Origin of the sequence: Rhizobium alarense (assembly GCF_021555155.1) — a bacterium.
GTDB classification, from domain to species: domain Bacteria; phylum Pseudomonadota; class Alphaproteobacteria; order Rhizobiales; family Rhizobiaceae; genus Rhizobium_D; species Rhizobium_D alarense.
The window spans coordinates 1-56,723 of sequence record NZ_JAKGBU010000014.1; the positions used below are offsets into that span (position 1 = coordinate 1).

At 63.5% G+C, this 56,723-nt stretch carries 54 protein-coding genes and 2 pseudogenes (1 of these 56 running past the window's edge); 31 read left to right on the top strand and 25 right to left on the bottom strand.

Translation table 11 applies throughout. The annotated features are described in order from the left end of the window. The 10 genes from LXM94_RS06370 to LXM94_RS06415 form a co-directional block, all read right to left on the bottom strand. The coding region (locus LXM94_RS06370) for a phosphotriesterase family protein (RefSeq protein ID WP_235770325.1) at positions 1-976 on the bottom strand (976 nt) is incomplete at its 3' end. 1 nt (position 977) lies between these two features. Next, a complete protein-coding gene (locus LXM94_RS06375) occupies positions 978-1,988 on the bottom strand; it encodes an ABC transporter permease (RefSeq protein ID WP_408015593.1) in 1,011 nt (336 codons plus the stop codon). Next, positions 1,985-2,797 carry an ATP-binding cassette domain-containing protein gene (locus LXM94_RS06380; protein ID WP_235770326.1) on the bottom strand — a complete coding sequence of 271 codons (813 nt, stop codon included), beginning with the start codon at positions 2,795-2,797 and terminating at the stop codon, positions 1,985-1,987. Before LXM94_RS06380 ends, LXM94_RS06375 begins: the two co-directional genes overlap by 4 nt. A 60-nt stretch (positions 2,798-2,857) precedes the next feature. Beyond that, positions 2,858-3,796, bottom strand: a complete 939-nt coding sequence (locus LXM94_RS06385) for an ABC transporter substrate-binding protein (RefSeq protein ID WP_235770327.1) — start codon at positions 3,794-3,796, stop codon at positions 2,858-2,860. A 138-nt stretch (positions 3,797-3,934) separates the two neighbouring features. Then, a complete protein-coding gene (locus LXM94_RS06390) occupies positions 3,935-4,549 on the bottom strand; it encodes a cupin domain-containing protein (RefSeq protein ID WP_235770382.1) in 615 nt (204 codons plus the stop codon). A 310-nt stretch (positions 4,550-4,859) separates the two neighbouring features. Further along, positions 4,860-5,276: a response regulator gene (locus LXM94_RS06395; protein ID WP_235770328.1), complete on the bottom strand. Its 417-nt coding sequence runs from the start codon at positions 5,274-5,276 to the stop codon at positions 4,860-4,862. Beyond that, complete coding sequence (locus tag LXM94_RS06400; RefSeq protein ID WP_235770329.1) at positions 5,273-7,711, bottom strand: hybrid sensor histidine kinase/response regulator; 2,439 nt, start codon at positions 7,709-7,711, stop codon at positions 5,273-5,275. The genes LXM94_RS06395 and LXM94_RS06400 overlap by 4 nt, the downstream gene beginning before the upstream one ends. A gap of 233 nt (positions 7,712-7,944) precedes the next feature. Beyond that, positions 7,945-8,346 carry a response regulator transcription factor gene (locus LXM94_RS06405; RefSeq protein WP_235770330.1) on the bottom strand — a complete coding sequence of 134 codons (402 nt, stop codon included), beginning with the start codon at positions 8,344-8,346 and terminating at the stop codon, positions 7,945-7,947. 46 nt (positions 8,347-8,392) lie between these two features. Beyond that, the gene (locus LXM94_RS06410) at positions 8,393-10,111 is read right to left on the bottom strand and encodes a sensor histidine kinase (RefSeq protein WP_235770331.1); all 1,719 of its coding nucleotides are present in this window, start codon (positions 10,109-10,111) and stop codon (positions 8,393-8,395) included. 434 nt (positions 10,112-10,545) lie between these two features. Beyond that, positions 10,546-11,451, bottom strand: coding sequence for a LysR substrate-binding domain-containing protein (locus LXM94_RS06415; protein WP_235770332.1), 906 nt, complete (start codon positions 11,449-11,451; stop codon positions 10,546-10,548). A gap of 161 nt (positions 11,452-11,612) precedes the next feature. Here LXM94_RS06415 and pxpA (LXM94_RS06420) point away from each other — a divergent pair, with 161 nt between their 5' ends. The 10 genes from pxpA (LXM94_RS06420) to LXM94_RS06465 all read left to right on the top strand — a co-directional run bounded on the left by pxpA (LXM94_RS06420) (position 11,613) and on the right by LXM94_RS06465 (position 20,802). Next, positions 11,613-12,311 carry a 5-oxoprolinase subunit PxpA gene (pxpA, locus tag LXM94_RS06420; RefSeq protein WP_329605589.1) on the top strand — a complete coding sequence of 233 codons (699 nt, stop codon included), beginning with the start codon at positions 11,613-11,615 and terminating at the stop codon, positions 12,309-12,311. Between the two features lie 71 nt (positions 12,312-12,382). After that, a complete protein-coding gene (locus LXM94_RS06425; protein WP_235770334.1) occupies positions 12,383-12,616 on the top strand; it encodes an acetyl-CoA carboxylase in 234 nt (77 codons plus the stop codon). Next, complete coding sequence (locus tag LXM94_RS06430) at positions 12,616-13,980, top strand: acetyl-CoA carboxylase biotin carboxylase subunit (RefSeq protein WP_235770335.1); 1,365 nt, start codon at positions 12,616-12,618, stop codon at positions 13,978-13,980. The genes LXM94_RS06425 and LXM94_RS06430 overlap by 1 nt, the downstream gene beginning before the upstream one ends. A gap of 12 nt (positions 13,981-13,992) precedes the next feature. Next, on the top strand, positions 13,993-14,868 hold the full coding sequence (locus LXM94_RS06435) for a 5-oxoprolinase subunit B family protein (protein ID WP_235770336.1): 876 nt from the start codon (positions 13,993-13,995) through the stop codon (positions 14,866-14,868). After that, positions 14,858-15,829 (top strand): 5-oxoprolinase subunit C family protein, encoded by a 972-nt coding sequence (locus LXM94_RS06440; RefSeq protein ID WP_235770337.1) that lies wholly within the window; start codon positions 14,858-14,860, stop codon positions 15,827-15,829. Before LXM94_RS06435 ends, LXM94_RS06440 begins: the two co-directional genes overlap by 11 nt. Before the next feature lie 257 nt (positions 15,830-16,086). Then, on the top strand, positions 16,087-16,839 hold the full coding sequence (locus tag LXM94_RS06445; RefSeq protein ID WP_235770338.1) for an ABC transporter ATP-binding protein: 753 nt from the start codon (positions 16,087-16,089) through the stop codon (positions 16,837-16,839). Continuing rightward, positions 16,836-17,570: an ABC transporter ATP-binding protein gene (locus tag LXM94_RS06450; protein WP_235770339.1), complete on the top strand. Its 735-nt coding sequence runs from the start codon at positions 16,836-16,838 to the stop codon at positions 17,568-17,570. The genes LXM94_RS06445 and LXM94_RS06450 overlap by 4 nt, the downstream gene beginning before the upstream one ends. Before the next feature lies 1 nt (position 17,571). Continuing rightward, positions 17,572-18,477, top strand: coding sequence for a branched-chain amino acid ABC transporter permease (locus LXM94_RS06455; protein ID WP_235770340.1), 906 nt, complete (start codon positions 17,572-17,574; stop codon positions 18,475-18,477). A gap of 4 nt (positions 18,478-18,481) precedes the next feature. Next, complete coding sequence (locus LXM94_RS06460; RefSeq protein WP_235770341.1) at positions 18,482-19,567, top strand: branched-chain amino acid ABC transporter permease; 1,086 nt, start codon at positions 18,482-18,484, stop codon at positions 19,565-19,567. A 41-nt stretch (positions 19,568-19,608) separates the two neighbouring features. Beyond that, entirely contained in the window at positions 19,609-20,802 is a 1,194-nt protein-coding gene (locus tag LXM94_RS06465; protein ID WP_235770342.1) for an ABC transporter substrate-binding protein, read from the top strand. 90 nt (positions 20,803-20,892) lie between these two features. On the opposite strand, the gene LXM94_RS06470 is transcribed toward LXM94_RS06465, so the two are convergent. The 9 genes from LXM94_RS06470 to LXM94_RS06510 all read right to left on the bottom strand — a co-directional run bounded on the left by LXM94_RS06470 (position 20,893) and on the right by LXM94_RS06510 (position 33,134). Further along, a complete protein-coding gene (locus LXM94_RS06470) occupies positions 20,893-22,275 on the bottom strand; it encodes an aspartate aminotransferase family protein (RefSeq protein WP_235770343.1) in 1,383 nt (460 codons plus the stop codon). A 31-nt stretch (positions 22,276-22,306) separates the two neighbouring features. Next, positions 22,307-23,047 (bottom strand): 5-oxoprolinase subunit PxpA, encoded by a 741-nt coding sequence (gene pxpA, locus LXM94_RS06475; RefSeq protein WP_235770344.1) that lies wholly within the window; start codon positions 23,045-23,047, stop codon positions 22,307-22,309. A gap of 53 nt (positions 23,048-23,100) precedes the next feature. After that, positions 23,101-25,449 carry a xanthine dehydrogenase family protein molybdopterin-binding subunit gene (locus tag LXM94_RS06480; protein WP_235770345.1) on the bottom strand — a complete coding sequence of 783 codons (2,349 nt, stop codon included), beginning with the start codon at positions 25,447-25,449 and terminating at the stop codon, positions 23,101-23,103. Continuing rightward, entirely contained in the window at positions 25,442-25,924 is a 483-nt protein-coding gene (locus LXM94_RS06485) for a (2Fe-2S)-binding protein (protein WP_235770346.1), read from the bottom strand. Before LXM94_RS06485 ends, LXM94_RS06480 begins: the two co-directional genes overlap by 8 nt. Further along, positions 25,921-26,775: an FAD binding domain-containing protein gene (locus LXM94_RS06490; RefSeq protein WP_235770347.1), complete on the bottom strand. Its 855-nt coding sequence runs from the start codon at positions 26,773-26,775 to the stop codon at positions 25,921-25,923. The genes LXM94_RS06485 and LXM94_RS06490 overlap by 4 nt, the downstream gene beginning before the upstream one ends. A gap of 182 nt (positions 26,776-26,957) precedes the next feature. Then, entirely contained in the window at positions 26,958-28,925 is a 1,968-nt protein-coding gene (locus tag LXM94_RS06495) for a hydantoinase B/oxoprolinase family protein (protein ID WP_235770348.1), read from the bottom strand. 3 nt (positions 28,926-28,928) lie between these two features. Further along, a complete protein-coding gene (locus tag LXM94_RS06500; protein ID WP_235770349.1) occupies positions 28,929-30,956 on the bottom strand; it encodes a hydantoinase/oxoprolinase family protein in 2,028 nt (675 codons plus the stop codon). 207 nt (positions 30,957-31,163) lie between these two features. Then, positions 31,164-32,228 carry an AraC-like ligand-binding domain-containing protein gene (locus LXM94_RS06505; protein ID WP_235770350.1) on the bottom strand — a complete coding sequence of 355 codons (1,065 nt, stop codon included), beginning with the start codon at positions 32,226-32,228 and terminating at the stop codon, positions 31,164-31,166. 120 nt (positions 32,229-32,348) lie between these two features. Beyond that, the gene (locus LXM94_RS06510) at positions 32,349-33,134 is read right to left on the bottom strand and encodes an ABC transporter permease (RefSeq protein WP_235770351.1); all 786 of its coding nucleotides are present in this window, start codon (positions 33,132-33,134) and stop codon (positions 32,349-32,351) included. Positions 33,135-33,495: 361 nt separating this feature from the next. On the opposite strand from LXM94_RS06510, the gene LXM94_RS06515 reads away from it, so the two are divergent. Continuing rightward, the gene (locus LXM94_RS06515; protein WP_235770352.1) at positions 33,496-35,343 is read left to right on the top strand and encodes a 4Fe-4S binding protein; all 1,848 of its coding nucleotides are present in this window, start codon (positions 33,496-33,498) and stop codon (positions 35,341-35,343) included. Then, positions 35,340-36,215, top strand: coding sequence for an FAD:protein FMN transferase (locus LXM94_RS06520; protein ID WP_235770353.1), 876 nt, complete (start codon positions 35,340-35,342; stop codon positions 36,213-36,215). The genes LXM94_RS06515 and LXM94_RS06520 overlap by 4 nt, the downstream gene beginning before the upstream one ends. 2 nt (positions 36,216-36,217) lie before the next feature. Here LXM94_RS06520 and LXM94_RS06525 read toward each other — a convergent pair whose 3' ends face one another. Both LXM94_RS06525 and pedF read right to left on the bottom strand, forming a co-directional pair. Then, complete coding sequence (locus LXM94_RS06525) at positions 36,218-37,114, bottom strand: transporter substrate-binding domain-containing protein (protein ID WP_235770354.1); 897 nt, start codon at positions 37,112-37,114, stop codon at positions 36,218-36,220. A 6-nt stretch (positions 37,115-37,120) separates the two neighbouring features. Continuing rightward, the gene (pedF, locus tag LXM94_RS06530; RefSeq protein WP_235770355.1) at positions 37,121-37,807 is read right to left on the bottom strand and encodes a cytochrome c-550 PedF; all 687 of its coding nucleotides are present in this window, start codon (positions 37,805-37,807) and stop codon (positions 37,121-37,123) included. Between the two features lie 153 nt (positions 37,808-37,960). Between pedF and LXM94_RS06535 the strand changes: the two genes are divergently transcribed. From LXM94_RS06535 to LXM94_RS06555, 5 genes are read left to right on the top strand one after another with little or no spacing between them, the layout of a single operon-like run. Continuing rightward, a complete protein-coding gene (locus LXM94_RS06535; protein ID WP_235770356.1) occupies positions 37,961-39,148 on the top strand; it encodes an ABC transporter substrate-binding protein in 1,188 nt (395 codons plus the stop codon). Position 39,149: 1 nt separating this feature from the next. Continuing rightward, positions 39,150-40,115: a YVTN family beta-propeller repeat protein gene (locus LXM94_RS06540; protein ID WP_235770357.1), complete on the top strand. Its 966-nt coding sequence runs from the start codon at positions 39,150-39,152 to the stop codon at positions 40,113-40,115. Positions 40,116-40,136: 21 nt separating this feature from the next. Continuing rightward, on the top strand, positions 40,137-40,595 hold the full coding sequence (locus LXM94_RS06545; protein WP_235770358.1) for a cupredoxin domain-containing protein: 459 nt from the start codon (positions 40,137-40,139) through the stop codon (positions 40,593-40,595). Positions 40,596-40,602: 7 nt separating this feature from the next. Continuing rightward, complete coding sequence (locus LXM94_RS06550; RefSeq protein WP_235770359.1) at positions 40,603-41,316, top strand: ABC transporter ATP-binding protein; 714 nt, start codon at positions 40,603-40,605, stop codon at positions 41,314-41,316. Next, positions 41,283-42,155 (top strand): ABC transporter permease, encoded by an 873-nt coding sequence (locus LXM94_RS06555; RefSeq protein WP_408015594.1) that lies wholly within the window; start codon positions 41,283-41,285, stop codon positions 42,153-42,155. Before LXM94_RS06550 ends, LXM94_RS06555 begins: the two co-directional genes overlap by 34 nt. A 266-nt stretch (positions 42,156-42,421) precedes the next feature. Here the strand turns inward: LXM94_RS06555 and LXM94_RS06560 are convergent, their stop codons facing one another. Both LXM94_RS06560 and LXM94_RS06565 read right to left on the bottom strand, forming a co-directional pair. Continuing rightward, a complete protein-coding gene (locus LXM94_RS06560) occupies positions 42,422-43,087 on the bottom strand; it encodes an ABC transporter ATP-binding protein (RefSeq protein WP_268965042.1) in 666 nt (221 codons plus the stop codon). Beyond that, positions 43,059-44,024: an ABC transporter substrate-binding protein gene (locus tag LXM94_RS06565; RefSeq protein WP_408015595.1), complete on the bottom strand. Its 966-nt coding sequence runs from the start codon at positions 44,022-44,024 to the stop codon at positions 43,059-43,061. The genes LXM94_RS06560 and LXM94_RS06565 overlap by 29 nt, the downstream gene beginning before the upstream one ends. Before the next feature lie 211 nt (positions 44,025-44,235). On the opposite strand from LXM94_RS06565, the gene LXM94_RS06570 reads away from it, so the two are divergent. From LXM94_RS06570 to pqqE, 11 genes and pseudogenes are all read left to right on the top strand, one after another. Continuing rightward, positions 44,236-46,002, top strand: a complete 1,767-nt coding sequence (locus tag LXM94_RS06570; protein ID WP_235770362.1) for a PQQ-dependent methanol/ethanol family dehydrogenase — start codon at positions 44,236-44,238, stop codon at positions 46,000-46,002. Positions 46,003-46,081: 79 nt separating this feature from the next. Continuing rightward, positions 46,082-46,804 (top strand): response regulator, encoded by a 723-nt coding sequence (locus tag LXM94_RS06575; RefSeq protein WP_235770363.1) that lies wholly within the window; start codon positions 46,082-46,084, stop codon positions 46,802-46,804. Further along, positions 46,782-47,507: pseudogene (locus LXM94_RS06580) on the top strand (FIST signal transduction protein); the annotation flags it as partial. The gene LXM94_RS06575 and the pseudogene LXM94_RS06580, both read left to right, overlap by 23 nt. 3 nt (positions 47,508-47,510) lie before the next feature. Continuing rightward, positions 47,511-48,035 (top strand): FIST signal transduction protein, encoded by a 525-nt coding sequence (locus LXM94_RS06585; protein WP_235770384.1) that lies wholly within the window; start codon positions 47,511-47,513, stop codon positions 48,033-48,035. Next, on the top strand, positions 48,032-50,224 hold the full coding sequence (locus LXM94_RS06590) for a PAS-domain containing protein (RefSeq protein WP_235770364.1): 2,193 nt from the start codon (positions 48,032-48,034) through the stop codon (positions 50,222-50,224). The genes LXM94_RS06585 and LXM94_RS06590 overlap by 4 nt, the downstream gene beginning before the upstream one ends. A gap of 95 nt (positions 50,225-50,319) precedes the next feature. After that, on the top strand, positions 50,320-50,754 hold the full coding sequence (locus tag LXM94_RS06595; RefSeq protein ID WP_235770365.1) for a pseudoazurin: 435 nt from the start codon (positions 50,320-50,322) through the stop codon (positions 50,752-50,754). A 135-nt stretch (positions 50,755-50,889) separates the two neighbouring features. Then, the gene (gene pqqA, locus LXM94_RS06600; RefSeq protein ID WP_235770366.1) at positions 50,890-50,991 is read left to right on the top strand and encodes a pyrroloquinoline quinone precursor peptide PqqA; all 102 of its coding nucleotides are present in this window, start codon (positions 50,890-50,892) and stop codon (positions 50,989-50,991) included. Next, positions 50,963-51,886, top strand: coding sequence for a pyrroloquinoline quinone biosynthesis protein PqqB (gene pqqB / locus LXM94_RS06605; RefSeq protein WP_235770367.1), 924 nt, complete (start codon positions 50,963-50,965; stop codon positions 51,884-51,886). Before pqqA ends, pqqB begins: the two co-directional genes overlap by 29 nt. Then, positions 51,883-52,653, top strand: coding sequence for a pyrroloquinoline-quinone synthase PqqC (gene pqqC, locus LXM94_RS06610; RefSeq protein ID WP_235770368.1), 771 nt, complete (start codon positions 51,883-51,885; stop codon positions 52,651-52,653). Before pqqB ends, pqqC begins: the two co-directional genes overlap by 4 nt. Beyond that, positions 52,650-52,922: a pyrroloquinoline quinone biosynthesis peptide chaperone PqqD gene (gene pqqD / locus LXM94_RS06615; RefSeq protein ID WP_235770369.1), complete on the top strand. Its 273-nt coding sequence runs from the start codon at positions 52,650-52,652 to the stop codon at positions 52,920-52,922. The genes pqqC and pqqD overlap by 4 nt, the downstream gene beginning before the upstream one ends. Continuing rightward, positions 52,919-54,007, top strand: a complete 1,089-nt coding sequence (gene pqqE / locus LXM94_RS06620; protein WP_268965043.1) for a pyrroloquinoline quinone biosynthesis protein PqqE — start codon at positions 52,919-52,921, stop codon at positions 54,005-54,007. The genes pqqD and pqqE overlap by 4 nt, the downstream gene beginning before the upstream one ends. 426 nt (positions 54,008-54,433) lie before the next feature. Here the strand turns inward: pqqE and LXM94_RS06625 are convergent, their stop codons facing one another. Beyond that, positions 54,434-55,132, bottom strand: a complete 699-nt coding sequence (locus LXM94_RS06625; RefSeq protein ID WP_329605590.1) for a LamB/YcsF family protein — start codon at positions 55,130-55,132, stop codon at positions 54,434-54,436. Between LXM94_RS06625 and LXM94_RS26145 the strand changes: the two genes are divergently transcribed. After that, positions 55,019-55,483, top strand: a complete 465-nt coding sequence (locus LXM94_RS26145; protein ID WP_329605592.1) for a hypothetical protein — start codon at positions 55,019-55,021, stop codon at positions 55,481-55,483. The two genes, LXM94_RS06625 and LXM94_RS26145, sit on opposite strands and share 114 nt — an antisense overlap. Before the next feature lie 83 nt (positions 55,484-55,566). Here LXM94_RS26145 and LXM94_RS06630 read toward each other — a convergent pair. Further along, a pseudogene (locus LXM94_RS06630) lies at positions 55,567-55,730 on the bottom strand (IS481 family transposase); the annotation flags it as partial. Between the two features lie 208 nt (positions 55,731-55,938). Here LXM94_RS06630 and LXM94_RS06635 point away from each other — a divergent pair. Both LXM94_RS06635 and LXM94_RS06640 read left to right on the top strand, forming a co-directional pair. Next, positions 55,939-56,277, top strand: coding sequence for a hypothetical protein (locus tag LXM94_RS06635; RefSeq protein WP_235770371.1), 339 nt, complete (start codon positions 55,939-55,941; stop codon positions 56,275-56,277). 76 nt (positions 56,278-56,353) lie between these two features. Then, positions 56,354-56,723, top strand: partial view of a multicopper oxidase family protein gene (locus tag LXM94_RS06640; RefSeq protein ID WP_235770372.1) — the 5' portion only. Its footprint extends 1,097 nt past the window's final position; the window shows 370 of its 1,467 coding nt (coding positions 1-370); its start codon is at positions 56,354-56,356; the stop codon falls past the right edge of the window.

The following is a 56,723-nucleotide window of genomic DNA, read 5'->3' on the forward strand; positions in this document are numbered from 1 at the left end:
AGCCGAAGCCGCCATAGCGGGTGAGCATGATCTTGAGAAAGACATCCTGCGACAGCAGCAGTCGATCGCCGAAACCCTTGTCGACAAGGGCGGCGATGGCGCGGGCGTTTTCCTCGTCGGAGGGTGACTGGGCATCCTGGTCGGCGTAATAATAGTCCATGCCGATCATGTCATATTCCAGAAAGGCGCCGCGTCTGGCGAGTGCCATCTGGTAATCAAGATCGCTGTGGCTCGGATTCATGTGGCAGAGCACGGTATGCGTCGGATCGGCTCCCTCCTCCTCCACCACGTCGAGCACGCGGTGCGCCAGGCGCTCCCAACCCGGCAGGTGGATGGAGAGCGGCAGGCCGGTGATGCGCGCCGCCCGCGCCGAGGCGCGCAGCGATTTTTCTTCCTCGGCCGTGAAATGGCGGCTGACACCGATCTCGCCGATGATGCCCGCCATGATCTCCGGCTGGTTCTCGCCGCCGCCGACATCATCGACGATGAACTGCGTCACCTCCTCGACATCCATGGCCTTCAGCCATTCGGGATGGGTGTGTTCGAGGTAGAAGCCGGTGCCCATGATGATGCGAAGCCCCGACATGCGGGCGATGCGGGCAAGGCCCGCCGCATCGCGGCCGATGCCGAAATTCGTCGTCTCCACCACGGTGCAGCCGCCGAGCGCCTGGAAGCGCTTCAGTTCGCTGAGCGCGAGGTCTCCGTCATCGAGCGAGACATTGTCCCGGTTCATGTAGGGGTTCATGCGCAACTCGCCGATGATGCCGATGTCAACCTTCTGCTCGGCGATCGCCTTCTCGTCGGGATGGCACGGGCAGATCCAGCTTGTCGCACCGTCGAGGAAGATATGCTCGTGCATCAGCGTCACGCCGAGATCGTCCACCGGCACGGGACCGGTGACGGTCATGGCGGCGCCGGAGGTGACGCCGATCGCATGGCGCGTCTTCGGCTCCTCGGCAAAGAGATGGTCGAGCATGTCAGCGCCCCTTCGCCCCGCCCTTGAACAGGCGGAAATTGAGCCAGATCGCGACCAGGATGATGAAACCGGTGACGATGGGCGTGAAGAAGGGCGACAGGTGCGACAGGATGAGGCCGTTCGCCAGAACCGCGACGGTGAGCGCCCCGAGAATCGTGCCGACCAGCGAACCGCGCCCGCCAAAAAGGCTGGTGCCGCCAAGCACCACGGCCGCGATGACGTCGAGCTCGAACCCCTGTCCCGCATTCGAGGAGCCGGAGCCGAGGCGGGCCGACAGGATGACGCCCGCCGCGGCCGCCGCCGTGCCCGACAGGATGTAAACCCAAAGGATGACTTTTCGCGTGTTGACGCCGGCGCGTCGCGTCGCTTCCGCATTGGCGCCGACGCCGGTGACATAGCGGCCGAAATGGGTTTCGTTGAAGGCGACATAGGCGGCGAGAAGCACGACGATGGCGATGAGCGCGGGGGCGGGAATGCCAAACACCCAGGCCCGGCCGATCGTCACGAACGGACTCGTCGGCTCGATGGGGATCGAATAGCCGCCGGTGATGAGCAACGCGAAACCACGGATGACCGAGAGGCCTGCCAGCGTCACGATAAAGGCGGGGATGCGCTCATAGGCGATGAAATAGCCCTGGATCAGCCCCACCACGCCGCCGAGCACCAGCATCAGCAGGATGGCGAGCGGCCAGGGAGTGCCGGCTTGCAGAGCGGCCGCCGAAAGGGTGGCGGTGAGCGCGAGAACCGAGCCGACCGAAAGATCGATGCCGCCCGTGGTGATGACGAAGGTCATCGCGGCGGCGACAATCAAGAGCGGCGCGGACTGGCGGACGATATTGAGCAGGTTCGGCGCCGTCAGGAAGGCGTCCGTCGTCACCGCGAAGAAGAAGCAGCAGACGATGAAGAACAGCGCGATCGACATCACGCCGCCATTCGCGGTGATTTTGTCGAGCACGGTCGCCTCGCGCAGGCGCGGCGGGTGGCTGGAATAGGCGTTGGGCTCGGAACTCATGCGGAAGCACCTCGTTCCTGTTGCTGGCTGGCCTGACGGTGGCCGGCGGAACGGGCGGCGAATTTTCGCCCGACGATGAGATTGACGACGTCCTCGATATTGGTGTCCTCGATGCGCCGTTCGGCAACGTTTCGGCCTTCATACATCACCTGGATGCGATCACAGACGAGGAAGAGATCCTGCAAACGATGGGTGATGAGAATGACGGAAACGCCACGCCGGGAGACCGCGCGGATCAGTTCGAGCACCGCCTCCACCTCCGCGACCGCGAGCGCCGCCGTGGGCTCGTCCATGATGAGCACGGAGGGATCGAAGGACGCTGCGCGGCCGATCGCGATTGACTGCCGCTGGCCGCCGGAGAGGTTTTCCACCTTCATCCATGTATCGGGAATGACGATGCCGAGATTGGAGAGCATGTCGCGCGCCCGCTCGTGCATCACCTTCTTGTCGAGCATCGGCACACCGGCCAGATGCCGTTTCGGCTCGCGGCCGAGGAACAGATTGCCGGCAACGTCGATCGTGTCGCAGAGCGCGAGGTCCTGATAGACCATCTCGATGCGCGCGGCCCGTGCCTCCGCCGGAGAGGTGAAGGACACCGGCCTGCCGTCGATTTCGATCGTGCCTGAATCCGGGATCACGGCGCCCGAAAGCACCTTGCTGATGGTGGATTTTCCCGCGCCATTGTCGCCCACCAGCCCGAGTACTTCGCCCGGCATGAGGTTGAGCGAGGCGTTGTCGAGCGACTGCAGGGCGCCGTAGCGCTTGGATATGCCGGTCATCCGGACGCGGCTGACTTGCGTATCGGTCATGTTCAGTGCCCTTCCCAAAAAACACGCTGCCCGGCTTTTCGCCGGGCAACGACGGTCGGCTTACTTGAACATAGCGCGATAGGCGTCGACATTCTCCTTGGTGACGATCGTCACCGGCACGTTGATGATCGGCTCGATCGTCTCGCCCTTCTTCACCTTGACAAGTGCCTCGACGGCAGCCTTGCCTTCACCGGCCGGATCCTGCTGGATGACGGCCGTGACGAAGCCCTGATCGATGCCGTCGATGGCCGACTTGGTCAGGTCCCAGCCGAAGACCTTGATACTGTCGCCGCGGCCCTGGCTGGCGACGGCGGAAGCGGCGCCGAGCAGCGCGGGCTCGCCGGTGGCATAGAGTGCGGTCATGTCGGGATTGGCGGTCATCAGGTTTTCGGCAGCCGAAAGTGCCACGTCCTGCACGTTCTGGCCGTCGACGGTGTCGAGGAATTCGACCTTCTGGCCGCCTTCGGTCACCGCCGCCTTGAAGCCGTCGAGGCGCTGGTTCTGGATGAAGGAGTTGAGCGCGCCGACAACGCCGACCTTGGCGGTTCCGCCCATGTCGCTCTTCACGTAGTCGGAGAAGAACTTTCCGATCTCACCGCCCGCCGCGGTGTTGTCGACGCCGACGAAGGCGATATTGTCGCCTTCCGGAATCTGCGCATCGATGGCGATGACCGGAATGCCCGCATTCTTGGCCGCGGTGATCGCCGGCTTTACGCCATTGACGTCGATCGCGACGAGAATGATGCCATCGACCTTCTGGGTGATGTAGGTCTCGATTGCATCGTTCTGCGCGGACGGCACGTTGTTGGCGTTGAAGATGACGAGGTCGACGCCAGCGGCCTTCGCCGCCGCATTGGCGCCGTCGTTGATCTGGTTGAAGAACAGCGCCTGCTGGTTGATGGTCACGAGTGCGAATGTATCGGCGAAGGCATTGGCCGCGCTGATCAGCGTCAGCGTGGCCGCCGCAGCGCAGCCGAGAAGATATTTGGTCCGACCCATTTTGACGTTCCCCTTGCTTGAAGCCGCTGGCGGCCACAGGAATTTACGAGGAGCATTATTCAAGTAACTTGAATTAATGTCAAGTTACTTGAATTTCCCGTCAACGGAAATCGACGTTTTGGCCTTTCGATAACGATATCAGAAGGTTGGCGGCGTATTGACCCAAAAGATCGAGGCGCGCTCCTCCCCGACATTGCGATACCAGTGAGGAAGTTCGGAATTGAACACGAAACTGTCGCCGGCGGAAAGCCGAAAGGTTTTGTCGCCGATCATCAGCTCGATTTCGCCGACCAGCAGATAGCCGACCTCCTCCCCCACATGGTGGATCGGCCCGGCGCTCTGGCCGCCCGCATCGATGTGGTGGATGTTGCACTGGAGCAGATGGCCAGTCGAATAGGGAATGATGCGCTCGAGCGAGATGCCCTCGCCGCGGCGCAGCGGATCAAGCGTAATGAGAGGGCGGGTGCCGGCGCGAAACACCACGCCTTCCTCGCCATCGGTCTCCTCGAACATCCAGCCGATGTTGGAATCGAGCGCGCGCACCAGCCGGTGCAGCATGGGAAGCGAGGGCGAGGCCTTGCCGTTCTCGATCTTTGACAAAAGACTTTCCGAGCAATCGGCGGCCAGCGCCAGCGCCTTCAGTGTCAACCCCCGCGTCTGGCGGGCAAGCTTCAAGCGCGCGCCGAGCCGCACCGGATTCGACTGGATTCTGTCCTCGCGGCCGCTCTCAGGCGGCGAAGGCGGCTTGACCATATTCATGTGTGAGCGTCGCATTGATCGGGATCGTGATCATAAGTCCTTGAGATGACGACTGTCCAGACGCAACCCCGAGGGCGTCGTGCGGGTGAGCCTGCGCAAAGACGCCCGCCGTCAGCACGGCTTTGCCCGCCGAACGCGATCTCCGGCTTGGTACGGGATACGCGCGACAGCTCGGAAACATCGCACCATCAAACCGCCGGGTCGACCAGCCTCGAGTTTCGTAGACACACCGTTCCGCACCTGTCTGTCATTTCGAACGCGTTGGCGGACTTCGTCGAGCGGCCGATCGACCCCTTTAATCTGGTCAACAGGGGAATTCATTGCCTCGGCAATAGGGCTTCAACGTCTCGACCAGGGCGCCAAGATTCTCCTTCAGGAAGTAGCCCGCGACATTCTTCTCGTAGGCGGACTTTCGGTCGGTCTCATATCCCGAGGTGGTTAGCATGAAGACGATGCTTTTCTTGAACTCGGCATCATCGCGCAATTCCTCGAGCAGCGTGATGCCGTCCATCCGCGGCATGTTGATGTCCAGCAGAATGAGGCATGGCTGCGGCAGCTTCGGACGACCGTGGCTGCCCCGAAGCATGTCGAGAGCCTCCTCGCCGTCGCAGGCGCTGTGCGTCGGATTGGCGAAGTCTGCCCGCCGGAAGGCGCGTCTCACGGCTTCCGTGTCGATTTCGTTGTCTTCGACAATGAGCACGTCGATGAGCCCGTCCGTCATTTCGCTTCATATCCTCCGTGTCCGGGTGCCGCCTTGGGCCACGTAAAACAGAATCGGGCTCCCTTTCCGGGCTCCGATTCCACGGTGATGCGGCCACCATGCGCGTCAATGTACTTCTTGATCAGCGCCAGACCCATTCCGCTTCCGTCTTTTTCTGATTGTGGTTTCAGCGTTTGAAACATCTCGAAGATTTTTTGATGGTATTTTGGATCGATGCCCGGTCCGTCGTCCTCGACGGTGAAGGCGAATCGCTCGCCGAGATCGAAAACGCCGATATCGACCCGGCCGCCGCAGCCGCCACGATGTTTGACGGCATTGTGAATCAGATTGTGGAAAATCTGCTGAAGCGGCATGCGCGGAAGCGGAATCCCGTTGAATCGTTCGTCGACGTTCACGACGAAGTCAGCCGGAGGGTCGACCAGATTGACAACGTCCTGAACGAGTGCGACGCCGTCGACGTGTTGGTCGCCGGCTGCCCCACCGCGCGGGTCGATCCTGGCGTAGTCGAGAATATCCTGGAGGAGCCTTTCCATCCGACGGGTCTGGCCACGCAATTTCCGCAGGTGTTCTGCGCTTTGCTCGGGCAATATCCCGGCGGTGTCCTGGTCGATCCACTCCGCCAGGACATCGATGGAACGCAACGGGGAACGCAGATCGTGGGCCGTGGCATAGGCAAACCGTTCAAGGTCCCGGTTCGACCGCAAGAGCCTTTCGACGAGGATCGCTCGGTCGGCCGCCACCTTCCGACGCTCGGCAATCAGCTGCTCTACCTTGACCGTGAATTCCTCCGCGGAGAACGGCTTTGCAATATAGTCGCGAACGCCTTCCCGAAGAAGCTCCATCTTCAGCGGATCGTCCATCTTCGCGGTCAGCATCAGGATGGGGATATCTTTCGTGACCGGGTCGTCCAGCAATGTCCGCGCCATCTCGTCGCCTGTCATAACCGGCATCATGACGTCGGTGACGATGAGGTCCGGGATAAGCTGGCGGGCGGCGTCGAGCCCCGCGCCGCCGTCGACCGCCGTTTCCACACGATAGCGTCCCGCAAGCAGGCCAGCGACATGGCTGCGCATGTCCGCGTTGTCGTCGACGACGAGAATGACGGCGCCGGTATCCGGTATTGGCAAATCTGCCGCGTTGCCCGGAATCCTTGCCAATTCATGGCCAAGCGCATCCGGTTCGGAAAACCGTTGCGCCTGATCGTTGTTTTCAGCGACTGCAAATCCAGCAGGCGCGACGAGGGGAAGCGCAACGCTGAAGCGCGCGCCACCTTGCAAGCTGGCCTCGACCCGAACGCTGCCTCGCAACAACGACGTGAATTCCTTGACAATGGCAAGGCCCAACCCGGTTCCGCCCTTCATTCGCCGCTTGCCGGCGTCGAGTTGCCGGAAGCGCTCGAAGACGACACCGCGATCCTCCTCGGGGATGCCCGGACCGGTATCGTCAACATGAAAGGCGGCCTGCTCGCCGACGCGCTCGAGGGAAAGCTGCACCCGGCCGCCTGGAGGGGTGAACTTGAAGGCGTTCGACAGCAAATTGAGCAGGATCCGTTGCAGCTTTTCGACATCAACCTCGATGTCCAGACTGGCTGGCGCAATCGCCTGGAAAGAGATGCCGCGCTCGCGCGCCATGCTCTCGAAGTTCGACACCAGAGTTCTTGAAAACCGTGCGGCATCCAAGCGCGCGTAAATGAGATCAAACTTGCCGGCCTCGAGCTTCGCCACGTCGAGCAGGTCGTTCACCTGCCCAAGCAGGATCAACGCATTTCGTTCGACAATCTCGAGATCACTGCGAGCGGCCAATGACAACGACGCAGTCGAAAGAACCTTTCTGACGGGACCGAGGATAAGGGTGAGCGGCGTGCGCAGTTCATGGCTGACATTGGCGAAAAAGTCGGTCCTGAGCTTGTCGAGATCGCGCAGCTTGCGGTTTGCCTCGGCGACCTCCTGTGCACGCTGGAAAATTTCCAGTTCCATTTTTTGCGCACGACTGCGCAATTCATCGTTCACCTCGATCTGTGCGCTGTCCTTGTGTTTCAGGCCTATGAACTCGGTCACATCCTCGACCCTGTGGATCACATAGGCGACCTTGCCGTATTCATCGAACACGGGCTTGTTGAAGGGGCTCCAGAACCGCGCCTCGAATCCGCTGCCGTCGGCCCTCCTCACGTCATATTTCTGGACAGCCATCGTGTCGCCGGCTCCGGTTTCAAGAACCCGTTGCAGCGATTCTCCGAGATTTCTCGTTCCGGTCGCGGCCGTATCGTCGGGATTGTCCGGGAAGACGTCAAAGATATTGCGACCGATTATTGCGGTCCTGTCCGTCATCGTGGCGCTCAGATAGGCGTCGCTTGCCGCCACGATCACCAGGTGCCTGTCGAGAACCAGATACAGGCCGGGGGCAGACTCGAACAGCATCCGAAAGTCCGGCAGCATGACCTGTCCTCATCGCAATTGCGTTCGGCACGTGTAGCGTGTTCGTGCTTCGGCTATTGTGCCGCAAGTGGTGCGTCGGCGGAAGAACCTTTTGGGCGCCGTTCCGTTAACCGGCAGGTCCGGTGGGGAGCAACGCCGTTCTCCACCACGGCCATCGCCGACGCGCTTTGGCGGTATTCCCGTTTCCCTTGGTTTTCGACTGGTCCAGAAAATGCTGCCGAGCACACGGTCGCTCAGAACGCGCGGCCAGCCAGACGATCGTTCTCAAGTCGCGTCACACAGCCGGAGATCTTGGCCATGAGAATGTCGAGATCAATAGGCTTCGTCAGGTAATCGGCAGCGCCGGCCCTGAGCCCGGCCAGCATGTTCTCCTTGTCCGTCATCGCAGTCAGAAAGATGAAGGGGATATTGGAGAGTTCGGGGTGGTTCAACTGGATGGTGGCGATGAGCTGGTGGCCGTCCATCTCCGGCATGGTGATGTCGCAGATCACGATGTCGGGCCATTTCGCCAGCAGGAGCTCAAGGCCCTCACGACCGTTCGCAGCCTCCAGCGTGGCGAAGCCCGCATCCGCGAGTTCCTCGACGATCAGCTCGCGGATGTCCGCCTCATCGTCGATACACAGAATCGTTATCATTCTTCCGGCACCTCATTCCATTCGAACGGTTTCGATCAGTCGCACACTAGGCGGTTTTGATTGTGTGAAACTGGTCACTGCTACCTTGCGTCGCAGCGATCGGCAGGGCGACCGTAAACGTCGTTCCCTGTCCCCGGCTGCTTGTCACCTCGATCGCCCCGCCGTGCATCTCCACAATCTGCTTGACAAAGTTGAGTCCGATGCCGGTGCCGGCAATGCCGGTCGACGTGCGCGCCCGGAAATACCGCTGGAACATGCGCGGCAGGTCGTCCTGATCGATGCCGATGCCTTCGTCGCGTACCGAGACGTAGGCCCAATCCCTCTCTTGCCAACCGGTGATGTGAACATTCGGTGCATCCGGCGCGTATTTTACGGCATTGGATAGAAGATTGTCGAAAACCTGCTCCAGCGCCGTGCGGTCGGCTGACATCGACGGGGGCAGGCGGTCGAGGTCGCGCAGGAAGCGGTGCGACTTCTTGATCCTTGCCTGGCGGCTGCAGCAGGTTGCAATGATGTCGGAGAGCGAACAGTCACCGTGAGTAATGGTGAGCCGGCCGTGGTCGAGGCGACCGGCAGCGAGGATGCTCTCCATCAGTTCGAGCATGCGCGACACGGAGCTGCGGATCTGGTCAGCCTTGTCCGCCACGAATTCCGGTGTCGCGCCGTCCTTGCGCCGCACGAGGCGCTGAGCCGCGCCATCAATGATGGCGAGCGGCGTGCGGAACTCGTGCGAGGTCATGGCGACGAACTGGCGCTGCAACTCGTTGATCTGACGCTCCTGAGCCAACATCCGTTCGAGCTCCTCAGCTTGGCTGGCGAGCTCCGCGGTGCGGCAACGGACGATTTCCTCAAGGGTGTCGCGGTGCTGCATGAGGTCACGCTCGGCCTTCTTGCGCGCGGTAACGTCGACATAGATGAGAATGCAGCCACCGCCGGGCACCGGCGCCGTGCGCGCCTCAACGACCACCCCGGCGAGCGTCTCACGTTCAAAGCTGTGTTCGAGAAAGAGCCGCGCGTGACGCACCCGGGTCGCCACAAGTTCATCGACGTCGCCGGAGCCATATTCGCCCCTCAACGCATTAAAACGCAGGATGTCGGCGAAGTTGACTCCCGGCGGGAAACGCTCTTCGGGCAAGGCGAGCAGCTCGTAGAACCGCCGATTGGTCATCGAAACCGTGAGATCCGGTTCGATGGCACAGAGGCCGCCGGGGAAATTCTCGACCGTGGCGGCAAGGATATCGAACACCTTGCGCTGTGCTTTGTGGCCAATCGCACGCTGAAGCGGCCCCTTCCGGCTTCCATCCTGCGCCAGGCGCCGGTGGATCACAAGCTCGATATGGCGAGCGATATAGCCCAGCGCCTCATCTTCAGCGGCATCAAAGGGACGCGGGTCCGTCCGATAGAGCCGCAGCACGCCGCATGTCTCTTCCATATCCCGGGTTATGGGAACGGCGGCGGTAAACAGGCCGCTGCGCGGGTCGCGTTCGCCGTAGACGGTGCTTCCACCGCAAGGTACGGTGGTCTCCAGCATCGTCCAGTCAAGATTGTAGCAGCCCGCCAAGGCTGCGGTTTCGCTTGATTGCTCTCGCAGGTAGAGGGCCGCACTGGGCGCCAGCCCGTGAACCGGAACCGTCGCGGCGATACGCAGCATGTCAGGCATGAGCTGGGGAACAAAGCGATCGGAATAACCGATCCTCAGGATGTCCAGCGCGGCGTTGCTCGCCCAGTTCGGCACCAGATGCTGATCGCGTTTCAAAACGTACATCCCGCCTCCCTTCGCCTCCCCTTCGCCTCGCTGCAAACCGCGGCATCGGGGCACTATACTCCTAGTGGAGCTTTAAGAGAGCGTTACACGCGCGCAGGAAACTTCGCGGGTTGACCACCGATCGGAAAGACGTGCGACGGCTCGCGATCCCAGGCCTGAATCAGCAGAGATTCGTCATTCCAGTACCGTGTCGGAACCTCACACATGGCATCCGTCACGTCCGCAAGCGGTTGCAGCCTCGGACCACAGTGGACATGCTCTGCGTGTCGTGGCTGCCAGGCGCGCAGGTGTCGCGCCCGGGCCAGATGGAACGTTCGGCATGGTCAAGGCGTCGCCGCCAGTGCAGCCGCCACCTACCCGCTCCTCAACACCTGGCCGACCACCGCAATCAACCTGTATCCGCCGTCTCCACACATTCCACGGGCCAAACAGCCTCACCCGCCGCCGCCCATGGTGACGGACATGAAGGCCCGAAAGGTTTGAGCCGCTGAAGCTATGGGGCGGGCCCGCGCCCAGGCCAGGCCGACATCCATGCTCGGAACCGGCTCGATCAGCCGGCGAAGTTCGATACGCTGCCCGTCGAGAGACCAGGGACGATAGACCATGTCGGACAGGATCGTTACGCCGACGCCCGCAGCGACCAACGAACGTACAGCCTCGACGGAACTTGTGGTCAGGACGGCGCGGGGCGCCAGTCCGACGGCATCCCAGTAGCGCGAGGCGGTCTTGCTTGCTTCGTCGACGGTCAGCACGATGTAGTCCTCCTGCGCGACGTCGGCCATGCTGATTTCATTTTTCACAAGAAGATGATGATCCGCCGAGAGCCAGAGCCGGCGGCTCGACCGCAGGAGGAGTTCCTGTTCCAGCTCCTCCGAATTGGCGAGATTGGAGACCAGCATCAGCCCGATGTCGAGGTCGCCCTGCACCAACTGCCGCTCGAGTGCCGGGCGAGGCAGTTCCTTTATCTCGACTGTCATCTGGGGATACGTCTTGCGGAAGCGTGCATAATACTTCGACATGAAATAGCCGGCGACCGTGTAGGTCATCCCGATTCTCAACTTGCCGGACGATCCGGCCTGCTCCCGCAGCGGCGTGCGTACCGCAGCCGCGACGGCGCCCGTGATGACACGCGCATGTTCGAGGAAACGCGCGCCCTCCATGGTCAGCCTGACACCCGCATGGGTCCGCTCCAAAAGCCGCACACCAAGCTCCTCCTCAAGCGATTTGATCGCTGTGGTGACTGCCGATTGGGAGATATTGAGATCGACGGCCGCATGGCTTACCTGCCCGCTTTCGGCCGTCGCGATGAAATAATCCAATTGTTTCAATGTGATGGCCATCGCGCTGCGCCCCTCATCCGAATTATCTCTTTTTCTGATATTACATTAAAAAAATTACTATTTCACAAGATGGAAAAGCTGCGACAAGAATTGTGCAACGCCGCAAAGACGGCAGCTTAATTAGGGGTACGAAATCTATGACGGTCACGTTGAACTGTGACATGGGGGAAAGCTTTGGCCTTTATCGGCTTGGTGACGACGCCGGGATGATGCCGCTGATCGACGTCGCGAACGTCGCTTGCGGTTTCCATGCCTCCGATCCCGATCACATGCGCACCACCGTTCGGCGGGCGAAGAAGCATGGCGTCAAGGTCGGAGCACATCCCTCGCTCCCCGATCTCCAGGGTTTCGGCCGGCGAGAGATGAAGATGAGCCGCGACGAGGTCGCCAATTCGGTCATCTATCAGGTCGGCGCATTGCTCGGCTTCCTCATGGCGGAAGGCATGCAGCTCCATCACATCAAGCCGCACGGCAGCCTGTACGGCATGGCCGCCCGGCAGGAAGAGGTCGCGCATGCGATCTGTGATGCCGCCGAAATCTTCGGCGTGCCGTTGTTCGGCATGACCGGCACGATGCACGAAAAGATCTACCAGCAGCGGGGCGTCGCCTTCATTCCGGAATTCTATGCGGACCTCGCCTACGCGCCGGGCGGCTCGCTCATCGTCACGCGCGAGCATGAGGCGATGGACCCCGGCTTGATGGCCGAGCGCTGCGTCCGCGCCCTTCAGGACAAGAAGGGTACGGCAATCGACGGCAGTTTGTTCCCGGTCGGATGCGAAACGATCTGCGTGCATTCCGACACTCCGAACGCCATCGATATTGCCAAGGCCGTCCGGAGCGCGATCGCGCCCTGGCATTGACATCTTCGACCGCCCGAGCGGCGGTTCCATTGCCTGCATCACCTCGCATCGTCGGATTCGGAGATCTCGTCATGACACAGATTCTTTCCCCCCTTCCCGGGACCTTCTATCGCAGCGCGGCACCCGGTCAGCCTCCGCTGAAAGCTGACGGCGACGATGTCGCCATCGGCGACGTGATCGGTCTCGTCGAAGTGATGAAGTCCTTCCACGAGATAAAGTCGGAAATTGCCGGTGCGGGCATCTCCTTCCTGGTCGACAACGAGGATCCGGTCATGGCCGGAGCACCGCTGGCGGAACTCGGCTGATGTTCAAGAAGCTGCTGGTTGCCAATCGCGGCGAGATTGCGGTGCGCGTCATCCGCGCGGCACAGGACCTCGGCATAAGGACAGTCGCTGTCTATTCCACCGCCGATGCCGATGCACTGCATGTCCAGCTCGCCGACGACGCCGTCAACATCGGCCCGCCGGCTGCGAAGAAGTCCTATCTGAACATCGAAGCCTTGCTCGCCGCCGCCCACGACACCGGTTGCGACAGCGTTCATCCCGGCTACGGCTTCCTCGCCGAAAATGCGGAATTTTCGGACGCCGTGACGGCCGCGGGTCTCGTCTTCGTCGGCCCCTCCGGCAATGCGATCCGCCTGATGGGCGACAAGGTTTCGGCGCGCGCAGCCGCCGCTGCCGCCGGCGTTCCCGTCGTTCCGGGATCCGCCGGACGGGTCGAAAGCATCGAGGCGGCGCGCGAGGTGCTGCAGCAGACCGACTTTCCGGTGATGATCAAGGCAGCTGCCGGCGGTGGCGGGCGCGGCATCCGCATCGCCAATTCGCTTGCCGAATTCGAGCAGGCATACCCGCAGGCACAGGCCGAAGCGCTTGCCGCCTTTGCCGACGGCGGCCTCTACATGGAAAAGGTCATCGGCCGTGCCCGCCATATCGAGGTGCAGGTTCTGGCCGACGGGACGAATGCCGTTCATTGCTACGAGCGCGAATGCTCGCTGCAGCGCCGGCGCCAGAAGGTCTGGGAGGAAGCGCCCTCGCGCGCCCTGTCGGATACGTTGCGCGACGAACTCTGCGCGTCGGCGGTGGCGCTTGCAAAGGCCGTCGGCTACTCCGGTGCCGGAACGGTGGAATATCTCTACGACGACGCGGCCGACCGGTTCTACTTCATCGAGATGAACACCCGCATCCAGGTGGAACATCCGGTGACGGAAGCGATTACCGGCATCGACCTCGTGGCGGAAATGCTGCGCATTGCCGGCGGGGAACCGCTGCGGCTTGCCCAGGGCGACATCGCGGTCAAGGGCCACGCCATCGAAGTGCGGCTCAACGCCGAGGACCCGGCCAGGGACTTCGCACCTTTCCCCGGCAAGATCGGCGACCTTCGCATTCCGGGCGGCCCCGGCGTCCGCTTCGATTCCATGATCTACGATGGCTACCAGGTGCCGCCCTTCTACGATTCCCTTCTGGCGAAGCTCATCGTGCATGGCGAGACGCGGGAGGCGGCAATCGTCCGGCTGGCGCGGGCGCTGCGCGAACTCGACATCGCCGGGATGAAAACCACCAAGCCGCTCTTTCTCGCGCTTGCAGCCGATCCTTCGGTGCAGGCGGGAGACGTGCACACCCGCTGGCTGGAAGGCTGGCTTACCGAAAACGCAGCGGCGCTCGCCGGCTGAGAAGGGGAACCGATGTCGATACGCTTCAACTTCGGCGGTGACGAACACATCTTCGGCGAAGTGTCCGAGGAAATGTCTCTCGCCTCATTCTTCACCGGCCTTTCGATGATCAATGCGGTGCGGCAAGCCGCCATCCGCGGTGTCACCGAAACCTGCCCGGCCAATGCCAGCTTCCAGATCCGGTTCGACCCCGACGTCATCGCGCCCCGGGACCTGCTCAAGGAACTGGCCTCGATGGAGGAAGCGGCGTCGAAGTCCGACGCATCGCTGAAAACCCGCATCATCGAGCTTCCCGTCTTTTTCCAGGATCCATGGACGCACGAGACCTGCATGCGCTTCCGCGAGCGCCACCAGGACCCGAGCACGACGGATCTCGGATATTCGGCGCGGATCAACGGTTACGACACGATTGAGGAATTCATCGCCGCCTATTCCGGCCAGCCCTGGTTCGTTTCGATGGTCGGCTTCGTCGCCGGTCTGCCGTGGCTCTACCAGATGGTGGAGCGCAAGAAGCAGATCGAGGCTCCGAAGTACCTGCGTCCCCGCACGGACACGCCGAAGCTCACGGTCGGCCATGGCGGCTGCTTTGCGGCGATCTATTCGGTGCGTGGCGCCGGGGGCTACCAGATGTACGGCGTCACTCCTGCTCCCATCTACGACCCGGCGCGCAAGGTCCGCTACCTGACGGACGAGATGTGCCTCTTCAAGCCGGGCGACATTGTCAAGTTCAAGGCGATCAGCCGCGACGAATACGACGCGACGCTCGAGGAGATCGACGCCAACCGCTGGCAGCCGACGGTTCGCGACTGCACCTTCAGCCTCACCGATTTCAACCGCGACATTTACGGCACCAATGCCCAACTGATGGAGCTTCTCGATGGCCGTTAAGGTAATTACTCCCGGCCTTGCCACTTCGGTCCAGGATCTCGGCCGACCCGGCTGCTATCATGTCGGCATTCCCGAGGGTGGCGGTATGGACCGGTTCGCCACCCGCATCGCCAACCTTCTCGTCGGCAACGACCCCGGAGCCGCCGTGCTCGAGGCCACCTTCATGGGTCCTGAGCTCGAGTTCACCGCACCGGCGGTCATCGCCGTCACCGGTGGCGAGCTGCCGCCCAAGGTCAACGGCGAGGAGCGGCCGACCTGGGAAAGCTTCGCGGTCAACGCAGGCGACCGCCTCTCCTTCGGCTACCTGAAGTCTGGCGCGCGGGCTTATATCGCGATTTCCGGCGGCATCGACGTCCCGGTCGTGCTGGGATCGCGCTCGACCTATGTTCTGGGCGCCCTCGGCGGTTTCGAGGGACGCACGCTGAAGACTGGCGACGAACTGCCGATCGGGGCCGGCATAGGCAAGGCCGGGCGGTCTCTGCCTCCCGGACTTCGCGGAAACGGCGCAGCACCTTCGGAACTGAGAATGCTCCCGGGCATCTACTGGCACCGCATCACGGAAACTGCGGGCAAGCGCTTCTTCGAGGAAACCTGGAAGGTAGCCCCCGAGGCCGACCGCATCGGCTATCGCTTCCGTGGTGGCACGCCGCTGGAATTCATGCCGCGCGAGCAGCCGTTCGGCGCCGGCTCCGATCCGTCCAACATCGTCGATGCCTGTTATCCGTACGGCTCTGTGCAGGTGCCGAGCGGCACGGAGCCGATCGTTCTCCACCGCGACGCGGTGTCCGGCGGCGGCTACATGATGCTCGGTGTGGTCATCTCGGCCGACATGGACCGCATCGCCCAAATGCAGCCGCATACGCCCGCCCGCTTCGTGCCGGTCAGCCTCGAGGATGCCCTCGTCGCGCGCGCCGACCGCCGGGCCGCCCTTGCCAGGGCAGAAGAATACCTGACCGCCTGAGGCGGGCGGGGCAGGTCTCCGGGAGAGGAACCGGAGCAGGGAGGGGTTCGGTCGGCCAAAGCCGGCCCTTCGCCGCGCCAGGGAACAAGATCCGGCGCGCGCAACGACAAGACGAGACCGTTAAACGGCGTGAATTTGGCATCCGAGCGGTCCGAAGAGATCGCCGGAACCGACAGGGGAACATCGCGATATCCACAGGCCGGAACACGGCCGGATTCGCCATGCCCTTTCCATCGGCAACACAAGGAACAGGGGACATGGGTCATCTCAGCGCGGAAAACGTCTCCGTCGCCTTCGCAGGGCTAAAGGCGCTGTCGTCGGTCACGCTCGACATCACCCCGGGCCATATCAGCGGGCTGATCGGCCCGAACGGTGCGGGCAAGACGACGCTCGTCAACGTACTGACCGGCTTTCAGGCGGCAACCGAAGGCGCCGTCAAGCTCGACGGCACGCCGCTCGGCGGCCTGAAGCCGCATCAGGTTCGCCGCCGCGGTATCGCCCGGACCTTCCAGGGCGGCCGCCTGTTCCGCGACCTGGCGGTCATCGACAATCTCGAAGTCACCGGCGTCGGGCTCGGCATGAGCCGGCGCGCCGCCGTCGCGGAAGCCGAAGCCATGCTGGAATGGATCGGTATCAGTCCGCTCGGCGCGCGCATCGCCGGCACCCTACCGTACACCGACGAGCGCCGTGTCGCGATCGGTCGCGCGCTGATGGGGCGGCCCGCCTACATTCTCCTCGACGAGCCCGCCGCCGGCATGAGCAGCCACGAAGCGGCCGATCTTTCCGCGCTGGTACGGCGCATCGCCCGCGACCTCGGCTGCGGCGTACTGATCATCGAACACAACGTCGGCCTCGTTCTGGGCCTCTGCGACCATATTGTGGTGCTCGACTCGGGCGCCGTGATCGAGGAGGGAACGCCCGCTGCAATTCGCGGCAGCGAAAGGGTGCGGCACGCCTATATGGGCACCGCCGCCGAAGCCGGCCTGCCGGTCGTGGAGGCCCTGCAATGAGCATTCTCGCGGTCTCCGACATCGCTGTCCGCTACGGCCGGCTCACTGCCGTCAGGGGCGCCTCCTTCTCGATGCAGGAAGGAGAAATTCTGTTCATCACCGGCCCGAACGGCGCCGGCAAGTCGTCGTTGATGCGGGCGATCGCAGGCGTCACGCCACCGGCGGCCGGACGCATCGACTTCACCGGCCAGGAGACCACCGGCCGAGCGCCGGAAGACATTGCCCGTCTCGGCTTCTCTATGGTCCCCGAGGGGCGCGATGTCTTCGGTTCGCTGACCATCGAGGAAAACCTGCTCGTCGGTACCGGGATGCACGCCCGGGAGCGTGGCTGGCGGACCCGCGCAGCCAGCGAGCTCGAAGCCGTCTATGACACCTTTCCGATCCTCAAGGAGCGTCGCAACGGCCAGGCCGGCCTCCTCTCCGGCGGCCAGCAGCAGATGCTCGTCATCGCTCGGGCATTGATGACCAATCCACGCCTGATCGCCATAGACGAGCCGTCTCTCGGGCTGGCGCCCAACATCACCGACCAGGTCTACGAGCGACTGATCGATCTCCAGACCCAGCGCCGGCTGACCCTTCTCATCGTCGAGCAGAGTTCCACCCGAGCCGTCATGGTCGGCGGACGCATGATTCTGATGCGCGGGGGCGAGATCGTGCTGGACGGCGACGCGCGCACGCTTGGCAACAGCGAAGCGATGCAGGCCGCCTACTTCGGTTACGAGGACCATTGACATGCTTCAGATCGTGTTCGACTCGCTGTCCCTCGGTTCACTCTACGCACTCGGCGCCCTCGGCATCGCGCTGATCTTCGGCGTCATGCGGCTTGTGAACTTCGCCCATGGGGACGTCATCGCATTCTGCATCTTCGCCCTCCTGTGGCCGTCGACAGATGCAATGGCGATCGTTTTCGCCGGTCAGCTTCCCTGGTATCTGCTGGTGCCCCTTGTCCTCGCCGTCGGTGCAGGCCTTTCGGTCCTGTGCGAGATCGCCGTCTTCCGTCGCTTCCGTCGCGCCAGTCCGGCGACGATGATGATCGCCTCCTTCGCGCTCGGTTTCGTCATCCGCTATTTCCTGCTGATGCTCTTCACCAGCCGACCGAAATCGATCTCGCTCCTGCCGATGCTGTCGCAGCCGGTGGAAATCTTCGGAGCGCGGCTCCCCCTGCTCCAGCTGATCACGATCATCGCAACCGTACTGATCCTGGTCGGGCTGTCGCTCTTCCTGCGCCGGACGCGGTTTGGACTGGAAATGCGGGCGGCGGCTGAAAACTTCTCGATGGCGCGCATGCTCGGCGTCAGGGCAAACCGAGTGATCATGGGCGCCTTTGCCCTTTCGGGAGCCCTGGCCGGGGCGATCGCGCTTATCTTCGGCAGCCAGACCGGCACGGCAGATATCCAGATGGGTGCCTCGATCATGCTGATGGCCTTCATCGCAACCGTGATCGGCGGCCTCGGCAGCCTCGGCGGCGCAGTGCTTGCAGGTTTCCTGCTCGGAGCCGCCTCCGTCGTCATGCAGGTCATGCTGCCGGTGGATGCGCGTCCGTTCCGCGACGCCTTCGTCTACGGCGCCGTCATCCTCGTTCTCCTCTTCCGTCCCCAGGGGCTGATCGCCGCACGCGGCACCCGGGAAAGGGTCTGATCCCATGGCCACCACTGCAACCGCTCCCGCCCTTCCTCTCGAACTCTCCTCTACCCGCAAGCCGCGCCGCTTCGCGCTTGCGCGGCGCACGATCATGACACCGATCCTGTTGTCGCTGCTGATCCTCGCCATCGCTGGCCTGACGGTGCTGACCGGGTCCAAGCCGTTCAACCAGGCCGTCATCGACGTGTTCGTCCGCGTCATCCTGGTCGTCGGGCTCTACGTCTTCATAGGAAACTCCGGCGTGCTCAGCTTCGGGCACATCGGCTTCACCTGCCTCGGCGCCTATGCCACCGCATGGCTGACCATCAACCCGCTGATGAAACGCAATTCCCTGCCCGGGCTTCCGGAGTGGCTGCTGGAGATGCGCCTGCCCTACTGGCAGTCAGCGGCACTGGCGGCGCTCTTCGCGGGCCTCGCGGCCCTCGTCTTCGGGCGCGTGCTGATGCGGCTGTCCGGAATCGCCGCCTCGATCGCCACCTTCGCGGTACTGGCGATGATCAACACGGTCTACTCCAACTGGGAGGATGTGACCGGCGCCACGTCGTCGGTGGTCGGCATTCCGATCGTGCGCACCATCTGGCCCTATGTCGCTGCCTCGATCATCGCGATCTTCATTGCCTGGGCCCATGCCATATCCCGCTCGGGACTGGCGCTGCGCGCCGCCCGCGACGAACCGACCGCAGCGGCGGCCTCCGGCGTCGACATTCCAAAGGAGCGTCTCGTCGCCTTCGCCATCTCCGGCGTGGTGATGGGGCTGGGCGGCGCGCTGATGGCCCATTCGATCGGCGTCGTCACGCCCGACACCTTCTATCTCGGCCTCACCTTCACCACGCTGTCGATGCTCGTCGTCGGCGGCATGAACAGCCTCTCCGGCGCGGTGATCGGGGTCGTTCTTCTTTCCGCACTCATCCAGGCGCTGCGCTGGCTGGAGGCGGGTGTCCCGATCGGCACCGTCACCTTTGCCCTGCCCAAGGGGCTTCAGGAGATCGCCCTCGGCGTCATCATGATCGTGATCCTCGCGCTCAGGCCGGCAGGTTTGATCGGCAACCGCGAGATCACTTTGTTCCGTGGCAATCGCAACAAATAGCCGGCGGAGAGGAAACCGTCCGGCATAAAAAGGAGACGTCAATGACATACAGAACAGGAATGCTCGCAGCAGTTCTGGCGACCACGCTGGCCGCCTATCCGGCACTCGCCGACGACGACAGGATCGTTGTCGGCTTCGCAACCGGCGCTTCCGGCTTCATGGAAGCCTACGACAAGCCGGCGCAGGATGCGGCGATGATCCGCATCGGCGAGATCAACGCCGCCGGCGGTCTCCTCGGAAAGCAGATTGAAGTGGTCAATGCTGACACCAAGTCGGACCGTGCGGAGGGCGCAAAGGCTGGCCTGACTGTCATCGACGAGGGCGCCGACCTGGTGGTCGTCTCCTGTGACTACGACTTCGGCGCGCCGGCGGCGCTTGCAGCCGAGGACGCCGGTCTCGTGTCCTTCTTCCTGTGCGCCGAGTCGGTCAAGGCGGGCATCCAGGGCGTCGGCGCGCACAGCTTCTCGGCATCGGTCCTTGCTGCCGTGCAGGGCGCAACAATGGCCGAATGGGCCTACAAGGAAAAGGGCGCGAAGAGCTTCTACCGTTTGCTCGACAGTTGGACCGAGTACAACAAAGGCATCTGCGACGGTTTCGACTGGATGATGCCAAAGCTCGAAACCCAGGGCGCCAAGCTCGTCGGCGAGGATACCTTCAAGAACGACGACGCCTCGATCGCGGCCCAGATCACCCGCATCAAGTCGCTGCCCGAAGAGCCTGACGCGATCATGCTCTGCACGATGATGCCGGGCGCCGTTTCGGCGATCAAGCAACTGCGCGCCGCCGGTATCAACTCCATGATCCTCAATGGCTCGGGCGTCGACGGCAGCTATTGGCTGTCGGCGGTGCCGGACCTGTCGAACTTCTTCGTGCCCGTGCAGGGCTCGATCTATGGCGACGACCCCAATCCGGACGTTCAGAAGTTCAACACCGTCTACAAGGAGAAGACCGGTACCGACCCGTCCAGCCAATACGTCTATCCGGGCTATTCCATGATCGACGTCTGGGCGAAGGCGGTCGAGCGCGCGGGCACTACGGATGCCGACGCCGTCGTTGCGGAGCTAGAAAAGATGAAGGACGAGCCGACCCTTTTTGGTCCCCGCACCTTCACCTCCGAACTGCACCATCAGAACAAGGCCAGATATCTGATCGCCGAAACGAAGAACGGCAAGCCGAGCATCGTCGGCGAATGGACCATCTCCGAGCCGGTTCCGATGGAAGCACTGGTCAAATAACGAAGCGTCACCGGGCCGACCCGGCGTCCTTTCCTTGCCAGTCCGATCCCTTTATGAGCCCGGTCGCCGTCAGGCGACCGGGCTTTTCGATCACGCGAGGCCTTCGGCGGCGACAGCGTCGATCAGCCGGTCGAGCGTCCGACCCATGCGGGCCATGATCTCGCGGGCGTCGTCCGCGGTTGCGATCAGCGGCGGACAAAGGGCCAACTGGTCGCCGATGGCGCGGAAGATCAGCCCTTCGTCATGACCGATGACCGCGGCGATCGCGCCCGCCCTGCCCAACTTGTCGAAAGGCTTGCGGGTCTTCTTGTCGGCCACCAGCTCGACCGCGCCGATGAGACCCGCGCCTCGCGCCTCGCCGACCAGCGGATGATCGGCAAACGACCTGAGGCCGGACTGGAACTGCGCTTCCAGCCTGGCCGCATTGCCCATGAGGTCCCGCTCCTCGATGAGGGCGAGGTTTTCCAGCGCGACCGCCGCGGCAACCGGATGGCCGGATGCCGTGAAACCGTGTCCGAACACACCGTTCTTTTCCGAATTGTCGGCAAGCACCTGGTAGATCGCATCAGAAAACATCACTGCGGAAAGCGGCATGTAGGACGAGGTGATCTGCTTCGACAGCGTCATGATGTCGGGTGTAAAGCTATATTTCTGGCAGCCGAACGGTGTCCCGAGGCGCCCGAAGCCGCAGATCACCTCGTCGGAGACGATCAGGATGTCGTTGGCGCGGCAGATGCGCTCGACACCCTCCCAGTAGCCGGCCGGCGGCGGCATGACACCACCTGCAGCCATCAGCGGCTCGCCGATGAAGGCGGCGATGGTGTCCGCCCCTTCCCTCTCGATGACGCTCTGGAGTTCGGCAAGCAACCGGGCGGTGAACGCTGCTTCGTCTTCCCCTTCCGCGCCCAAACGATAGAAATGCGGGCAGGTCAGATGATGGACGGGAATGGCCGGCAAGTCGAAGTCGCGGTGGTTGATCGGCAGCCCGGTCAGGCTTCCGGAGGCGATGGTGATGCCGTGATAGCCCTTGATGCGCGACAGGAACTTCTTCTTGCTCGGACGGCCGAGCGCATTGTTCATGTACCACACCATTTTCACGATCGTGTCGTTGGCCTCCGAGCCGGACGAAGTGAAGAACACACGCGTGAGGTTCGGCGGCGTCATGTCGACGAGCTTCTCGGCGAGCCGGATCGAGGGCTCGTGCGCCTTGGAGGAGAACGTGTGGTAATAGGGCAGGCGCAGCATCTGCCTGTAGGCGGCTTCCGCCAATCGCGGCTCGGAGAAGCCCACCGCGACCGACCAGAGCCCGGCAAGCCCCTCGATATACTCCTTTCCGCGGTCGTCATAGACGCGGATGCCCTCACCCCGGTCGATGACGAGCGGACCGGTGCGCTCGTGCTGTCGCATGTTGGTGTTCGGGTGCATGGTCGTGGCGGTGTCGGCAGCGGCAAGCGAATTGGAGAGAATGTTCATGTTGTTCTCACAGGCTGGAGATAAGGGAAGGTCACGCCGCATGGTCTTGACCGTCAGAATGGCTGTCGATGACCTTCCGCATGAGGACGGCTACGTCACGGGCATTGGGCGGATCGGAATGAATGCAGACGGTCCCGAATGAGACAGGGCGGATGCTGCCGTCCGTCGTTTCCAGTTCGCCCGAGGTGAGTGCACGACGCATCCGCCTTTCGGCAACGGACAGATCGATCGCACCGTGCACGCGGGGGATCACGAGGCTTCCGTCCGGGGCATAGGTGAGGTCGGGAAAGAACTCGCCGACGAACGGTACATCGAGTTCCCCCGCCGCGGTTTCATGGAAGGTGCCGGCAAGCCCGAACAGCGGAACTGCGAACGGCTTGACCGCTGCTGCGATCGCCGCGGCTGTCGCCCGATCGCGCGCCGCCATGCCGTAGATGATCCCGTGCGGCTTGACGTGCGAGAGCGTGCCACCCTCGGCCTCCAGAATGCTGCACAGCGCTCCGATCTGGTAGAGGAACGCCGCCGTCAGCTCTTCCGGCTGCAGCTTCATCTCGCGGCGGCCGAAACCTTCCCGGTCCGGCAGCGAAGGATGCGCACCGACCTTTGTGCCATGCTGCAGGGCAAGGCGCACAGTCTTCAGCATCGTCCAGGGATCGGAGGCATGGAAGCCACAGGCAATGTTGGAGAGGTGCACGTAGGGCATGATCGCAGCGTCGTCTCCGAAGCGCCAGTTTCCGTAGCTCTCGCCCATGTCGCAATTCAACGTGACCATGTCTCATCCATTCTTCTGTCGCTCCGCCGGCTGCCGGCGCCGCACGCGTCTGCTCAGCCGAGGGTGTTGGCCGTCCAGTCCGCAGCGATATGGGCATGAGCCGGCGCGGGCTCGCGGTCGTTCAGCAGCCGCAGCACGCGTGGCGGCGTCAGCGGCAGCCGGGAAACGGACTTGCCGATGGCGCGTGCAACCGCACAGCCGATTGCCGAACCGACAGCAAGGATCGGAACTTCGCCAGCGCCCTTGGCGCCGAAAGGACCCATGGACGGCGCCCCCTCGTAGAGATCCGCGACGACGGGAATGACATCCTGGGCCAACGGCACGCGGTATGTTTCAAACCCGTCCTGGGCGATGCGGCCATCATTGGTGATCGTCACCTCCTCGTGCAGCGCATAGCCCAGACCCTGGACCACGCCGCCCTGGATCTGGCCCATGACGGCCCGCCGATTGAGGGCACGGCCGACATCCTGCACGACCCGGTAGGCCAGCACCTCGACATGCCCGGTGTCGGGATCGACTGCCACTTCGGCCTCGTGGACGACGAAGACCGGGATGTCGAGCGCATCGATGAAATGGCCCATCGCGCACCCTGCCATGGCCGGGGTGTTCCTCGCGGTAAAGCTGCCGGTGCCGCTGATCGGCCCTGTCGTCGCCTGCGCATGCGTCACGACCGTCGGGATGGCGACGCTCGAGCCCGGCCGCCCCGCAATTTCAACCCGCCCCTCGCACAGCACCAGATCCTCAGGAGGTGTCTGCAGCATCTCGCCTGCCGTGCGCAGGAGCTTCTCGCGCACTTCGGCCGATGCGGCGATGCTTGCGGCACCGATCGAGACGGTGGTCCGGCCTCCGCCCACGCCAACGTCCAGGCCGGCGGCATCCGTATCGGCTTCGCGCACGATAACCTGATCCGGGTGCAGCCCGAGCTGGCCCGCCACGATCTGCGGCAGGGACTGCATCATCGTGCCGGAGCCGATCTCGACACCGGACGTCACAAGCGTGGCACTGCCGTCGGCGTTCAGGTTGACCGTGGCCGCGGACGGGCCGACGAAGATGAACCAGGTGCCGATCGCCGTGGCGCGACCGTAGAGACGACCGTCCGCCTTGTCCTCCGCCGTTCCCGTCTTCTCCCGCAGCACTTCCATCCGCTCCAGCATGGGACGCAGGACGTCGCCTTCGAACACCTGGCCCGTCGGGCCGAGATCGCCGTCCCCGAGCACGTTGCGCTTGCGGAATTCCATCGGATCCACGCCGATCGCCGCGCAGATCTCATCGGTGTGCCGCTCCAGCGCGAAACTGTTGTAGACGCCGTTGCAGGCGCGGAATGCGCCGTTCGGCGGGGTATTGGTATAGACGGCACGGCTGACGAGCCGTACAGCACCCAGCCGGTAGTTGCCGCCGAGCGTATGCGACGTCATGGTGGTCAGGAAAACCTGCTCGCCGCCATAGGCCCCGCAATCCATCAGCACGACCGCCTCGCGCCCGACGATATCGCCATCGGCCGTCACGGCCGAGCGGATGGCGATATCGGCATTCTCGCGGCAGAGGCAGGTCGCCATCTCCTCCTGGCGCGTGTTTTCGAGCATGACGCTGCGGCCGGTGATGCGAGCCAGAAGTGCGGTGATCGGCTCGATCGAGGCGTCGAACTTCAGCCCGAAACCGCCGCCGACCGGCGGCACCGTGACCCGCACGCGCCCGGGCGGCAGCTGCATCACGCGGCCGGTGACGTTGCGCACCGTCCAGGGCACCTGCGTCGAAGTCTGGATATGGGCGCGCCCGTCTTCCCAGCTGCCGATGGCCACGCGCGGCTCGAAGGGAACATGGCTCTGCCGACCGACGACGAAGCTGCTTTCGACGATCGTGACATCGGCGCGGGCAAACGCGGCGTCGACGTCGCCGCGCACCGATTTCGCTTCCCATGCGATGTTGCCTGAACGCGCGCCGCCTTCGGTCAGCACGTCATATTTGCGCCAATCCTCGTGCAACAACCGGGCGTCGGGGGCAAGCGCCTCAGCCATCGTGAACAGGGGTTCGAGCGGCTCGACCTCCAGCACGATGGCGGCAAGGGCGGCACGTGCTTCCGCCTCGCTTTCGGCGGCGATCGCGGCGATCGGCTCACCGTGATAGCGGATGGTGTCGACGGCGAAGATCGGGTGGTCGGCGATGCCGATGCCGTAATTGCCCGGCGCATCCGCCGCGGTCGCCACCGCCAGCACGCCCGCGCACTGGAAGGCGGCCGACACGTCAAGCCTGACGATACGCCCGGCCGGCACCGTCGAGCGCAACAGGACGGCATGCAGCATGTCCGGACGTGCCCGGTCGTTGGTGTATTTCGTCCGCCCGCGCAGCTTGTCGCGTGCGTCGCGGCGCGGCAGGTCCATAACGGTCGTCGAGAGGTCAGTCATGAACATGTTCCCTGTTCTGCCGGCCGAGGACATCCATCACCGCATCGACGATCCGCTCATAGCCCGTGCACCGACAGATATTGCCGGCCATCGCCGCCTTCACCTCAGCCCGGCCGGCAGCGGGGTTGTCGCGCAAGAAGGGCGAAAGGCTCATGACCACGCCGGGAAAACACATGCCGCACTGCACCACGTCCGCAGCCTCGAACGCGGCCTGCAGCAGATGAAGCGGCCCCTCGCCCGGCGACAAGGCCTCGACGGTTGTCACCGTCGCACCGTCGAGCAACCCCACGGGGCGAAGACACGACATCACCGCCGCGCCGTCGACATCCACGGTACAGGCGCCGCAGAACCCCTCGCGGCAGACTGCCTTGGTGCCGGTCAGATACCGCTCCCGGCGCAGCACATCGACCAGTGGCGTCATCGGATCGCCGCTGAAGCGGCTGACCGATCCATTGATGTGAAGCTTGACTGTCATCGGATAACCTCCTTGGACAGGAGGGCCTCCATACTGCGACGCACAAGCGTCGGCAGAACCTGCCGGCGATACCAGCCGTCCGCCTCTATGCCGTCGCGCCCCCGGAAATCATTGCACGCGGCAGCCAGGGCCGCCGCCCGTTCGGCGCCGGCCGGACGGCCTCCGGGTTCCGCCGCAAACGCATTCTCGAGCGCGTCCCAACGCCGCGCCACGTCCTCGACCGAACCGACCGCGACGCGCAGACGGCCTTCCGTCGTGAGCACCATCGACACGATCGCGACCGGATAATCCCCGGCACGGCGCAGCGGCAGCCGTGCATGGGCGCTGGCTGCCAGATCGCGGCTAAGGATCACACGGATAAGTATTGTATCGGTGAGAAGAACCCTGCGGCCCGCGAGGAAAGCTGCCATCGGTATGAACATCGGGCCATCGGACGCCGCCAGTTCGACGGTAGCCTCCATAGCCAGAAGCACCGGAAGCAGGTCGGCTGCGGCGAAATCCTGCGTGCAGAGATTGCCGCCCACAGTCGCCACCCGGCGGATGGCCGGGTTGGCGGCACCGACTGCGGCCGCGACGACGGCCTCGAAGCCCACCACGCCGGCAAACGCCCGTCCAAGCGCCTCATGCGTGACCGCCGCGCCGATTGTCATGTGGCCCGCCTTGATGTCGATTGCCGCCAGACCGGGAAGTGCATGCAGCGAAACCAGAGTCTTCGGGAGCACCTGCCCCCGTCGTGGGTCCCGCATCAGCCATGTGCCGCCGGCCAGGATCGCAGCGCCCTGCCGCCGGGCGGAAAGCGCTTCCTCGATGCTGCCGGCGACGGTCAAAGACCGCTCCAAGCTATCGGACATCTACACTGTACCCCTTGAAATGCCGTCTTTTGCGGCGTTGCAGCATTCTCTCCCAGACGGAGGTATCTGTGAAATAGTAGTTTTTTGAATGTTATATCGATAAAACAGATACTTCTCGGCGGCTCTGAAAAGGGATCGGTGCGGCGGGCATCGCGTCGTCGCAACACCCGCCGAGGTGATCGTCAGACCCAGCAGGCGACACTGCGTTTCTCAAAGCTCTCGCGAAACTGCTCGGTCGTCTTCTTCAGAACATCGCCGTTCTCCCAGTCGAGGATGACGGCGAAGCGGCGCACCGCGTCGAGCGCATTGATCTCGCCGGCCTTGTAGCGGACGGAAACCGCGTCCGGATCCATGCGCGCCCACTCCTTGCGCTTGCTGCGGATCTCCGCCCGGCATGCCTCCGTCGCGGCGCTGTCGATCTCGTACCGGCAAAGATCGCGGTCAATTTCCTTCAGGACGACACCATAGTCGATCGCCGCCCGCTCGATCGACACGTAGTCGTCGATCACATCGTCCATCACCTTCAGCGGGTCGCGCTCCAGCGGATCTCCGAAGCCCCCGCCGCCGGCCGTCGGCCGGGCGAACTCATCGCCGGTGAAAACCGGATAGTCGGAGAAGACAGAGCCGAGCCAGGTCTTAGCCTCCTCGCCCGAACGGCGGATCGTCAGACCGTGCGGCATGGAAGGCAGCCCGCCCTCGATGCCCCAGACGACGGCCCGCTCGCGGTCGCAGATATAGGACATGACGGCGTTTTCGGCCGACAGCAGCACGGACGTCTTCTGCACGCCGACGCCGCCGCGCCATTTGCCGGGTCCAGCCGAATCCTGCTTGATCTGGAATTCCGTGGTGCGGGTCGGGTTGACGCGCTCATTGCCCTCGTTCGGCTGCGACATCAGGCCGGTTCCGAAGCAGGCGGTGGTTACGTCGGCGCCGTCCTTGCCATTTCGGCCGCCCCAGCCGCCCGGCAACCATTCGTAGAACATGAAGATCGGCTTTTCCGGCTTGCGGGCATCGCGGCCACCGGCCAGCAGATATTCCAGATTGAAAGCGCAGGCGATCGCCCGTTCCGGCATGATCTGGGACCACATCTCGAAGATCGCGTTCATGATCTTCTCGAAAGGCATGAGGAAGCCGGTGACGGCCACCGGCCATTCCGCACTGACGACGCTGTTCTTCGGCGCCGTCACCTCGATCATCCGGTAGAAGCCGCTATTCAGGGGCAGATCCGGGAAAAAGGTCTTCATGCCGGCAACCACGGCCGAGAAGGTCGCGCCGGGTGCCGAATTGTACATCGACGCAATGGTCGAATGGCTGCCGGTGAAGTCGTAATGGATCGTATCGCCCTTGATGGTCATCCTGATGCGGATCGGGATCATCCCTTCGCCCGCGCCGAGGTCGCGGTCGATGTAGTCCACCGTCTCCCAGGTGCCGTCGGGCAATTCCGCAAGCCGCTTGCGCACGGCGCGCTCGACGTAGTCCTGCACCTCCTCCATGCCGCGCGTGACCTGGTGGCGGCCGTATTTCTTCACGAGCCGCAGCAGTTCGCGCTCGGCCGCAAGGGTCGCCTGCGCCTGCGAATGGATATCGCCGATGATCGACGCCGGGTCGCGGGTGTTGGCGGCGATCAGATTGGCGATGTCCGCGCAGAACGTTCCGGCGCGAAACAGCCTGACGGGAGTGATCCGCATTCCCTCGCGAAACATGTCGCGCGCCGTGACGTCGAAGGACCCGGGCACCGAGCCGCCGAGATCCGACCAGTGGCCGTTCGACTGCGAAAAGCCGATCAGCGTGTCCTCGTCGAAGATCGGCCGCACCAGCCGGACATCGCTGAAATGCGTACCGCCGGCATAGGGATCATTGATCGCATAGACGTCGCCGGGCGCCATGTCGCCTTCGAACGCGCGGATTACTTCCTTGCAGGTGTTGTGCAAGGTGCCGACATGCACGGCGATATCGTAATTGCCCTGGGCGACCGAATTGCCGTCGGCATCATGCAACGCATTGGAAAAATCGCGGTTGTAGATGACGAAGGAGTAGCAGGTGCGCAGCATCTGCTCGGCCATCTGGTCGACGGTCGTGATGAAGGAGTTCTTCAAGACCTCGAACGTGACCGGATCGAGGCTCTTTTCCGCTTCGGTGAAGTTGGTCATGTCTCAGCCTTTCGTCGCAATGAGGATGTTCAGGAATGCATCCACCCTGGCGCTCATGCCGGGCGGGACGACCGTGGTGGAATCGAACTGCTCAACGATCGCGGGGCCAGAGAAGAAAGCGCCCGCCTCGAGCACCTCGCGCTGGTAGATCGCAGTGTCATGGGACGCACCGTCGAACCAGACCGGCCGCCGGCCGACCGGTTCCGGCACATGCTCTTGCATCTCGTATTTCGGTAGATCGGCCTTCGGCACGATGCCGACAGCCTTGATGGCGATGCGGAAGATCGAGACCGGCGCCTCGTCGCGGCGATAGCTGAACTCGCGTTCGTGCTCGCCATGAAAGGCTTCAATCAGCGCGCAGATGCTCTCGATTTTGGCCGGCGCGTTGACGGCAAGCGAGCGCCACTGTCCCTGGTACATCATCTCGACGGTGCGCTGCATGGCCATGTCCTCGGGCGACACACCTTCATGCGAAAGCCGCTCGGCGGCCTGGACCTCCATGCGCCGAAAGGCCGCCTCCATCTCGCCCGGAGCCACCGTCGAGGCGTCGGTCATGAAGCTTTCGGAAAAATCGTGCTGCACATCGACGAGCAGGCAGCCGAGCGCCGATGTAACACCCGGATTGGGGGGCACGATCACGGTGGGGATGGAGAGCTCCCTGGCAACGGCTGCGCCGTGGAGCGCACCGGCGCCGCCGAAGGCGACCAGTGCGAAATCGCGCGGATCATAGCCCCGGCTGATCGACAGGAGGCGCACGGCATTGGCCATGTTGGCGTTGGCGACGGCGACGATTGCCTCCGCAGCCTTGTGAAGTTCCATGCCGAAAACATCGGCGACCGTCTCGTTGACGGCTTTCGCCGCAAGCTGCGGATCAAGGGTAATCTTGCCGCCGGCAAGGCTCGTTCCCAACCGACCGAGCACGACGTTGGCATCGGTGTTCGTCGCCGTCGCATTGCCGTTGCGGTAGCAGGCCGGCCCCGGAAAGGCACCCGCCGATTGCGGCCCGTTGCGCAGCGAGCCGCCCTCGTCCTGCCAGGCGAGCGACCCGCCGCCGGCACCGATCGTCAGCACCTCGATCGAGGGAAAGCGGATCGGATAGCCGTATTCGATGTACCAGTCCTTGGTGATGCGCGGCTCCCCGTTCCAGGCCAGCGAGACATCCGTGCTCGTCCCGCCCATATCGAAGCCGATGGAATTGGGAAAACCGCAGAGATTGCCGATGAACCGGCTGGCGATCGCACCGGCGGCGATCCCCGAACCGGCAAGACGGGCGGAAAATTCCCGAACGCTTGCCGGCGTCATCACCCCGCCGCCGGAGTGCAGCAGCAGCAGGTCGCTTCGATAGCCGCCGGCGGCCAGCTTCTCGCCGAGGCGCGATACGTAGTCCACCACGACCGGCGCGCAGACGGCGTTCGCCATGGTCGTGGAAAAGCGCTCATGTTCGAAAATCTCCGGCATCACCTCCGAGGAGATCGAGACCGGCAGGTCGGGCATGATCTCCCGGAGGATCGCGCGCATGCGTCGTTCATTCGCGCCGTTGACATAAGCATTCATGAAGCAAACGGCCACGGACTTGACGTCCCGCTTCTTCAGCACCGCTGCCACGCGGCGCGCATCCTCCTCGTTCAGCGCCTCGAGCACGACGCCCTCGGCATCCACACGCTCGCGGACCGTCAACCGGTCGCGGCGGGGAATATAGGGCTTGGCCACATCCTTGTAGGTGTCCCAGAGATCCTCCTTGTTGGCGCGGCGGATCTCGACTACGTCCCGGAAGCCCTCGGTGCAGACCATCGCCGTGCGCGGCAGGCGCCGGGTGATCAGCGCGTTCGTCGCAACCGTCGTGCCGTGCGAGAACATCGTCACCTCGGAGAGGTCGATGCGTGCCTGCTCTACGCCGTTGAGGATCGCGCGCATGGGATCGTCCGGTGTCGAGGCGGTCTTCTCGATCCGGATCGCACCGGTTTCCTCGTCCATGATGCAGATATCGGTGAAGGTCCCCCCGACATCCACGGCAACTCTCGTCTTGGTCATGATCTTTCCTTTGCAGGCTGGTTTGGCCGGACAAAATCCGGCCCGCGCCCGCCCCGCGCGGGGGCAGCGTTTCGTCTTCTCCGATGGTGGCGGAAGCCCGGGGGCCGGACGGCTTCGACGTTCCCGCCCGCGCCTCAGCGTGGGGCATGCCGACTGCGGTTTGCGTTCATGCCGGCGCCCGAGGTCTCAGGGTAAGTGATCGCGGTGCTAATGTCTCTGCCGTCCGCCGGTCGGTCGGCCTGCCCTGAGTGCTGCCTGCTTGCGGGTTTCGGTCGGCGAGCAGCCGAACCGTGCCCGATAGTGCCGGCAGAACTGCGACTGGTCCGCAAACCCCCAGCGATAGGCGATCTCCGCAATCGTCGAGCTGCAGGTGGTCGACGTCAGTTCTTCGGCGCAATGATCGAGCCGGCTGTCACGGATGAAGCCGTTGATCGACTTGTCGCTGTCCTGGAACAATCCCTGCAGGTAGCGCAGCGATATTCCGCAGGCGTCGGCGACCGCCTGGGGACCTAGCGCCGAACTCTTGATGTTGTCGCGAATATATTGCTCGGCGCGATGAAGATGCCCCGCCCGAATGGAAGAAACACTGCTGTTGAGCACCCGGTCATCGCTGACGATCGACAGGCAGAGCATTTCAAGAATATGCCGGCCGGTCATTTCTCGCGCCGCTTCGGTGATCTGGGCGACGTGGCCGATCGTGGTGCGCACCGTGTCGAGGAACAGAGCTGCGACGCCGCTCGTCCCGTCGAAGCTCAGCGCGCTCAACCGTTCGGTCGGGCCGATGCGGGCTCGGACGCTGGCGGAAGGCACTTTCAGCACCCAAAGGGCATTCGGCCGGCCGTGCCAGAACTCGTAAGGGGCATCGCCGCGCTCCAGGATGAAGCCGCCGGGATCGCATTTGACGCTGCGCGAGCCCTGCGAGAAGTTCACTTCGCTCACTTCGGGAATGGTGATCAGCAGACTGGCGTCGCGCTCGTTGACGAAGTGCCGGCGGTGCCGCCTGTAGCTGACAGCATCGCAGCGCATTCGCGAGACGCCCACGAGACCCAGCGACCAGGTATCGAGCGCACCCTTGAACTCGCTGCGATTGCGGTACTCGGTATCGAGTGGAAAATAGGTTTCCGTGACTGCAGCCTGCCAGGCATCGCCGCCAAGCGGGCCGCCGATGTTATCGACGACGTATCTCATTCCTCGATATTCCCCTGGTGCTCCGGCTTTGCCGGCGTCGTTGTTGCGGCAAGAATACATCAATAAAAACGCCCGTATTGCCAAAAAACGAATAAACTTCTGAACGCCGCCGCGCGGACTGCGTCAGAGGAAGCAGGTCGGAAATTGTCTCGACAGCTTCCGTGATGGTATTTGCGTATGAGCGCGACCCCCCGTTTGAGGGCACTAGAGGCGCCGTTTGGACACAAATTTCCAGCGGGCAGACCGAACCTCGCAAGGGTGGATGATCGCATGTTCTACGACCAATATGACGCCTATGAAGGCGATAGAATACGCGATCACATGCGCGGTCTGAAACTGCTGGAAATACAGGTGAATGCGAAAGCCGACTCCGTTGGAGCGACCGAGGAATTCGACAACGAGCACGATCTTCCAGATGACGGCGATGCCGTTGCGGGCGGCAACCGCCAGCCATGGTGCCAGTTGCGGTATGACGAGATGCCGGAATCGCTCCCGGCGCGAAAGCCGGGAGACGGTCGCCAGGTCATCGAGTGCCGGATCGAAGGACTGGACGCCCTGTCGCACTGTGACCAAGACCATCGCCGTCTTGTTCAATGTTACAGCGACGATCGCCGCAACGTCGTTCAGCCCGATCCAAAGATAGCAAAGCACGATCAGAACCAGTGCGGGCAGGTTCATGAAAATCGTTACCCAGGGATCGGCCCAGCGGTTCAGCGCCTTATGTCGGCCGAGGAGAAACCCCAGCAGACAGCCCGCAGCCATGGCCAATCCGAACGAGATGGTCACCCGCAGCAGCGTGGCCAGCAGCTCTCTCGGCAGCCGTCCGGAAACCGCTTCCGACCAGAACGCGCGGGCGACATCGACCGGCCCAGGAAGCACGGTCGGGTCAGCCTTCAGGGCCGCGAGTGCCGCCCAGAACAGCCCGAACAGGCCAAGTGAAAGAAGGAACACGTCCGCTTGCCAGCGGTCGCCAGGGCTCTTCTCGGACATCCGAACTCTCCTGACCTGACTATAGCCGGCCGGCCGAGCCCCCGATCCGCGACCTTGGTCGTATGGCTACATTTCACCCGGAGCATAGAAATCGGCCCGGGAGGATCGCGTTATGGGAAGACGCTTGGCCCTGCTGAGCATTCTCGCTTTCGGCATGCTCATCTGCGCCCGGATGGCCGGCGCGGCGTCACTTAATCGGGACGCGCTTGCGAACATGATCGCGCCGCCCTATGCGCTGGGCAAGCAGGTGAACGAGAGGGGCGTCTGGACGCTGCTGAATTCCGGGGGAGCAGAAGCGGGTTACGTCTTTGAAACCGGTCCGCTTGCGCCGCTTCCGGGTTTTTCCGGCGCTCCCATCAACATGCTCGTGACGATCGACCGGGATGGCCGCTTTCTCGATGTGCGCCTCATCGCGCACAACGAGCCGATCTTCGTTTCTGGCTTGGGGGAAGCCCCGTTGCGCGCATTCCTCGAACAGTATCGCGGGCACTCGATCCGGGAGGCGCTTGTTGTCGGCACACCGCATGCCGCGGTCGACGGCGGCTCCGACCTCGTCTACCTCGACGGGGTCACGAAAGCCACGGCTTCCGTTCGCATCGCGCATGAATCGATCCTCGCCGCAACGCTGGCTGTCGCGCGGGAGAAGATGCAGGGCGTTGCAAGCGGCCCGCCGGTGCATCCCGATCCGTCGATAGACGAGAAACTCGATTGGACGGAACTCGTCGCGCGCGGGCTGGCCCGGAACCTGAGGGTCACGAACGCCGAACTCGGCAACGCCTTCAAGGCGACGATCTGGGCGCATGACGACCCCGAGGCGGCGGGTGATCCGCAAGGACTCTTCCTCGATCTGTGGGCGGTCGACATCGGTCCGCCCTCCGTCGCCCGGGCGGTCCTGAGCAAGGAGAGTTTCGCCGACCTTCAACGCCTACTGCACGTGTCGCCGGACGAGGAGCCCTTGCTTGTTATCGATGCCGGTCACCATGGGCTCGTCTCCGGGGATTTCGTGCGCAACACCGCGCCGGACAGGCTTGTGGCGGTCCAGGACGGCCTGCCCGTCGCGCTCCGCGATGCCGACATAGCAGTTGAAACCAGGCGGAACGTGCCGCAGGGCACGACGATGATCCTGAGAATTGACCGTCGCCTGGGCTTCGACCCCACGCGAGACTGGACACTCTCCGCCCAGGCCGTGCGCGCCCACGGCATGCTGAAGCCGGAAATGGGCTCGGTCCACTTTCCGCTCACCTTGCGGGCTGACCCCGCCTTTTTCGTCCGCCCGGAACTGTCCGCGGCGCTGCCGCCGTGGCAGGCGGCGTTCGTCGATCGAAAGTGGGATCTTGCAGGCCTTGGTATTCTGCTTGCGGGTTTGATCGGCGCGGTCGGCCCCGGCATGCACAAGCTCGCTGCGCCAAAGGTGCTGGGTCCGGTGCGGCTTGCCTTCCTGGGCGTGATGGTCGGCTTCGTTGGATGGTGGGGCCAGGGCCAGTTGTCCATCGTCACGCCGCTCGCTGCCCTGCGCTCCGCAAACGGCGGCGGCAGCCTGGCGGTCCTGCTCTACGATCCCTTCTCCCTGATGGTCTGGGGTGCTGCCATGCTCGGATTTGTCCTGTGGGGACGCGGCTTCTTCTGCGGTTGGCTCTGCCCCTTCGGCGCCATGCAGGAATTTGCCCACCATGCCGGCCGCCTCCTCCGGCTGCCACAGTGGAACCCCTCATCCCTCTGGGACAGGCGGCTGAAGGCCGGCGCATGGCTTTCCCTCGTCGGCCTGGTCGCTGTCACCTTTCTTGCACCGGAGAAAATAGAAACCGCAGCCGAGATCGAACCCTTCAAAACGGCGGTCACCACACTCTTTCAGCGCGAATGGTATTATGTTGCTTACGCCGCCTTCTGGCTGCTCCTCGCGGCAACGACCTTCAAGGGCTTCTGCCGCTATGTCTGCCCCCTCGGTGCGGTCATAGCGCTTGGCGGGATGCTGCGGACCCGACGCTGGATACCCCGCCGCGCCGAATGCGGCTCGCCCTGCCAGCTCTGCCGGGTGCGCTGCCCCTACGGAGCCATCCGCAAAACCGGCGAGATCGCCTACAGCGAGTGTTTCCAATGTCTCGACTGCGTGTCGATCCACAATGACGCGGCCCAATGCGTGCCGTTGGTCCTGGCGCGTCGAAAGCGCGCACCCATTCAAGCGCACTCCAGGGAGCAGGCACGAACATGAAGCGACGTCGATTCCTGTTCATCGCCGCGGCAGCCGCCTTTTCCGGCACGGCCCGCGCCGAAGTCACAGCCTGGCAGTCGGACATGCTCGGCGGCACCGTACGCGTGGATATGCGCGGCCCGCAAGGTCTGGCACAGAACGTTGCCGTCAGGATCCGCAGCACGATTGCCGAGGTCGAAGCGGCCGCCAGCCTGTTCAAAACCAGGTCCACCCTCGGCAGACTCAACGCTGAGGGCTATCTGGACGACCCGCCGTCTGCTCTTCGCGATCTCCTTCGTCTGGCCGGCCATGTCCATCAGGCGACGGATGGGCGGTTCGACCCAACGGTGCAGCCGCTATGGCGCGCGCTTGCCGAGGGGCGCGACACCAAAGAGGCACGCGCAGCTATCGGCTGGAAGCGGGTCCGCCTGGGGCCGCCCGTCCGACTGGATGATGGGCAAGCGCTGACCTTGAACGGCATCGCGCAGGGTTATGCGGCTGATCGCGTGCGTCGCCTGTTGTTTGCAGAAGGGTATGCGCAGACCCTCGTGGACATGGGGGAATTCGCCGCCATTGGCGGACCGTTCAGTGTTTCCGTCGAAGATCCGTCTTTGGGTCGAATTGCGACCCGCCGCCTCGACGGCAACGCCATCGCGACTTCAAGCCCTTCGGCAATGATGCTCGGTACAAGTTTTCATATTCTCGGGCCGCGCGGTGAACGGCCCCGCTGGTCGACGGTATCGGTGGAGGCGGAAAGCGCGGCGCTGGCGGACGGATTCTCGACCGCCTTCTGCTTGATGACGCCCGAGGAGATTCGCGCAACGCTGCGCCACGCCCGGAGTGTAACGCGCGTCACCGCAGTCGACCCGGCCGGCGATGTCTCGACGTTCTGAATCTATCGTTGAGGCAGCGTGAAGCTCAGGCCATGCGCCGCGAAAATCCGCGTGACTTCCCCATCGGCAAGCGCTTTTTCGATCGCTGCGTCAACGGCATAGGCGAGATCCTTGTGCTGGAAATTCACGCCGACGCCAATTGTCCAGCTTCCGCGCGCAAAACCGACAAGGGGCGGAGAATGCACTTTCAGCCCGACATCCGGATGGCGGGTGAGCCCGGCTTCCAGCTCCGCGCGCGGACCCATTGCCGCCTTGGTGTCGCCTTTAGCGAGTCCGTCCACCGCCGCTGCGGTCGAGCGATAGCGGCGGATCTTGTCCACGGGACCGATCAGCGACGTAAGATAGAAGTCCGAAATCGCGTCGTTCTCAACTGCCACGGAGTCGAACCGGAAAAAGGGCGGGGTCGGCGCCTTCTCCTCGTAGTCGGAAGCGCCATAGGCAATCGCGATGTTCTCCGTGGCGTACTGCCCGGTAAAGCTCACCTGCTCGATGCGGCAGACGAGCGCACTGTCATAGGGCACATGCAGCATCACGTCGCTGACGCGACCGCCAATGGCGGCACCCTTCCAGACGTAGTTCAAGAGATCCGCTTCCAGATTTTCGCCGGCCGCAACGAGGCGGAACTTCGCCTCGACCCCAAGGGCCTTCGCGATCAGCCGGCCGATTTCGATGTCCACGCCGGCCGCCTTCCCCTTCTCGTCGAACGACCAGGGCGGATAGTTCTCATAGACGGCGAACTCGATCCAGCCCTCCTCGATGATCCTGTCGAACTCGCGTCCGACATCCTGCGCAAACGTGTTTTGCGGCTTGAACTGGGGCCTGGAGTCCTCGCAACGCGCGAAAGCGCCGCCCGGATAGGCGACGCCAATTGCCAAGGCCAGAAGGGCGTGGCGCATCATGGCGGGCTACTGCGTCGCGGACAGGCCGACAGTCAGGACCTCCGCCGCCCTCTTCCAGCTTTCCGGCGTGTCGGAGAGAATGCGCGCGGCCTCGTAGGTGACGCTATCGGCGACCGGGGCGCCGGAAGCGGTCTTCACTTCGATGGCAATCGTTTCCAGCTCTTTCTTGAGCGCCCCCGTATCGGTCACCTTGCCGCTGCCGAGTTCGTCGCGGATTTCATGGAGACGCTTTGCGTGCGCGTCGAGCGCACCGTCTTCCGGCCGCGTTTCGACATAGGTGCGGATCGCCCAAGCCGCCTTCTGCCCGAGGATATCGCCGAACGCCGGCATTTTTGTCGTGCCGTCCTGGGTATAGCCGTGGCGGAACCGTTCGACGAACCACTCGTCTCCGTATTCCTCGGCCTCGAGAAAGCGCAGGTCCGGTGCGAGGCCGCCCGAGACAGCACCAAGACCATGGCAGCGTGCGCAGTTCTGATTAAAACCGGAGGCTCCTATTTCGACAGCTTTCAACCAGACGTCGTGCCCAACCTTTGCCTCACGATAGGGATTTTCGGTCAGCCACTCTTCGCCGACGTCCGGCAACGCCTCCGTGTTCACAGGCTGCGGGACGACGTCGCCGTGGGCGATCACCATGCTCGTCGTCGCCATCAGGATAAAAGCGGCGATCCCGCCACGAATGATATTGGCCGACATGCGGACCTCCCTCGCATTTCCAATTCCGCCTATTTCTAGGGCAACGAGGCAGCCGCGCGATATTCGACCTAGGTCGCGGCGCCGCATGGCACCAAGGTCGTATTTCGGGTGCTTCGACATCCCGCCATCCTCACAGGAGTGGGAGGACGGGATATGCCGAAAGGCTTCAAAGGCAGCCGGAAAGGATTGTGCCTTGCAGCCGCAGTCTTCTGCTCGGCAACGTCGGCCGCGGCAGAGGTCGCGATACCGATGACCTATCTGCGCGAGGAGGTCGAGGCGCCGCCGATCCTCTCCAATCTCGATCCGATTCCCGAAGACCGCGGCATTGCCGGCGCGGAGGTGGCACTGGTCGATACCAGGACCACCGGCAGCTTCATGGGGCACGACTACAGCCTGGCGCTCGCCTCGGTGGAGCCCGGCGGCGATTTTCTTGCTGCCGCCAGAAAGGTGCTCGCCACCTCCAGGGTCGTCTTCCTCGATGCATCGCCGGAGGGCATTCTCGCGGTCGCGGACCTGCCGGAAGCCAAAGGCGCGCTGCTTTTCAACGTCTCGTCCGGTGCAGGGCGGCTGCGCGATGCGGATTGCCGCGCGAATCTCCTGCACACGATGCCCGAGGACGCCATGCGTACGGACGCGCTCATGCAGGCACTGAAGGCGCGGCGCTGGAGCCGCACGGTGCTGATCGTCGGCCCGAAACCGGAAGACCGCGCCTTCGCCGACACGTTGCGCGCGTCCGCCGCCAAATTCGGCGTGGACATTCTCGCCTCGAAAGACTGGACGTTCGACACCGACCTGCGCCGCGCCGCGGGCCGGGAAATCCCGCTGTTCACCCAGGATTTTCCCGACCACGACGTCCTGCTGATCGCCGACGAGGCCGACGATTTCGCCCGCTACGTGCAGGACAACACCTGGCTGCCGCGGCCTGTCGCCGGATCGGACGGCCTGCATGGAGAAGGATGGGCGCCGGTTCTCGAACAATGGGCCGCCGTACAGCTCCAGAACCGCTTCGAGAAGGCGATGGGCCGCCCGATGAACTCGCGCGACTATGCCGCCTGGACGGCGCTGCGCACCATCGGCGAGGCCGTCACGCGAACCAATTCCGGCGATCCGGCGGTCCTGCGCGCCTTCATCCTGTCTGCCAGGTTCACCCTCGACGGCTTCAAGGGCCGCAGCCTGAGCTATCGCGATTGGGACGGCCAGCTTCGCCAGCCGATGGCGGTCGTCAACGCGCGCGCGCTGGTCGAACTCGCACCGCTCGACGGCTATCTGCACCAGACCAACGAAATGGATACGCTTGGCCTTGACCGGCCCGAAAGCGCCTGCACCGCCTTTGGAGGATGAGATGAGACTTCCGGCCCTGCTGATCGTGCCCCTGCTGACCGCAACACCTCTTCAGGTGTCCGCCGGCGAAATCTGGGTGACGAACGAAAAGGACGACACCATCTCCGTGATCGACACGGACAAGCTGGAAGTGGTGCGGACCATCCAGACCGGCGAGCGACCGCGTGGCATCACCTTCAATTCCGACAAGAGCCGCGTCTACATCTGCGCGTCCGACAGCGACACGGTCCAGGCAATGGATCCCGCCACCGGCGAGATCCTGCACGACCTGCCCTCCGGCGAGGATCCCGAGCAGTTCGTGCTCGCCCCCGACGACAAGCATTTGTGGATTGCCAACGAAGACGATGCGGTGACGACGGTCGTGGACGTCGACACGCGGCAGGTCGTGGCCCAGGTCAATGTCGGCATCGAGCCGGAAGGCATGGCGGTCTCGCCGGACGGCAAGATCGTCATAACCACGTCGGAAACGACGAACATGGCCCACTGGATCGACACCGACAAGAAGACGATCTTCGCCAACACGCTCGTCGATTCCCGTCCACGCCACGCAGAATTCGCCAAGGGCGGCACCGAACTCTGGGTCTCGTCCGAAATCGGCGGCACGATCACCGTCTTTGACGTCGCGACGCAGGCGGAAAAGGCGAAGATCCGCTTCGAGATCACGGGCGTCAATGCCGACCTCATCCAGCCCGTCGGTTTCAAATTCACCCCGGACGGCAAGACGGCCTTCGTCGCCCTCGGTCCCGCCAACCACGTTGCGGTGATCGATGCCGATACGTTCGAGACGAAGGCCTATGTCCTCGTCGGCCGCCGCGTCTGGCACCTGGCCTTCTCGCCGGACCACACGCAGCTTTTCACCACCAACGGCGTCTCGGGCGACGTGACCGTCATCGACGTCGCATCGCTGGAACCCGTGAAATCGATCAAGGTCGGGCGCTTCCCCTGGGGCGCCGCGTCCAGACCGTGAAATCCGAAGAAGGAGGGAATGATGAAAAAGGCAATCCTGGCCGCTGTCGCGCTCATTGCCATGCCGCTGGCGGCACTGGCGGACGACGATGACGACAACAAGGCGGATGCCGGCATGGGCCTTGCCGGCATCCTTTCCAAATCCAACCGCGAGACCCTGCCGGCGCTGACCCTGTCGGCCGGCCAGCCGGTCTCCAACGCGCCGCTGATGCTGACGTCCGGCAAATACTACACGCTGGCGATCGAGGCGGACGGCAGCCAGGAACTGGCACTCGAGGGAGCCGGCTTCTTCCGCGCCGTCTGGGTCAACGAGATCGTCATAGAGGGTATCGAGATCCGGCCGCTCGGCATCGACTCGATCGAATTCGACGACGGCGGCGAGGCGGAAATCAGCTTTGTCGCGATCAAGCCCGGCACCTACCATCTCAAGGTGCCCGGCAGCACCGGCGACACGCAACAGGTCTCGATCATCATAGAATGAGCAGCAGATGAGCGGCTTGGTGATAGACGGAGTGAACCATGACTGGGGCGCGCGGCGCGCGCTCGATGGCGTGTCCTTCTCTGTCGAACCGGGCCGTTTCTGCGCGCTGCTCGGACCGAACGGCGCGGGGAAATCCACACTGTTCGGCATGCTCACGCGGCTCTTCACGCCGGGCGCCGGCCGCATCTCCGTCATGGGCCACGACATTGCGCGCGAGCCGCGCGCCGCGCTCGCCCGCATGGGCGTCGTGTTCCAGGCCCCGACGCTCGACCCCGACCTGACCGTCAGGCGGAACCTGCTTTATTTTGCGGCCCTCCATGGTCTTTGTGGACGGGAAGCCGAAGGACGCATGACCGCCATGCTCGAGCGGCTCGGCATGGCCGAGCGCGCCCGGGAGAAAGTGTCGGCGCTGAACGGTGGCCACCGCCGGCGCATGGAAATCGCCCGCGCCCTCATGCACCGGCCGGCGGTCCTGCTGCTGGACGAGCCTACGGTCGGCCTGGATGCAGCCTCGCGCGCGGCGATCACGGAACACGTCCACCATCTTGCCGCGGAGGGGATGACCGTACTTTGGGCGACGCATCTGGTTGACGAGGTACGGCCGGAAGATCGCCTCGTCATTCTCCATCGCGGCCGGGTGCTTGCCGATGGCGAGGCCGGCGGGATCGGTGGCGCCGACCTGACGAAATGCTTCCTCGCGCTTACGGGAGACCAGCCGTGACGACGAAGGAGGTTCCGGCATCAGGGCCGAGGGCCGCTGGACCTTCCGGCCCGCGCCCGCTGGTCGCGCTGCGGGCGATCCTCCAGCGCGAAGCCTTGCGCTTCCTCGGCCAACGTGGCCGTCTGGTCGCAGCGCTCATCAGGCCGCTCGTCTGGCTCTTCGTCTTTGCCACCGGCTTTCGTGCCGCACTCGGCCTGTCGATCACACCGCCCTACCAGACCTACATCACCTACGAGATCTATATCGTGCCGGGACTCGTCGGGATGATCCTTTTGTTCAACGGTATGCAATCCTCCCTCAGCCTCGTCTACGACCGGGAAATGGGATCGATGCGGCTCCTGCTCACGGCGCCGCTGCCGCGCTGGTGGCTGCTCTTCTGCCGGCTTCTCGCCGGCAGCCTGATCGCGATCCTGCAGGCCTATGCGTTCCTGGCGATCGCGGCGCTCTACGGCATCCGCTTTCCCTGGTCCGGGTATCTCGCCGCTGCCCCCGCGATGGCGGTCGCAGCGATGATGCTCGGCGCACTCGGCCTGTTGCTCTCCTCGCTCGTCCGCCAGCTGGAGAACTTCGCCGGCGTGATGAACTTCGTGATCTTCCCGATGTTCTTCCTGTCCTCCGCGCTCTATCCGCTGTGGAAGATGGCCGAGGCCTCGCCGCGGCTGAGGGATCTTTGCGAACTCAATCCCTTCACCCATGCCGTCGAACTCATCCGCTTCGCGCTCTATGCAAAGGGCAATCCGATGGCGCTTGCTGTCACGGTTGCCGCCTTCGTCGTCTTCGGGCTCGCCGCGGTCTGGGGCTACGACCCCGCCCGCGGGCTTATCGCACGCAAGGCCTGACGGATTTCGACGGACAAGAGGTTTTGCCGAAAAGGAGAACGGCCGTGCGCCTTGCCGTCCTGGCCGCCAGCCTTCTGCTTCTTTCCGCCAGTGCCGCACGGTCACAGGCGGAAGAGCGAACGAGCATGGCCAATCCGCGCCATCGGCTGCTACCTCGCCAGGCCCGACTCTCATGAAACGGCACGCCGCCTCTCCGTCGACGAGGCGGCAAGCGGCGGGTTTGCCCCCGCAATGTGTCTGCGGGATGAGCTACGACCTCGGCGTCGTCACACCGGATGCGCCGACAATCGCAAATATGCTCCGGCTTTTTGGTCCTCGCAGGCAATCCGCGCAGGCCGCCCTTCGAGGCGCAGGATGCGTCCGGCGAGCCGCTCGGCCTCGGCACGCGCGTGGGTCACGAGGAGGGTCGCGCAGGTCCGAGCGGCGATCAGGCGTTCGAACAGGTCCATCATCTCGCAGGCGAGCGATGGGTCGAGGCTGACGAAGGGCTCATCCATCAAGAGCAGGTCTGGCGACGAGGCGAATGCGCGCGCCAGCGACAGCCGCCGCTGCTGGCCGACAGACAGCATGCCGGGGAAACGATCGCCAAGCCCGTCCAGCCCGACATCCTCCAGCCAGTGCAGCGCTTCCTCTTCGGATATACGGGCGACGATCGTGAGGTTTTCGGCCGCGGTCCGCCATGGCAGGAGGACGGGCTCCTGAAAGACCATCGCCAATCGTGCCGTCGCCTGGCGATGCCCTGCAAAAGTGCAGTCGAGGCCAGCGGCGATACGCAGCAGCGACGTCTTGCCGACACCGGACGGGCCGGTGAGCGCCACCGTCTCGCCCGGAGCCAGCGAAAGCTTGATCGGGCCGAGCACGCCGCACGGCCCGCCACATCGAAGATCCAGGCTAAGGACCGGCTCAACTGCCGGGATGATGGAAGACGCCATCGGGCAGTTCTTTCAAATCCCCGACCAGATCGGCACCGCCAAGCTCGGCCATAATGGCAAGCATGCGCGCGGCGGCTTGCTCGTCGACGGCACCGGCTTGCGGCCGGCCTGCGAGGAAGCCCGCCTTGAGCGCCTCGAACTCCGCGTCGTTCTGCGCCCGCATCATCGGCCGGATGCGTTCCCATGCCACCGGATCGGAGGCAAGCCTGTCCTTGGCCTGCCGCGACGCGACCGCCATTGCCTCGCCGAGGCCGGGATGGGCCTTCAGCACCTCGCCGCGAACCACATATCCTATGAGCGGCGTTTCCGGATCGAGCCCGAGGGCCGCGGCGGCGTCATCGACCGCGATCAGCGTGCGCATGCCCGCAGCCTGCATCCGTGCGCCGAAGTTCCAGAAATTCAATGCCGCCTGCACGTCACCGTCGACGGCCGCTTTGTAGATGAGCGGCGGAGCGCCGAAAACCTGCTCGGTCGCGCCGGCAAGGTCGAAATCCTCCACCTTAAGCGCATAGGCGCGCAGGATCAGCCAGCTCTTGTCGACCGGGCCGCCGGCAACGCCGATCCTCTGCCCTTTGAGGTCGGCGAGACTTTTGGCGGGACTGTCGGCAGCCACCATCAGCCCGCCAACCGTGCGCGAATAAGGAATGAAGACAAGGTCGCGGCCGGCAGCCCGCTGCCGCGCCACCCAGAGCCAGTCGGAAACAATCACATCCACCTCGCCGGCGACAAGCGCGAGCTGCGCCGCGGGAGCGCCGGCCACGTCGCTGACCGCAATCGAAAAGCCGTTCGACCGGTCGAAACCATAGTGGCGGATGGTGTCGACCTCCCAGTTCACGGTGCCCGAGAGCTGCAATGCAGCGCGCAGGACGGGCGTTTCGGCAAGCGCCGGCAAACAGGACAAAAGCGCGGCGACGGCCGCGCCGGCAAGTGATTTCATCAATGTCATGGGTTTCTCCTCCCGCGATTGGCCGATGCTATCCGCGGCGCGGTCTGCCGGGAATACGACCTATTGGGGGGGCGGCACGGCCCGGTGATCTGCCGGATCGGGCGTATTACGACCAAGGTCCAATTCATCTCACAACCGACTGCGCAGATGATCCGCGCTGTGGAGCCCGCACCCTGCTGCGGGCATGGAGTGGGAGGATGTCATGAGGAGTCTCGTTCTGGCCGCGATTGCGGCCATCGCCTGCGCAAGTGCCGCACAGGCGGGCGTAACGGAAGAAGATCTTGCTAAGGACGCCGAGACCGTCGGCGACGTATTGACCAACGGCATGGGACGCGGCCTGCAACGTTTCTCGCCGATGGAGACGCTGAACACGAAGAACGTGAAGAATCTGCTGCCGGCCTGGGCGTTCTCGCTCGGCGGTGAGAAGCAGCGTGGTCAGGAAAGCCAGCCGATCATCTACGATGGCACCATGTATATCACCGGCTCCTACAGCCGCCTCTACGCCATCGACATCAAGACCGGCAAGGAACTCTGGCAGTATGATGCGCGCCTGCCGGAAGGCATCCTGCCTTGTTGCGACGTGGTCAACCGCGGTGCGGCGATCTTCGGCGACAACATCTATTTCGGCACGCTCGATGCTCGCCTCGTGGCGCTGAACCGCAAGACGGGCGACGTCGTCTGGAACAAGAAGATCGCCGACTACAAGGAAGGCTACAGCTATACCGCCGCGCCGTTGATCGTGAACGGACTCGTCATCACGGGCAATTCCGGCGGTGAATTCGGCATCGTCGGCGAAGTTCAGGCGCGCAATGCCGAGACCGGCGAGCTTGTCTGGACCCGGCCCGTGATCGAGGGCCACATGGGCACCTACCAGGGCAAGGAAAGCACGATGACCGGGACGCTGAACGCGACCTGGCCGGGTGACATGTGGAAGACCGGCGGCGGTGCGACCTGGCTCGGCGGCTCCTACGACGAAGACACGAAGACTCTGGTTTTTGGCGCCGGCAATCCCTCGCCGTGGAACGGCCACCTGCGGGCCGCCGGCAAGCCGGTCGAGGGCAACAAGGGTGACAACCTCTATGCCGCATCCCGCCTCGGCATCGACCCGGAGAACGGGGAGATCAAGTGGCATTTCCAGACCACGCCGCGCGAGGGCTGGGATTTCGACGGAGTGAACGAAGTCGTTCCCTTCATCGATAAGGACGGCAACAAGCGCTTTGCGACTGCCGACCGCAACGGCTTCTTCTATGTGCTGAACCGCGAGGACGGCAAGTTTGTCGCTGCCCATCCCTTCGTGAAGAATATCAGCTGGGCGAAAGGCATCGATGAAACGGGCCGGCCGATCTACAACGAGGACAATCGCCCGGGCGATCCGTCGGCTGCGGCGGACGGATCGAAGGGCCAGCAGGTCTTCGCCGTCCCCTCGTTCCTCGGCGGCAAGAACTGGATGCCGATGGCCCACAGCCCGAAGACAGGCCTTTTCTATGTTCCCTCCAACGAGTGGGGCATGGATATCTGGAACGAACCGATCAGCTACAAGAAGGGTGCCGCCTACCTTGGCGCGGGCTTCACCATCAAGCCGCTCTTCGAGGATCACATCGGCAGTCTAAAGGCGATCGACCCCAATACCGGCGAGATCAAGTGGGAATACAAGAACGGCGCCCCGCTCTGGGGTGGCGCGATGACCACTGCCGGGGGCCTCGTCTTCTTCGGCACACCCGAAGGCGATTTCGTCGCGCTCAACAACGAGACCGGCGAGGAACTCTGGAAGTTCCAGACTGGCTCCGGCATTGTCGGCCAACCGGTCACCTGGGAACAGGACGGCGAGCAATATGTCTCCGTGATTTCCGGCTGGGGCGGAGCAGTTCCGCTCTGGGGCGGGGAAGTCGCCAAGAAGGTCAACTATCTCAACCAGGGCGGCATGGTCTGGACCTTCCGTCTACCGAAACAGCTGGCATCGCTGGATTGAGAAGGTGGGGCCGGGCGGAAACGCCCGGCTTCCTGCTTCTCAATAGAACCCTCAAGGCCGATGAAGACGGACGAAATCGATGTTAAGCTATCGCCAGCCTATTCGGGAATATCGCGTGATGCCAGTTCCAGCCCCAGAGAAACCCGTGCGCGAGCTAAAATCGGCGTTGATCGTGGATGATCATCCGCTTTTCTGCGATGCGCTGGCGATGACCCTGACGGGCTCGGTCGGAATTCCCGACGTCGAAGCCGTCGGGACGCTGGAGGCGGCGCTGGCCAGACTGGAATCAGGGCCCCTCCCCGATGTGGTGGTGCTTGATCTCAATCTTCCTGACGTAAATGGGCTTGACGGGGTGATACGCCTGCGCCGTGCCCTGCCGGAAACGCTGATTGTCGTCGTGTCGTCACTCGATGAGATCCGCGTCGTTCGGGCTGCGCTGAAGGCCGGTGTCAATGCCTTTGTTCCCAAGCATTCCGAGCGCCATGAGTTCCGCGAAGCCTTCGCCGTCATAGCGCGGGGAGAAATCCACGCGAGCCGCATGGCACTCGAAGCCTCGGCACCCACGCCATCCGAAGAAGCGGTGAAGCGGCTGGCCTTGCTAACGCGCCAGCAGGCGCGCATCCTCCAGCTCGTCTGCGCAGGCAGAATGAACAAACACATCGCCTATGAGCTCTCCATCGCGGAAACCACTGTAAAGGCCCATGTCACCGCCATTATGCGCAAGCTCGGCGTGCAGACGCGCATGCAGGCCGTGCTCTTCGCGCAAGAGGCGAGTTTCAATGTCATGGCGACCGACGCATGAACGGAATCCGTGCTGGTTCTCGGCCACGGCAGATGCTCTAACTTGCTGGCGGGGGAAACGGCGGAGGAGGCCATCACCCGTGGAAGAACAGTTCATTGCGCATGCGCTCGCATCGGCGCATGACGTCCACGCGATCGAGCGGCTGGCTGCAAACCTCGGCCCCGGCCCGTTTTCGCTTGTCCTGTTGTTTGTATCGCCGGAGGCCGAGGTGCCATCGATCGTTGTGGACGCGGCAAAAGCCTGGCCGGATACGCGCATCGCCGGCTGTACCACCGCCGGAGAAATCTCCGGCGCCGGCTATGACGAAGGAAGCATCGTCGCTGTCGGTTTCCGCATTCGCCATTTTGCGGCGGAAACGCTGCTCATTCCCGATCTGTCCCACCTTGTGGCAAGCGACCTTTCGGAGGCCTTGCTCCATATAAGACAATCGCTCGCCCGCGATCACGGACATCTCCCGGAGGAATTCGCGCTGCTCCTCGTCGACGGACTGTCTGCGCGCGAGGACGAGCTTGCTTCGGCGCTAGCCGCGGGGACAGGGGCAATGCCGCTCATCGGCGGCTCGGCCGGTGACGGCACGCATTTCCGCGAGACCCTCGTCTTCGACGGAGAGCGGCTTCTCGCGAATGCCGCAATAATTTCCGTCATGCGCGGCGCCTGTCCCCTGCGGGCTTTCAAGATGGATCATATCAGGCCGACGGAGCGGCGGATGGTCGTGACGGAAGCGGACCCGGCCGCCCGCATCGTGCGGAAAATCAATGCCGAACCCGCCGTGCACGAATATGCCCGCCTCATTGGCATGCAGCCGACGAGCATCGACACCCTCACATTCGCGATCCACCCGCTCACGGTCCGGATGGGTGAGCGACAGCACGTGCGCGCCATCCAGCGTGTTCTTCCGTCCGGAGAGCTCCTGTTCTTTTCCGCGATTGACGAGGGCATGGTGCTGACGATTGCCGAGCCGCACGATCTCGTGGACCACCTGGCCAGTGAATTGCAGGCCCTGAAGCAACCGGGCGACCCTGTTGCCATCCTCGCCTTCGACTGCATCTTGCGACGCGTCGAGGCCCAGGAAAAGCAGATGACCGGACGGGTTTCGGAGCTTCTGCGCCAACATGGCGTGATCGGATTCTCCACTTATGGCGAACAGATTGGCCCGATGCACGTCAACCACACGATGACCGGCTTTGCCTTCTACCCACCCGGCACCAGCGTCTCGGGAAGCGATCCATGAACAAGCGCTTGTCCGAAGACCTGCTCGACCCGACCATTGGCGACGCGCAAAACCTCGAAAGGATGCTTGTCATTGCCGATGCCCTCATTCGCCATGTTGAGCAGAGTTCCGGCGACAGGGGCGCGGCTTTCGAGCAATTCCGCCGCGCGGCCGTCTTGGAGGACCGGGTGCGCCAACGTACGCGCGACCTCGAGACGACGCTGAAGCAACTCAACGATGCCAACAGCGCCGCGGAGCGAGCCAGGCGCGACCTGTCCCAGGCTATCGAGGCAGTCGATGAAGGCTTTGCGCTTTTCGATCCCTCCGACATGCTCGTCCTCTGCAATTCCCGCTTCTGTCGCGACCTTGTCGATGTTCGCCCGAAGCTCTCTCCCGGCATTGCCTTCGCCGACTATGTGGAGATCGTCAGCCGTTCCACGATGCTCGCCCTTCCCGAGGGTGTGACGATCAAGGCCTGGGCGGCGGAACGCATGCGACTGCATCGGACGCGGCAGGTCTTCAATGTCGGGCTCAGCGGCGACCGCTGGCTTCAGGTCAGCGAGCAACGGACCGCCGATGGCGGTACCGTTATTCTCCAGACCGACATCACTGACATCATCCGCATGGAGCGTTCTGAACGCGGCAAGCTCCTGGACGACCAGGCGCGAATGATCCGCGCGACGCTGGAGCACATCAACCAGGGTGTCGGCATCTTCGATGCCAATCGCAGGCTGGTCGGCTGGAACAGCCGGGTCGCGCAGCTACTCGATATCCCGTCCAGGCTGCTGCGCCGCGGGACCCCTTTTGACTTGCTGGCCGATCGTATTGCCAGGACAACAACGCTCGGCGACGGGTTCTCCGCCGACATGCTTCGCCACTGGGTCGACGGCGGAGTTCCACGCGAACCGCTTTCTTTCGAACTCCGGCACGCATCCGGCGTTGTTCTCGACGCCTTCGCCCAGGAAATGCCTGGCCGTGGCTTCGTCATGTCGTTCGCCGACGTGACGCGCGAGCGTCTCGCCATCCACGCGATGATCAGGGCGAACAGCTCGCTTGAGGCGCGTGTGGCAGCGCGCACCGGAGACTTGGCGGCAGCACTCGCCGAAGCGGAGCGCGCCAATTCCGCCCGCGTCCGCTTCGTCGCGGCGGCGAGCCACGACCTCCTACAACCGCTTTCAGCGGCAAAACTCTTCGTCGCCGCCGCGCGGGACGATGCAGGGGCGACGCCGATGTGCGGGACATTGGAAAAGGCGCACAACGCCCTTGTCAGCGTGGAGGGAATCCTGGGAGCGTTGCTGGATATTTCCCGGCTGGAAGCCGGTGGAGCCGCGGTAGACATCGGGCCGGTATCGCTTTCGGTTCTGCTCAAGCAACTGACTGATGAATTCGCGCCCATTGCCGCCCGCAAGGGTCTTCGGCTCGATATTCTGCCCTGCAGTCTTACCGTGTCGAGCGACCCGACCTATCTGCGCCGCATTCTCCAGAACCTGATCAGCAACGCCATTCGTTATACGAGCACCGGCCGTGTCCTGGTCGGGCCGAGACGGCTGAGAGGGCATGTGCGTCTTGAGGTGCACGACACTGGACCAGGCATCGCAGTGGATCAACAGCAATCGATTTTCCGCGAGTTTCATCGCATCCAGGGCTCTGCATCCGCGTCCGAAGGGATGGGGCTGGGCCTTGCGATCGTCGAAAGGGCCTGCGGCCTGCTTGGCCACCAGTTGGCGCTTTATTCGGAGCCTGGACGCGGCACCTGTTTCGCCGTCGATCTGGCCGTTGTCGCGCACCACGCCGCACCCGCTTATCGGGAGACCGCGCTGACAATACCGGAGGAACCTGGCGATAATTCCGATCGTGTCGCGCTTCTTGTGGAAAACGACGAGGACCTGCGTCGCGCCATCGCTCTGCTGCTGGAGCGCCGCGGGGTCAGCGTACTCGAGGCGGCAAGCGGCGAAGAGGCGCTCTCCCTGCTGGAAGAAATCGGAATCGTGCCCGATCTCTATTTGGTCGACCAGCAGCTCGACGGCACGCTCACAGGCATCGAAACCGTACAGGCCTTGCACGACGAATACGGCGAACGCCCGACGCGCATCCTCACGGCCAATCGCACACCACAGACACGCCTTGCCGCCGACGCCGCAGGCATCGAGATCATGTACAAGCCGATCGCCGCCGATGCTCTGGAAGCCTTCGTACTTCATTCCAGCTGACCCGGCCGGCTGACCCGGCACCAAGGTCGCATTGCGGCCCGACCTTGCAGATGGGACATCCCTTCCACCTGAATTGGAGGAGGAAGGACATGAAGATGCTACGCGCGGCGACCGCCCTGATGATCCTCGCGAGCTCGGCGACACACGCGGCCGAGCACACCATAAAAATGATGAACAAGGGCGAAAGCGGCAGCATGGTCTTCGAACCGTCCGCCATCGCCGCCGCACCGGGCGATACGATCCGTTTCATCCCGACGGACAAGGGCCACAATGCGGAGGGCATCAAGGGCCTGCTTCCGGAGGGTGTAAAGCCTTTCAGGGGCAAAGTGAACGAGGAATACGTGCTGACGGTCACGCAACCCGGCTTCTACGGCGTGAAGTGCTCTCCGCATTTCAGCATGGGCATGGTTGCCCTCATCCGCGTGGGCGAAGGTTCGGCCAATCTCGACGCGGCGAAAGCGGTGAAACTGCCTAAGAAAGCGGCTGAGCGGATAACGGCTGCCTTCGAGACATTGGCGGGAACTCGATAAACCGCTTCGACTTGCACCTGCTTTGCCCCTGACGGGACTGCGACGCCAGCGATCGAGACCTTGGTCGCATTGTGAAGCCGCCCCGGTGGGTGCAGCCTGACTGCGTCAACTCTCTACATTCTGGAGGAGAAGAAAATGGCCTGGAAGAAACCCGTCATCAAAGACATCGCCTGCGGCATGGAAATCAACATGTACGGCCCGTCGGAAGATGATCCGCATCCCGAACACCCGTTCTGAGGACGCGGTGCGCATCGTCATTCTCGGGGCAGGCGCCGGTGGCGGTCTGCCCCAATGGAACTGCGGCTGTGTGCAGTGCACCGCAGCACGTAAGGGCCTGATCCTCCCGATGACGCAGAGCACGCTGGCGGTCAGCGCCGACGGTGTCGACTGGGTCCTGCTCAATGCATCCCCGGATCTGCGCCATCAGCTTGCCGCCTGCACATCACTGCACCCAACAAGCCTTCGAAGCAGCCCTGTCAAGGCCGTGGTGCTGACAAACGGCGACGTCGATCATATCGCCGGTCTTCTCACGCTGCGCGAGAAAACGGCCCTGACGCTATACGCCACCGACGCCACGCACCGGGTTCTGTCGGAGAACACGGTTTTCGGCGTTCTCGACCCGACGTTGATCGAGCGAAAGACCGTCGTCCTCGATCAACCCTTTAGTCCGCGTCCCGGTTTGACGATCACGCCCTATGCGGTGCCCGGAAAGATCCCACTTTATCTGGAAGGTGAGACACCCGATCTGGAAATGATGGGGGAACAAACCGTCGGGCTGCGACTGCAATCGGAAGGGCACGACGTGCATTACCTGCCGGGCTGCGCCGCCTTGCCAGACTGGCTTGTAGCACAGCTGGAGCACGCTGACCTGGTGCTGTTCGACGGGACCATCTGGAGCGACGACGAAATGCTCGCGTCGGGTACCGGCTCCAAGACCGGAGCCCGCATGGGGCACGTGGCGATGAGCGGACCGGATGGCTCGCTGGAACGCCTTTCCGGGCTTCGGGGGCGGCGCCTCTACACCCATGTCAACAACACGAATTCTGCGCTGATGCCCGAGAGCGACGCTCGTGCGGCTATCACGGCCGCCGGTTGGGAAATCGCAAGGGACGGGATGGAGATTGTCCTATGAACAGCAGCCCGAAGCATGACGACTGGCCGTTGAGCCGCGCGGAATTCGAGGCGCGCCTGCGTCGCGTCGGTGAGGAACGCTACCACGACAAACACCGGTTTCATGATCGCCTTCATGGCGGTGAATGCACCATGGACGAACTGCAGGCCTGGGTGATCAATCGCTGGCAGTACCAGTCCTCCATACCCATGAAGGACGCCGCTTTCCTGTCGCGCTGTCGCGACCCGGACCTACGCCGCATATGGCGATCCCGCATCGAGGACCATGACGGCGCGGTCGAGGATGGCGGTGGCATTCGCCGTTGGCTGAAACTCGCGCAGGGCGTGGGACTCGATCCCGCTTATGTCGCCTCGGGCCGCGGCGTGATGCCGGCCACGCGCTTTATCGTCGACGCCTACATCCGCTTCGTGCGCGACGAACCGCTCATCGCCGCCATGGCAAGCTCGCTGACCGAGATGTTTGCGCCCGCCATCCATACGCGGCGCATCGCCGGCCTGCTGGAGCACTACGATTTTGCCGACCCGGAGACGATTGCCTATTTCCGCCACCGCCTGACGGAGGCGCCGAAGGACGTGCAGTTCACGCTCGACTGGGTCCTGACCCAGGCCCTGACCCGTGCGGACCAGGAGGCGGCCGTCGCCGCCTTGACGTTCAAGACCGACGTCCTGTGGGCCCAGCTCGACGCACTCTGGTACGGCTATGTCGACGGTCATATACCGCCGGGCGCCTGGAAGCCCGGCGAGGGCCAGATGGTAGGTCGTCCATGAGCGTCAGTCTCGTTCCTCTATTGCCACGCGGCATGCGCCTGCACCACGACCGGGTCCGCGACGCCATGGTCCTGCTTGTCCCGGAGCGGGCGTTGCTGCTCGACGAGATCGGCGCCGCCATCCTTGGGGAGGTGGACGGCCGATCGACGCTCGCGGCGATAGCAGCCCGGCTGGCGGAGCGGTATGGCGCGCCTCAGCCAGATGTGGCGGCCGACGTTCGCACCTTCCTCGACGGGCTCGTTGCCCAGCGTCTGATGGACTACCAATGACCAATCGCCCGGGCCCGCCGATCGCTATGCTGGCTGAACTGACGCATCGCTGCCCCCTGTCCTGCCCCTACTGTTCCAATCCACTCGAATTGGTAGCGCGCGACCGGGAAATGTCGACGGACGTCTGGGAGAGTGTCTTTCACGCGGCGGCCGATCTCGGCGTCTTGCAGCTTCATCTTTCCGGTGGCGAACCGGCATCGCGGCGCGATCTTGAAGATCTCGTCAAGGCAGCACGCGAAGCAAGGCTTTACGTGAATCTGATAACCTCCGGCATCGGTTTGACGCCGAAGCGGCTCGATGCCCTTGAGGCCGCGGGGCTTGATCATGTGCAACTCTCGCTGCAGGCGACGACCGCCGAAAAGGCGGACTGGATCGGCGGTTACAGCGGCGCTTTTGCCCGCAAGGTCGCCTTTGCCGCGGAAGTCTGCCGCCGTGGCGTTCCGCTCACCGTCAATGCTGTCATGCACCGCCATACGATCGATGATATCGAGCATGCAATCGCATTCGCAGCGGATCTCGGCGCGCGGCGCGTCGAGATTGCCTGCGTTCAGTTCTATGGGTGGGCGTTGGCAAACCGGGCGGCGCTGCTGCCCTCCCGAGACCAGGTTCTCCGCGCGAAGGATGTCGTTGCCGGCGCTCGGGCGGCCTATGCCGGTCGTATGACGATCGACTTTGTTCCCCCGGATTACTATGCCGATTATCCCAAGGCCTGCATGGGAGGTTGGGGCTCGACCGGTATCAACATAGCCCCCGACGGAACCGTCTTGCCGTGCCATGCCGCAGCGACGATACCGGGGCTTCAGTTCGACCGGGTAACAGACCGCAATCTCGCCGAGATCTGGTACGATGGATCGGCCTTCAATGCATTCCGCGGCCACGAATGGATGCAAGATCCCTGTCGCAGTTGCGCCCGTCGCGACCGTGACCACGGTGGGTGCCGCTGCCAGGCAATGGCCCTTGCCTCCGATCCCTCCGTAACCGACCCGGTCTGCCGCCATTCACCCGCCCGGTCCGTCGTGGACGACGCGATTTCACAAACGGCTGCATCACCACCGCCATTCAAATATCGCACGCTTGCGCAGTGAAAGACAAAGCCGGAACGCGAGGTGCAGGTTGCGCCCCGAGCAAATTTCCCTGCCCCCTGGAGGGCCGGCTCTCAGTGCAAATCGGCACTCTGTCGCATTTACCAGCAACAAGAATGGAATGACAGATAGTTAACAAGTTCATATTCGTAACTTGATAGCAGGATATGATGCGCCGTTCGGATATTCACGTCGAGGATCGGCCAGCCGGGTTTCACTCGGTGACCAGCAGTTCCGGCGCAACGCAATCCTGGAATGCGCTTGCGAACCACATGCCTCCCAGGCGCCGCCAACCGCGACCGGTTTGTCCGCTTTTGTGGGATGGAGCCGCGTGGGGGCGTCCGGAAGAACTGAAGAATTTAAATCCTGCCAGCAACGTGTTCTCCCGGAATTCCAGCCGGGAAAACAAGCCGCAAAGGCGATCCTGGATCACGCCTCAGTCATGTTTGACAGGGCCGTGAACGCGACGCCCTTGACCGACAGCGCCTTTCGGATCGCGCGCGCCAGCGGCACGGCCCCCGGCGTATCCGAATGCACGAGGATGGAGCGGGCATGCATATCAATGACCTGCCCGTCGATCGCTTCGACAGTGCCCTTACGAAGAAGACGGAGAACACGCGCGATCACCGCACCTTCGTCCTGGATGACGGCTCCCGGCAGAGCCCGCTGCGCCAGATGGCCGTCGGCAGTATAAGCCCGGTCGGCCAGAAACAGGTGATGGCATTTCATGCTCATGCCCGATGCCGCCTGTTCCAGCGCCGAACCGGGTAGGACGAGGAAGCGCATATCCGGATCGAAGGAGAAGGTTGCCTTGACCAGGATTTCGGCGATGGCCGGGTCGGCGGAGGCCTGGTTGCCGAGTGCGCCATGCGGATTGAGATGAGTGATGCGATGCCCGGTTGCCCGCGCGATCGCATGCAATGCCCCGAGCTGGTAGAGAATATGCTTTTCCAGCTCATTGGCATCCATTGCCATCGGCCGGCGTCCAAAACCCATGCGATCGGGGTAGCTGACATGAGCGCCCAGATCGACGCCATGTTCCCGCGCCAGCCGCACCGTGCGATCCATGATGACAGGATCGCCGGCGTGATAACCGCAGGCGACGTTGGCCGACGTGATCAGCGGCATCAGCGCCGCGTCGTCGGCAATCGTGTACGGGCCGAAACCCTCGCCGAGATCCGCATTCCAATTCCTTCCTTGCCGTCAGCTACGCGCAATGAGCTCGAAAACGGGTGTTCCGTAGCCGACGATATAGGCTCGACAATCCTTCCCTGGTCCGCGGCCAATGCGGTGCGCGATTCCGACGAACATGTCGCCGTGCTCCGGATCGTTAAGCCGTCAATGAACGTCAAGATATCGCTCTGCGTCTCAGACCAGTTCCCGCTTTCGGAGCCCGCTCTGGCAGTCAACGACATACTGGCCGAGCTTGCCCACTCATTCGCGGCGAGCGACGACGCTCATGGCGTGCAGAAAGCCTAAGAGATTCAGTGGCGAATTGCGTGTGGAGAGGGCTCGCTCCAAGATCCGGCGCCACCTCACACGAAAGCCAAGACGGGTGCGGCACCGGTCGGAAGGTCGGCAAGGGACGTACGTTTCGTCCATTGGCGACCGTCTTCTGATTGACCCTGTAGCGTTTCGAAAGCGCTCTCAGGCTCTCTTGCCTATTTTGCATTGCTCGACGGACTGCCTCTATCGTTGCGGCACCGCCCTGTAGAACACGGCCCATACGTGCCTCCTTCCAGTCAAAGGCAAACAATGCACCATCAAAAACCAGATACCCCGGGCTCCCCTCGCCCTCGCCACGTCGTCCGCAAACATGTGCTTGACCTTGCCATCATGGGAGGGACTAGCCTTGTTGCCGTGAGAACCACGCTTGACGCAGGTCAAGGCCGGGAGGCGCGGACAGGTTAATCTGACGCCGTTTGGGGAATGCCATGGAACCGACGACACGCCGTTATGTCTTGCGCATATTGAGCGCCGCGTTGTTGGCGTTCGCGGTGTTTGTCGGCTTGCCGACCGCCCATGGCGACGTTCGACAATGCGCCGATATCGCTCAGACGCATTCCGCCGGAGAGCCGGCATCCCACCATCAACCGGATGCAACACATGAAGCATGCTGCGGCAGCATATGCATGGCCTGCATGGACGCGGCGGCACCTTCGGCTGAAATAGCTGAAGCGGAATTTCCCGGCGCTTCCTTGGCACGACCATCCACCTGCCTGTCCGGACGGACACCATCTCCGGGCTTCGAGCCGCCGCGATCAATTGCCTGATGCAGCGTCCGCGCCAGCGGGCACACGCAACCCATCAGCAGCGTCGGCCATTGCGACGCAGATCGAGAGACACATCATGTATCGCCGCCAATTTCTCAAGGCGCTCGCCGCCAGTGCAGCCGCCACCTATCCGCTCCTCAACACCTGGCCAACCGGCGGTGCGCACGCCGCCGCCACGCCGCAGGACCTCGCCATCGGCAAGCGGACGCTCGAGGTCAACGGTCGTGCAGCCACCGTATTCGGCCTGACGGGCCCAGGCGGGAAACCGGGCCTGGAACTCGTGGCCGACACCGATTTCAACGTCAGGCTCCACAACGACACCGAGGAAAGCACGCTCATCCATTGGCACGGACTGACGCCGCCATGGCATATGGACGGTGTTCCGGACAATCCCGCCGCTCTTTTAACCAGCAAACAGAACCGGATTTACAATTTCCCTGTCGGTA

Coding starts and splice junctions, on each gene's coding strand:
- LXM94_RS06375 (WP_408015593.1), bottom strand. CDS start 1,988: ATGAGTTCCGAGCCCAACGCCTATTCCAGCCACCCGCCGCGCCTGCGC.
- LXM94_RS06380 (WP_235770326.1), bottom strand. CDS start 2,797: ATGACCGATACGCAAGTCAGCCGCGTCCGGATGACCGGCATATCCAAG.
- LXM94_RS06385 (WP_235770327.1), bottom strand. CDS start 3,796: ATGGGTCGGACCAAATATCTTCTCGGCTGCGCTGCGGCGGCCACGCTG.
- LXM94_RS06390 (WP_235770382.1), bottom strand. CDS start 4,549: ATGGTCAAGCCGCCTTCGCCGCCTGAGAGCGGCCGCGAGGACAGAATC.
- LXM94_RS06395 (WP_235770328.1), bottom strand. CDS start 5,276: ATGACGGACGGGCTCATCGACGTGCTCATTGTCGAAGACAACGAAATC.
- LXM94_RS06400 (WP_235770329.1), bottom strand. CDS start 7,711: ATGCTGCCGGACTTTCGGATGCTGTTCGAGTCTGCCCCCGGCCTGTAT.
- LXM94_RS06405 (WP_235770330.1), bottom strand. CDS start 8,346: ATGATAACGATTCTGTGTATCGACGATGAGGCGGACATCCGCGAGCTG.
- LXM94_RS06410 (WP_235770331.1), bottom strand. CDS start 10,111: ATGTACGTTTTGAAACGCGATCAGCATCTGGTGCCGAACTGGGCGAGC.
- LXM94_RS06415 (WP_235770332.1), bottom strand. CDS start 11,451: ATGGCCATCACATTGAAACAATTGGATTATTTCATCGCGACGGCCGAA.
- pxpA (WP_329605589.1), top strand. CDS start 11,613: ATGGGGGAAAGCTTTGGCCTTTATCGGCTTGGTGACGACGCCGGGATG.
- LXM94_RS06425 (WP_235770334.1), top strand. CDS start 12,383: ATGACACAGATTCTTTCCCCCCTTCCCGGGACCTTCTATCGCAGCGCG.
- LXM94_RS06430 (WP_235770335.1), top strand. CDS start 12,616: ATGTTCAAGAAGCTGCTGGTTGCCAATCGCGGCGAGATTGCGGTGCGC.
- LXM94_RS06435 (WP_235770336.1), top strand. CDS start 13,993: ATGTCGATACGCTTCAACTTCGGCGGTGACGAACACATCTTCGGCGAA.
- LXM94_RS06440 (WP_235770337.1), top strand. CDS start 14,858: ATGGCCGTTAAGGTAATTACTCCCGGCCTTGCCACTTCGGTCCAGGAT.
- LXM94_RS06445 (WP_235770338.1), top strand. CDS start 16,087: ATGGGTCATCTCAGCGCGGAAAACGTCTCCGTCGCCTTCGCAGGGCTA.
- LXM94_RS06450 (WP_235770339.1), top strand. CDS start 16,836: ATGAGCATTCTCGCGGTCTCCGACATCGCTGTCCGCTACGGCCGGCTC.
- LXM94_RS06455 (WP_235770340.1), top strand. CDS start 17,572: ATGCTTCAGATCGTGTTCGACTCGCTGTCCCTCGGTTCACTCTACGCA.
- LXM94_RS06460 (WP_235770341.1), top strand. CDS start 18,482: ATGGCCACCACTGCAACCGCTCCCGCCCTTCCTCTCGAACTCTCCTCT.
- LXM94_RS06465 (WP_235770342.1), top strand. CDS start 19,609: ATGACATACAGAACAGGAATGCTCGCAGCAGTTCTGGCGACCACGCTG.
- LXM94_RS06470 (WP_235770343.1), bottom strand. CDS start 22,275: ATGAACATTCTCTCCAATTCGCTTGCCGCTGCCGACACCGCCACGACC.
- pxpA (WP_235770344.1), bottom strand. CDS start 23,047: ATGGTCACGTTGAATTGCGACATGGGCGAGAGCTACGGAAACTGGCGC.
- LXM94_RS06480 (WP_235770345.1), bottom strand. CDS start 25,449: ATGACTGACCTCTCGACGACCGTTATGGACCTGCCGCGCCGCGACGCA.
- LXM94_RS06485 (WP_235770346.1), bottom strand. CDS start 25,924: ATGACAGTCAAGCTTCACATCAATGGATCGGTCAGCCGCTTCAGCGGC.
- LXM94_RS06490 (WP_235770347.1), bottom strand. CDS start 26,775: ATGTCCGATAGCTTGGAGCGGTCTTTGACCGTCGCCGGCAGCATCGAG.
- LXM94_RS06495 (WP_235770348.1), bottom strand. CDS start 28,925: ATGACCAACTTCACCGAAGCGGAAAAGAGCCTCGATCCGGTCACGTTC.
- LXM94_RS06500 (WP_235770349.1), bottom strand. CDS start 30,956: ATGACCAAGACGAGAGTTGCCGTGGATGTCGGGGGGACCTTCACCGAT.
- LXM94_RS06510 (WP_235770351.1), bottom strand. CDS start 33,134: ATGTCCGAGAAGAGCCCTGGCGACCGCTGGCAAGCGGACGTGTTCCTT.
- LXM94_RS06515 (WP_235770352.1), top strand. CDS start 33,496: ATGCTCGTGACGATCGACCGGGATGGCCGCTTTCTCGATGTGCGCCTC.
- LXM94_RS06520 (WP_235770353.1), top strand. CDS start 35,340: ATGAAGCGACGTCGATTCCTGTTCATCGCCGCGGCAGCCGCCTTTTCC.
- LXM94_RS06525 (WP_235770354.1), bottom strand. CDS start 37,114: ATGATGCGCCACGCCCTTCTGGCCTTGGCAATTGGCGTCGCCTATCCG.
- pedF (WP_235770355.1), bottom strand. CDS start 37,807: ATGTCGGCCAATATCATTCGTGGCGGGATCGCCGCTTTTATCCTGATG.
- LXM94_RS06535 (WP_235770356.1), top strand. CDS start 37,961: ATGCCGAAAGGCTTCAAAGGCAGCCGGAAAGGATTGTGCCTTGCAGCC.
- LXM94_RS06540 (WP_235770357.1), top strand. CDS start 39,150: ATGAGACTTCCGGCCCTGCTGATCGTGCCCCTGCTGACCGCAACACCT.
- LXM94_RS06545 (WP_235770358.1), top strand. CDS start 40,137: ATGAAAAAGGCAATCCTGGCCGCTGTCGCGCTCATTGCCATGCCGCTG.
- LXM94_RS06550 (WP_235770359.1), top strand. CDS start 40,603: ATGAGCGGCTTGGTGATAGACGGAGTGAACCATGACTGGGGCGCGCGG.
- LXM94_RS06555 (WP_408015594.1), top strand. CDS start 41,283: ATGCTTCCTCGCGCTTACGGGAGACCAGCCGTGACGACGAAGGAGGTT.
- LXM94_RS06560 (WP_268965042.1), bottom strand. CDS start 43,087: ATGGCGTCTTCCATCATCCCGGCAGTTGAGCCGGTCCTTAGCCTGGAT.
- LXM94_RS06565 (WP_408015595.1), bottom strand. CDS start 44,024: ATGAAATCACTTGCCGGCGCGGCCGTCGCCGCGCTTTTGTCCTGTTTG.
- LXM94_RS06570 (WP_235770362.1), top strand. CDS start 44,236: ATGAGGAGTCTCGTTCTGGCCGCGATTGCGGCCATCGCCTGCGCAAGT.
- LXM94_RS06575 (WP_235770363.1), top strand. CDS start 46,082: ATGTTAAGCTATCGCCAGCCTATTCGGGAATATCGCGTGATGCCAGTT.
- LXM94_RS06585 (WP_235770384.1), top strand. CDS start 47,511: ATGGTCGTGACGGAAGCGGACCCGGCCGCCCGCATCGTGCGGAAAATC.
- LXM94_RS06590 (WP_235770364.1), top strand. CDS start 48,032: ATGAACAAGCGCTTGTCCGAAGACCTGCTCGACCCGACCATTGGCGAC.
- LXM94_RS06595 (WP_235770365.1), top strand. CDS start 50,320: ATGCTACGCGCGGCGACCGCCCTGATGATCCTCGCGAGCTCGGCGACA.
- pqqA (WP_235770366.1), top strand. CDS start 50,890: ATGGCCTGGAAGAAACCCGTCATCAAAGACATCGCCTGCGGCATGGAA.
- pqqB (WP_235770367.1), top strand. CDS start 50,963: ATGATCCGCATCCCGAACACCCGTTCTGAGGACGCGGTGCGCATCGTC.
- pqqC (WP_235770368.1), top strand. CDS start 51,883: ATGAACAGCAGCCCGAAGCATGACGACTGGCCGTTGAGCCGCGCGGAA.
- pqqD (WP_235770369.1), top strand. CDS start 52,650: ATGAGCGTCAGTCTCGTTCCTCTATTGCCACGCGGCATGCGCCTGCAC.
- pqqE (WP_268965043.1), top strand. CDS start 52,919: ATGACCAATCGCCCGGGCCCGCCGATCGCTATGCTGGCTGAACTGACG.
- LXM94_RS26145 (WP_329605592.1), top strand. CDS start 55,019: ATGAGCGCCCAGATCGACGCCATGTTCCCGCGCCAGCCGCACCGTGCG.
- LXM94_RS06625 (WP_329605590.1), bottom strand. CDS start 55,132: ATGCCGCTGATCACGTCGGCCAACGTCGCCTGCGGTTATCACGCCGGC.
- LXM94_RS06635 (WP_235770371.1), top strand. CDS start 55,939: ATGGAACCGACGACACGCCGTTATGTCTTGCGCATATTGAGCGCCGCG.